55 protein-coding genes and 1 tRNA gene (2 of these 56 only partly in view) are annotated in these 55749 nt (G+C 71.0%); 33 read left to right on the forward strand and 23 right to left on the reverse strand.

The features are described 5' to 3' along the window. Both BJ963_RS03285 and BJ963_RS03290 read left to right on the forward strand, forming a co-directional pair. Positions 1 to 266, forward strand: the end of a protein-coding gene (locus BJ963_RS03285) for an FAD-dependent oxidoreductase (protein ID WP_179454598.1). 862 nt of this gene lie to the left of the window's left edge; 266 of the gene's 1128 nt are visible here — the last part of the coding sequence; the start codon falls outside the window, past its left edge; its stop codon occupies positions 264 to 266. A 98-nt stretch (positions 267 to 364) separates the two neighbouring features. Beyond that, complete coding sequence (locus tag BJ963_RS03290) at positions 365 to 754, forward strand: VOC family protein (protein WP_179454600.1); 390 nt, start codon at positions 365 to 367, stop codon at positions 752 to 754. 7 nt (positions 755 to 761) lie between these two features. Here BJ963_RS03290 and BJ963_RS03295 read toward each other — a convergent pair whose 3' ends face one another. After that, on the reverse strand, positions 762 to 1370 hold the full coding sequence (locus tag BJ963_RS03295; RefSeq protein ID WP_179454603.1) for a DUF1349 domain-containing protein: 609 nt from the start codon (positions 1368 to 1370) through the stop codon (positions 762 to 764). A 40-nt stretch (positions 1371 to 1410) separates the two neighbouring features. On the opposite strand from BJ963_RS03295, the gene BJ963_RS03300 reads away from it, so the two are divergent. Continuing rightward, entirely contained in the window at positions 1411 to 1899 is a 489-nt protein-coding gene (locus BJ963_RS03300; RefSeq protein WP_179454605.1) for a GNAT family N-acetyltransferase, read from the forward strand. Between the two features lie 19 nt (positions 1900 to 1918). Here the strand turns inward: BJ963_RS03300 and BJ963_RS03305 are convergent, their stop codons facing one another. The 8 genes from BJ963_RS03305 to BJ963_RS03340 form a co-directional block, all read right to left on the reverse strand. Continuing rightward, the gene (locus BJ963_RS03305; RefSeq protein WP_246297979.1) at positions 1919 to 2755 is read right to left on the reverse strand and encodes a hypothetical protein; all 837 of its coding nucleotides are present in this window, start codon (positions 2753 to 2755) and stop codon (positions 1919 to 1921) included. Between the two features lie 58 nt (positions 2756 to 2813). After that, positions 2814 to 3947, reverse strand: coding sequence for a 3,4-dihydroxyphenylacetate 2,3-dioxygenase (hpaD, locus tag BJ963_RS03310; RefSeq protein ID WP_179454607.1), 1134 nt, complete (start codon positions 3945 to 3947; stop codon positions 2814 to 2816). Between the two features lie 91 nt (positions 3948 to 4038). Continuing rightward, on the reverse strand, positions 4039 to 5586 hold the full coding sequence (hpaE, locus tag BJ963_RS03315) for a 5-carboxymethyl-2-hydroxymuconate semialdehyde dehydrogenase (protein WP_179454609.1): 1548 nt from the start codon (positions 5584 to 5586) through the stop codon (positions 4039 to 4041). A 26-nt stretch (positions 5587 to 5612) separates the two neighbouring features. Further along, positions 5613 to 6308, reverse strand: a complete 696-nt coding sequence (locus BJ963_RS03320; RefSeq protein ID WP_089911920.1) for a GntR family transcriptional regulator — start codon at positions 6306 to 6308, stop codon at positions 5613 to 5615. Continuing rightward, complete coding sequence (locus tag BJ963_RS03325) at positions 6290 to 7786, reverse strand: fumarylacetoacetate hydrolase family protein (protein WP_218857010.1); 1497 nt, start codon at positions 7784 to 7786, stop codon at positions 6290 to 6292. Before BJ963_RS03325 ends, BJ963_RS03320 begins: the two co-directional genes overlap by 19 nt. A 26-nt stretch (positions 7787 to 7812) precedes the next feature. Next, the gene (locus BJ963_RS03330; protein ID WP_179454611.1) at positions 7813 to 8625 is read right to left on the reverse strand and encodes an HpcH/HpaI aldolase family protein; all 813 of its coding nucleotides are present in this window, start codon (positions 8623 to 8625) and stop codon (positions 7813 to 7815) included. Beyond that, on the reverse strand, positions 8610 to 9395 hold the full coding sequence (hpaH, locus tag BJ963_RS03335; RefSeq protein ID WP_179454613.1) for a 2-oxo-hept-4-ene-1,7-dioate hydratase: 786 nt from the start codon (positions 9393 to 9395) through the stop codon (positions 8610 to 8612). Before hpaH ends, BJ963_RS03330 begins: the two co-directional genes overlap by 16 nt. Positions 9396 to 9563: 168 nt before the next feature. Beyond that, positions 9564 to 10460, reverse strand: a complete 897-nt coding sequence (locus tag BJ963_RS03340; protein ID WP_179454615.1) for an MmyB family transcriptional regulator — start codon at positions 10458 to 10460, stop codon at positions 9564 to 9566. 102 nt (positions 10461 to 10562) lie between these two features. Between BJ963_RS03340 and BJ963_RS03345 the strand changes: the two genes are divergently transcribed. Next, positions 10563 to 11441, forward strand: a complete 879-nt coding sequence (locus tag BJ963_RS03345; RefSeq protein ID WP_218857011.1) for an oxidoreductase — start codon at positions 10563 to 10565, stop codon at positions 11439 to 11441. 115 nt (positions 11442 to 11556) lie between these two features. Next, complete coding sequence (locus tag BJ963_RS03350) at positions 11557 to 12954, forward strand: MFS transporter (RefSeq protein ID WP_179454617.1); 1398 nt, start codon at positions 11557 to 11559, stop codon at positions 12952 to 12954. A 73-nt stretch (positions 12955 to 13027) separates the two neighbouring features. Here the strand turns inward: BJ963_RS03350 and BJ963_RS03355 are convergent, their stop codons facing one another. The 3 genes from BJ963_RS03355 to BJ963_RS03365 form a co-directional block, all read right to left on the reverse strand. Next, positions 13028 to 13831, reverse strand: a complete 804-nt coding sequence (locus tag BJ963_RS03355; RefSeq protein WP_179454619.1) for an alpha/beta fold hydrolase — start codon at positions 13829 to 13831, stop codon at positions 13028 to 13030. Positions 13832 to 13874: 43 nt separating this feature from the next. Continuing rightward, positions 13875 to 14072, reverse strand: coding sequence for a hypothetical protein (locus tag BJ963_RS03360; protein ID WP_179454621.1), 198 nt, complete (start codon positions 14070 to 14072; stop codon positions 13875 to 13877). 82 nt (positions 14073 to 14154) lie between these two features. Then, positions 14155 to 15828 carry an HAD family acid phosphatase gene (locus BJ963_RS03365; protein WP_179454623.1) on the reverse strand — a complete coding sequence of 558 codons (1674 nt, stop codon included), beginning with the start codon at positions 15826 to 15828 and terminating at the stop codon, positions 14155 to 14157. Positions 15829 to 15989: 161 nt separating this feature from the next. On the opposite strand from BJ963_RS03365, the gene BJ963_RS03370 reads away from it, so the two are divergent. Both BJ963_RS03370 and sufU read left to right on the forward strand, forming a co-directional pair. Next, complete coding sequence (locus BJ963_RS03370) at positions 15990 to 17279, forward strand: cysteine desulfurase (protein ID WP_179454625.1); 1290 nt, start codon at positions 15990 to 15992, stop codon at positions 17277 to 17279. Further along, positions 17276 to 17713, forward strand: coding sequence for a Fe-S cluster assembly sulfur transfer protein SufU (sufU, locus tag BJ963_RS03375; RefSeq protein ID WP_089911895.1), 438 nt, complete (start codon positions 17276 to 17278; stop codon positions 17711 to 17713). The genes BJ963_RS03370 and sufU overlap by 4 nt, the downstream gene beginning before the upstream one ends. A 34-nt stretch (positions 17714 to 17747) precedes the next feature. Here sufU and BJ963_RS03380 read toward each other — a convergent pair whose 3' ends face one another. Further along, the gene (locus BJ963_RS03380) at positions 17748 to 18029 is read right to left on the reverse strand and encodes a hypothetical protein (RefSeq protein ID WP_179454627.1); all 282 of its coding nucleotides are present in this window, start codon (positions 18027 to 18029) and stop codon (positions 17748 to 17750) included. Between the two features lie 433 nt (positions 18030 to 18462). Here BJ963_RS03380 and BJ963_RS03385 point away from each other — a divergent pair, with 433 nt between their 5' ends. Beyond that, entirely contained in the window at positions 18463 to 18681 is a 219-nt protein-coding gene (locus BJ963_RS03385) for a hypothetical protein (RefSeq protein ID WP_179454629.1), read from the forward strand. Between the two features lie 49 nt (positions 18682 to 18730). Here BJ963_RS03385 and BJ963_RS03390 read toward each other — a convergent pair whose 3' ends face one another. Further along, positions 18731 to 19696, reverse strand: coding sequence for a Dyp-type peroxidase (locus BJ963_RS03390; protein ID WP_179454631.1), 966 nt, complete (start codon positions 19694 to 19696; stop codon positions 18731 to 18733). Positions 19697 to 19782: 86 nt separating this feature from the next. On the opposite strand from BJ963_RS03390, the gene BJ963_RS03395 reads away from it, so the two are divergent. Further along, positions 19783 to 20661 (forward strand): alanyl-tRNA editing protein, encoded by an 879-nt coding sequence (locus BJ963_RS03395; RefSeq protein WP_179454633.1) that lies wholly within the window; start codon positions 19783 to 19785, stop codon positions 20659 to 20661. Between the two features lie 108 nt (positions 20662 to 20769). Here BJ963_RS03395 and BJ963_RS03400 read toward each other — a convergent pair whose 3' ends face one another. Together BJ963_RS03400 and BJ963_RS03405 are read right to left on the reverse strand one after the other, a co-directional pair. Then, positions 20770 to 21531, reverse strand: coding sequence for a nuclease-related domain-containing protein (locus BJ963_RS03400; RefSeq protein WP_246297980.1), 762 nt, complete (start codon positions 21529 to 21531; stop codon positions 20770 to 20772). 63 nt (positions 21532 to 21594) lie between these two features. After that, complete coding sequence (locus BJ963_RS03405) at positions 21595 to 21801, reverse strand: hypothetical protein (RefSeq protein WP_179454635.1); 207 nt, start codon at positions 21799 to 21801, stop codon at positions 21595 to 21597. Between the two features lie 102 nt (positions 21802 to 21903). Between BJ963_RS03405 and BJ963_RS03410 the strand changes: the two genes are divergently transcribed. Next, positions 21904 to 22167 carry a hypothetical protein gene (locus BJ963_RS03410; protein WP_157696928.1) on the forward strand — a complete coding sequence of 88 codons (264 nt, stop codon included), beginning with the start codon at positions 21904 to 21906 and terminating at the stop codon, positions 22165 to 22167. A 24-nt stretch (positions 22168 to 22191) separates the two neighbouring features. On the opposite strand, the gene BJ963_RS03415 is transcribed toward BJ963_RS03410, so the two are convergent. After that, positions 22192 to 23568 carry an FAD-binding domain-containing protein gene (locus BJ963_RS03415; RefSeq protein WP_179454637.1) on the reverse strand — a complete coding sequence of 459 codons (1377 nt, stop codon included), beginning with the start codon at positions 23566 to 23568 and terminating at the stop codon, positions 22192 to 22194. Then, positions 23565 to 24203 (reverse strand): MBL fold metallo-hydrolase, encoded by a 639-nt coding sequence (locus BJ963_RS03420; RefSeq protein WP_179454639.1) that lies wholly within the window; start codon positions 24201 to 24203, stop codon positions 23565 to 23567. The genes BJ963_RS03415 and BJ963_RS03420 overlap by 4 nt, the downstream gene beginning before the upstream one ends. A gap of 86 nt (positions 24204 to 24289) precedes the next feature. Between BJ963_RS03420 and BJ963_RS03425 the strand changes: the two genes are divergently transcribed. The 3 genes from BJ963_RS03425 to BJ963_RS03435 all read left to right on the forward strand — a co-directional run bounded on the left by BJ963_RS03425 (position 24290) and on the right by BJ963_RS03435 (position 27546). Beyond that, positions 24290 to 26416 (forward strand): copper-translocating P-type ATPase, encoded by a 2127-nt coding sequence (locus BJ963_RS03425; protein ID WP_179454641.1) that lies wholly within the window; start codon positions 24290 to 24292, stop codon positions 26414 to 26416. A gap of 77 nt (positions 26417 to 26493) precedes the next feature. Then, entirely contained in the window at positions 26494 to 27396 is a 903-nt protein-coding gene (locus BJ963_RS03430) for a diacylglycerol kinase family protein (RefSeq protein WP_179454643.1), read from the forward strand. Between the two features lie 74 nt (positions 27397 to 27470). Then, positions 27471 to 27546: transfer RNA gene (locus tag BJ963_RS03435), tRNA-Glu, on the forward strand. A 97-nt stretch (positions 27547 to 27643) separates the two neighbouring features. On the opposite strand, the gene BJ963_RS19085 is transcribed toward BJ963_RS03435, so the two are convergent. The 3 genes from BJ963_RS19085 to BJ963_RS19090 all read right to left on the reverse strand — a co-directional run bounded on the left by BJ963_RS19085 (position 27644) and on the right by BJ963_RS19090 (position 29183). Next, positions 27644 to 28207 (reverse strand): DUF6036 family nucleotidyltransferase, encoded by a 564-nt coding sequence (locus tag BJ963_RS19085; RefSeq protein ID WP_343037221.1) that lies wholly within the window; start codon positions 28205 to 28207, stop codon positions 27644 to 27646. A 1-nt stretch (position 28208) separates the two neighbouring features. Continuing rightward, positions 28209 to 28781, reverse strand: coding sequence for a helix-turn-helix domain-containing protein (locus BJ963_RS03450; protein ID WP_179454645.1), 573 nt, complete (start codon positions 28779 to 28781; stop codon positions 28209 to 28211). A gap of 174 nt (positions 28782 to 28955) precedes the next feature. Then, the gene (locus tag BJ963_RS19090) at positions 28956 to 29183 is read right to left on the reverse strand and encodes a KTSC domain-containing protein (RefSeq protein ID WP_179454647.1); all 228 of its coding nucleotides are present in this window, start codon (positions 29181 to 29183) and stop codon (positions 28956 to 28958) included. Between the two features lie 210 nt (positions 29184 to 29393). On the opposite strand from BJ963_RS19090, the gene BJ963_RS03460 reads away from it, so the two are divergent. From BJ963_RS03460 to BJ963_RS03545, 18 genes are all read left to right on the forward strand, one after another. Then, complete coding sequence (locus tag BJ963_RS03460) at positions 29394 to 30461, forward strand: TerC family protein (protein WP_089911848.1); 1068 nt, start codon at positions 29394 to 29396, stop codon at positions 30459 to 30461. After that, a complete protein-coding gene (locus BJ963_RS03465) occupies positions 30458 to 31273 on the forward strand; it encodes a PP2C family protein-serine/threonine phosphatase (RefSeq protein WP_089911845.1) in 816 nt (271 codons plus the stop codon). Before BJ963_RS03460 ends, BJ963_RS03465 begins: the two co-directional genes overlap by 4 nt. A gap of 7 nt (positions 31274 to 31280) precedes the next feature. Then, positions 31281 to 32576 carry an FHA domain-containing protein gene (locus tag BJ963_RS19505; RefSeq protein ID WP_179454649.1) on the forward strand — a complete coding sequence of 432 codons (1296 nt, stop codon included), beginning with the start codon at positions 31281 to 31283 and terminating at the stop codon, positions 32574 to 32576. Positions 32577 to 32581: 5 nt separating this feature from the next. Further along, complete coding sequence (locus BJ963_RS03475; protein WP_179454651.1) at positions 32582 to 34261, forward strand: serine/threonine-protein kinase; 1680 nt, start codon at positions 32582 to 32584, stop codon at positions 34259 to 34261. Next, positions 34249 to 35019, forward strand: a complete 771-nt coding sequence (locus BJ963_RS03480) for an FHA domain-containing protein (RefSeq protein WP_179454653.1) — start codon at positions 34249 to 34251, stop codon at positions 35017 to 35019. Before BJ963_RS03475 ends, BJ963_RS03480 begins: the two co-directional genes overlap by 13 nt. A gap of 167 nt (positions 35020 to 35186) precedes the next feature. Continuing rightward, positions 35187 to 40424 (forward strand): Ig-like domain-containing protein, encoded by a 5238-nt coding sequence (locus tag BJ963_RS03485; protein ID WP_179454655.1) that lies wholly within the window; start codon positions 35187 to 35189, stop codon positions 40422 to 40424. Between the two features lie 49 nt (positions 40425 to 40473). After that, complete coding sequence (locus BJ963_RS03490) at positions 40474 to 41436, forward strand: AAA family ATPase (protein ID WP_089911831.1); 963 nt, start codon at positions 40474 to 40476, stop codon at positions 41434 to 41436. Between the two features lie 82 nt (positions 41437 to 41518). Further along, on the forward strand, positions 41519 to 42835 hold the full coding sequence (locus tag BJ963_RS03495; protein ID WP_179454657.1) for a DUF58 domain-containing protein: 1317 nt from the start codon (positions 41519 to 41521) through the stop codon (positions 42833 to 42835). After that, entirely contained in the window at positions 42832 to 45192 is a 2361-nt protein-coding gene (locus BJ963_RS03500; RefSeq protein WP_179454659.1) for a transglutaminase TgpA family protein, read from the forward strand. Before BJ963_RS03495 ends, BJ963_RS03500 begins: the two co-directional genes overlap by 4 nt. A 54-nt stretch (positions 45193 to 45246) precedes the next feature. Continuing rightward, positions 45247 to 45729 carry an FHA domain-containing protein gene (locus BJ963_RS03505; RefSeq protein WP_089911823.1) on the forward strand — a complete coding sequence of 161 codons (483 nt, stop codon included), beginning with the start codon at positions 45247 to 45249 and terminating at the stop codon, positions 45727 to 45729. 153 nt (positions 45730 to 45882) lie between these two features. After that, positions 45883 to 47382: a 3-isopropylmalate dehydratase large subunit gene (gene leuC, locus BJ963_RS03510; protein WP_089911821.1), complete on the forward strand. Its 1500-nt coding sequence runs from the start codon at positions 45883 to 45885 to the stop codon at positions 47380 to 47382. Continuing rightward, on the forward strand, positions 47382 to 47981 hold the full coding sequence (gene leuD, locus BJ963_RS03515) for a 3-isopropylmalate dehydratase small subunit (protein ID WP_179454661.1): 600 nt from the start codon (positions 47382 to 47384) through the stop codon (positions 47979 to 47981). Before leuC ends, leuD begins: the two co-directional genes overlap by 1 nt. Continuing rightward, complete coding sequence (gene murA / locus BJ963_RS03520) at positions 47978 to 49348, forward strand: UDP-N-acetylglucosamine 1-carboxyvinyltransferase (protein ID WP_172824197.1); 1371 nt, start codon at positions 47978 to 47980, stop codon at positions 49346 to 49348. The genes leuD and murA overlap by 4 nt, the downstream gene beginning before the upstream one ends. Positions 49349 to 49402: 54 nt before the next feature. Continuing rightward, the gene (locus tag BJ963_RS03525; RefSeq protein WP_218857012.1) at positions 49403 to 49639 is read left to right on the forward strand and encodes a type II toxin-antitoxin system Phd/YefM family antitoxin; all 237 of its coding nucleotides are present in this window, start codon (positions 49403 to 49405) and stop codon (positions 49637 to 49639) included. Then, entirely contained in the window at positions 49633 to 50040 is a 408-nt protein-coding gene (locus BJ963_RS03530; RefSeq protein WP_179454663.1) for a type II toxin-antitoxin system VapC family toxin, read from the forward strand. Before BJ963_RS03525 ends, BJ963_RS03530 begins: the two co-directional genes overlap by 7 nt. A gap of 70 nt (positions 50041 to 50110) precedes the next feature. Further along, positions 50111 to 50866 carry a lysophospholipid acyltransferase family protein gene (locus BJ963_RS03535; protein WP_089911811.1) on the forward strand — a complete coding sequence of 252 codons (756 nt, stop codon included), beginning with the start codon at positions 50111 to 50113 and terminating at the stop codon, positions 50864 to 50866. After that, positions 50859 to 51989, forward strand: coding sequence for an NAD(P)H-dependent glycerol-3-phosphate dehydrogenase (locus tag BJ963_RS03540; RefSeq protein ID WP_179454665.1), 1131 nt, complete (start codon positions 50859 to 50861; stop codon positions 51987 to 51989). The genes BJ963_RS03535 and BJ963_RS03540 overlap by 8 nt, the downstream gene beginning before the upstream one ends. After that, the gene (locus tag BJ963_RS03545) at positions 51901 to 52995 is read left to right on the forward strand and encodes a D-alanine--D-alanine ligase family protein (protein WP_179454667.1); all 1095 of its coding nucleotides are present in this window, start codon (positions 51901 to 51903) and stop codon (positions 52993 to 52995) included. Before BJ963_RS03540 ends, BJ963_RS03545 begins: the two co-directional genes overlap by 89 nt. Before the next feature lie 81 nt (positions 52996 to 53076). Here BJ963_RS03545 and BJ963_RS03550 read toward each other — a convergent pair whose 3' ends face one another. Continuing rightward, entirely contained in the window at positions 53077 to 53580 is a 504-nt protein-coding gene (locus tag BJ963_RS03550; RefSeq protein WP_179454669.1) for a DUF3515 family protein, read from the reverse strand. 25 nt (positions 53581 to 53605) lie between these two features. Between BJ963_RS03550 and thiL the strand changes: the two genes are divergently transcribed. Beyond that, positions 53606 to 54607 carry a thiamine-phosphate kinase gene (gene thiL, locus BJ963_RS03555; protein WP_179454671.1) on the forward strand — a complete coding sequence of 334 codons (1002 nt, stop codon included), beginning with the start codon at positions 53606 to 53608 and terminating at the stop codon, positions 54605 to 54607. A gap of 111 nt (positions 54608 to 54718) precedes the next feature. On the opposite strand, the gene rsmD is transcribed toward thiL, so the two are convergent. Continuing rightward, positions 54719 to 55297, reverse strand: coding sequence for a 16S rRNA (guanine(966)-N(2))-methyltransferase RsmD (gene rsmD / locus BJ963_RS03560; RefSeq protein ID WP_179454673.1), 579 nt, complete (start codon positions 55295 to 55297; stop codon positions 54719 to 54721). Between the two features lie 49 nt (positions 55298 to 55346). On the opposite strand from rsmD, the gene BJ963_RS03565 reads away from it, so the two are divergent. Beyond that, on the forward strand, positions 55347 to 55749 hold the 5' portion of the coding sequence (locus tag BJ963_RS03565) for a tetratricopeptide repeat protein (RefSeq protein ID WP_246297981.1). It continues 332 nt past the right edge of the window; 403 of the gene's 735 nt are visible here — the first part of the coding sequence; the start codon lies at positions 55347 to 55349; its stop codon lies off the right edge, out of view.

Below are 55749 nucleotides of genomic sequence, written 5' to 3' on the forward strand. Positions count from 1 at the left end.
GGCTGGAACAGCTGCAGCGCTACGTGGCGGAGTGGGTGCCGGGCGTCGACGCGACGCGTCCGGAGGGCATCAGCTGCCTGTATGACAGCACCGAGCAGGAGGACTTCGTGCTCGACCGCGTCGGCCGGGTCGTGATCGCGACCGGGTTCTCCGGCCACGGCTTCAAGTTCGGCCCGGCGCTCGGCGACGTGCTCGCCCGCCTGGCGCTGCACGGTGAGAAGGCCGCCCCGCGCTTCCGCGTCGCGGTCGCGCCGCCCGGTGCGTAGGCCTGTAGGCGCGCAGGCGCGTAGGCGCATCCAATCGTCTCGCCACCCCTCGCCGCCACCCCTCGCCACACCGCGTCGGATGCGGCAGGATGTCGCGCATGACGGACACGGACGGCGCCGGCATCGTCGGCGTCAGCACCATCGGCATCCCGGTCTCGGACCAGGATCGGGCTCTCGCGTTCTACCGCGATGTGCTCGGACTCGAGGTCCGCGTCGATGCGCCGCTTCCGCAGATCGGCGGCCGGTGGATCATGCTCGCGCCGCCGGGTGCCGCGGTGTCCGTGTCCCTGGTGCCCGCGAAACCGGATGCTCCGGCCGGGGTGGAGACGGGCATCCGGTTCGAGGCGGTCGACGCGGAACGGGCGCACGAGACGCTCGCAGGCTCCGGTACGGAGGTCGGGGAGATGCTCCGCTGGCCGGGCGTCCCGGCCATGTTCGCGGCGCACGACCCCGACGGCAACCGGTTCGAGGTGGTCGAGCGCGCCTAGATCGCGCTCACTCCCCGTTGCGGAGGTCCGCGAGCCGTTCGTGCCGGAGGACGATCCGGTCGAAGGTCGCAGTGCAGGTGTCGCCCCTCGGCGCCTGCGACAGGAAGCCGACCCTCCAGGCGCCCGCGCCCGGCGCGAGCCGGAACAGGCGGACGAAGTCCCACCGGATGCCGTCCGCCGACGCGTGGAAGGCCCAGGCCTCCCCGACGCGGGCGACGCGCAGGAACACCTCGCCGCTGCTCACGAGCGTGCTGTTGCCGTCGTCCGAGTACCGGTCGGTGACGACGCTCACCACCATCGGCCGGCCCTGCGGCGAGTACTCGAAGCACAGCTTCGCCCAGTGGTCGTCGTCGCTCCACAGCACGAGCGCGCCCGCATCGAAGGTCGTGCGCGGGGATGCGACGCGGACGCGCGCGGACAGCGTGAAGTCGCCCGCCGGAGCGTCGAACACGAGAGCGGTCGCTGCGTGCTGCGCATGCTCCCCGAGCGGGTCGTTGGACCAGTCGACACCCGCGGCAGCCGTCAGGGCGAGCGCCTCCGTGGAGGCGTCGTAGTCGGCGTCGCCGGGTGTGTGGGTCCAGGAGAGCTCGGGCAGGGCGGGGATGCTGATCGGCATACGAGAACGCTACGGCACGCGCCCGTCATAGGGTGGCGGGATGGGCGACATCGAGGTGAGACCGGCGCGACCGACGGAGTGGGCGGCGGTCGGCGGGCTGCGTTGGGACTCGGTGTTCGAGTTCGGAGGTGAGGCCCTCGATCCACGCGAGGTGTTCGCGGAGGAGTTCGCTCGGTGGGCGCGCGACCACCAGGACACGCACGAGTGCGTCGTCGCCGTCACGGACGGCGAGGTGATCGGGATGACGTGGCTGGCCGTCGTCCCGCGGGTCCCGAGCGCACGCGCGTTCGACCGCGCATCCGGCGACCTGCAGTGCGCGTACGTCGCCCCCGGGCATCGCAACCGAGGGGTCGGCGGACGGCTGATCGACGCGATCGTGGACCGCGCTCGTGAACGACGGCTCGAACGCGTGACCGTGCACTCCAGCCCGCGGGCGGTGCCCGTCTACGAGCGGCACGGGTTCAGCTCCGAGGGGCGACTGCTGCACGTCTACGTCGTGCACCGGGATGCGCCAGAGGCATCGGGCTGAACGAAGGCCAGTCGTCGCGTCAGCGGCTCGCCGGGTCGAGGGCGATCGGGATGCCGTACTTCATCTCCGGGTCCGGGGAGGCCGCCAGGAGGGCCGGGTTCAGCCAGGCGAGTTCCACTTCGGTGAGGCCGAAACGTCGCGAGACGGCGAAGAGCGTGTCGTACGGGTTGGGCACGTAGCCGGTGAGCACCCCGTCCTCGACGATCGTCGTGCCGCGGGCGAACGAGACGGCCCCGTGGTCGACGGCGCGGAGCGACGGGTAGGGGGAGGGCAGCGTCCAGGCCAGTACCGCTGCAGCGACCACCGTGCCCGCGGCCGTCTCCTCGATGGAGTGCAGATACGACGGGTCGCCTTGCGTGGTGAACCCGGGTGGGATGGGCAGCACGACCTCGCCGTCCTCCGAGACGCGGGCGAGGCTCGAGGTGAGACCGAAGGCGATCCGCTGCGGCGGGTCGCTGCGGCGGTCGTGGCGCGCGTTCGTCGCGACGAGTTCGTAGCCGGTCAGCTGGAAGGAACCCGAGGTGGTCGGAGGCAGCGGCGTGTCGGGCCGGACGTGCACCTCCACCCGGAGTGACGAGTCGACCACGACCCGCACCGCTCCTGTGAGCGGCGGTGTCGACGGTTCGTCCGGCAGCGGATCGTGCTCCACCGCGCGCAGCTGCCCGGTCGCGATCGTCTGGCCGGCCACGCGGAGGTCCGGCAGCTGCTGCGCGATGGGGACGGCATCCGGTGTCGCGGTCTGCGTCGGCGTCGGTCTCGGTGCAGCCGGCGCGATCAGCGAGCATCCTGAAACGACCGTGCTCGCGGCCACCACAATGGCTGCCGCAGCCACGCGACCCACCCCCATACGGATCATGGCTCGACCCTAGCGCACCCCGCTGGCCCACGCAGAAGCCCGCAGAACGCACACCGGACTACACCTGCGCTCCGAGCTTGAAGCCCTGCGCCTCTTCGCCCTTGCGGGTGTACGAGAAGCCGTCGGCGCCGATCGTGACGTCCATCTCGGAGTCGTCGGTGCGGGTCGTCAGCGGCTGGGGGTTGCCGTCGAGGTCGAGGACGGTCGAGGCCTCCGTGTACCAGGAGGGTACGACGGGGTTGCCCCACCAGTCGCGGCGCTGGTTGTCGTGCACGTCCCAGGTCACGACCGGGTTGTCCGGGTCGCCGGTGTAGTAGTCCTGCGTGTAGATCTCGACCCGGTGCCCGTCGGGGTCGCGCAGGTACAGGTAGAACGCGTTCGAGACGCCGTGGCGGCCGGGGCCGCGTTCGATGCAGTCGCTGCGTCGCAGCGCGCCCAGCTTGTCGCAGATCGCGATGATGTTGTGCTTCTCGTGGGTGGCGAAGGCGACGTGGTGCATGCGCGGACCGTCGCCGCCGGTCATCGCGGTGTCGTGCACGGTCGGCTTGCGGCGCATCCACGCGGCGTAGGTGGAGCCCGCCTCGTCCTGGATGTCCTCGGTGACGCGGAACCCGAGGTCCTCCATGTACTTCACGGCGCGCGGCACGTCGGGCGTGACCTGGTTGAAGTGGTCGATCCGGACGAGCGCGCCGGGCGTGTAGAGGTCGTAGCGCCAGGCCAGACGCTCCACGTGCTCCACCTCGTAGAAGAACTCGTACGGGAAGCCCAGCGGGTCCTCGACGCGCACGGAGTCGCCGACGCCCTTCGTGAACCCCTCGGCACGACGCTCGACCCGGCAGCCGAGCTCGGTGTAGAACGCCACCGCGCGGTCCAGATCCTCCGGCGTGCGCACGCGGTACGCGAAGGCGGCGACGGCGGCGACCGGACCCTTCCGCAGCACGAGGTTGTGGTGGATGAACTCCTCGAACGACCGCAGGTACACGGCGTTCTCGTCCTCCTCCGTGACGACGAGATCGAGCACGTCGACGTAGAACTCGCGACTGGCCGCCAGGTCGGTGACGACGAGTTCCATATAGGCGCAGCGCACGACGTCCGGCGGGGTGGCCTTCGGGGTGGGGATGCGGTCGGCCGGGGCGGGGATGAGGTCGGTGCTGGTCACGACGGGCTCCGGGGAGCCGGGGGTGATGGTCATGGTGGTGCGTCCTCTGCGTTGAGTCTGTGCGGGTGGGTCTGTGCGGGTGGGTCTGTGCTGCTGGGTCTGTGTTGGTGGGTGGGGTGGCCGGTCAGGCGTCGCCGGCGTCCTCGGCCGCCTCCGCGGCTTCCTCCGGCTGATGTGCGCTCGCGCCGAACCGCGCGGTGTGGACGGGGCCCAGCGTGATGTGCACGGCCTGCTGGTCGGTGTAGAAGTCGATCGAGCGGTAGCCGCCCTCGTGCCCGAGGCCCGAGGCCTTCACCCCGCCGAACGGTGTGCGCAGGTCGCGGACGTTGTGCGAGTTGAGCCACACCATCCCGGCCTCGACGTTCTGGGCGAAGGTGTGCGCGCGCTCGAGATCCGTGGTCCAGATGTAGGCCGCGAGACCGTAGCGGACGCCGTTCGCGAGCTCCAGCGCCTCCTCGTCCGAGTCGAACGGCGTGATCGCGACGACCGGGCCGAAGATCTCCTCCTGGAAGATCCGCGCATCGGGCGCGACGTCGGCGAACACGGTCGGGGCGACGTAGTTGCCGTGCTCCAGGCCCTCCGGGCGCCCGCCGCCGGCGAGGAGACGGCCCTCCTGCTTGCCGAGCTCGACGTACGACATGACCTTCTCGAAGTGCTCCGGATGCACGAGCGCCCCGACCTCGGTCTTCGGGTCGTGCGGGTCGCCGACGACGATGTGCTTCGCCCGCTCGGCGTACCGCTCCAGGAACTCGTCGTAGACCGGACGCTCGACCAGGATGCGGGAGCCGGCCGTGCAGCGCTCGCCGTTGAGCGAGAACACGCCGAACAGGGTGGAGTCGATCGCCGCATCCAGGTCGGCGTCGGCGAAGACCACGGCGGGGGACTTGCCGCCCAGCTCCATCGACAGTCCCTTGAGGAACGGTGCCGCGTTGGCGAAGATGATCTGCCCGGTCCGGCTCTCGCCGGTGAACGAGATGAGGGGGACGTCGGGATGCTTCACCAGCGCGTCCCCCGCCTCCTCGCCGAGACCGTTCACCAGGTTGAAGACGCCGTCCGGAACTCCGGCCGCGCGGAAGATCTCGGCCCACAGGCTGGCCGACAGCGGGGTGAACTCGGCGGGCTTCAGCACGACGGTGTTGCCCGTCGCGAGGGCCGGAGCCAGCTTCCAGCTCTCCAGCATGAACGGCGTGTTCCAGGGGGTGATGAGCCCGGCGACGCCGATCGGCTTGCGATTGACGTAGTTGAGCTGGCTGCCGGGGACCGTGTAGGCGTCGTCGGCCTGCGCGACGATCAGATCGGCGAAGAAGCGGAAGTTCTCCGCGGCCCGCTGCGCCTGACCGAGCGCCTGGGTGATGGGGAGGCCGGTGTCGAAGGTCTCCAGCTCGGCGAGGCGCGCATCCTGCTCTTCGACCGCGTCGGCGATCCGGTTCAGCACCCGGGCGCGTTCGCGCGGCTTCATGCGGGGCCACGGGCCCTCGCGGAACGCGCGGCGCGCGGCGGCGACGGCGAGGTCGATGTCCTCCTTCTGCCCGGCGGCGGCCCGGGCGTAGGTCTCGTTCGACACCGGGTCGAGCACATCGAAGGTGGCGCCCGAGACGCTGTCGACGAACCGGCCGTCGATGAAGTGCCGGATCGTGTCCGGGAGGTTCTCGGGGATGTGGTGCTGCGCCATGCGCGGCCTCCTGTCGGTCGGGACGGTCAGTGCTGCTGGTGCTCGCTCGCGGCCGCCTGCTCCTGGCGGCGGTGGAGGGCGTCCAGGGTGGCGAGCCGGTGGCGTCGCGCGGCGAGCTCGATCTCGAGCGGCTCCGCGCCGGACTCGATGAGTTCGACGATGTGCTCGTGCTCGTCCACCGACTCCCGGGCGCGGCCGGGCACGAAGCTGAACGTCGAGTCGCGGAGCACGGTCAGCCGGTTCCAGCCGCGGTGCACCAGGTCGAGGATGTGCGGGTTGGGGCACTCCTCGAATAGCACGGCGTGGAACTCCTGGTTCAGCTCGGTGAACCGGTGCGGGATGAAGTCGTCCAGGCACGCGATCATCTCGCGGTTGATCTCCCGGGCGCGCTCCAGGTGCTCGGCGGTCAGCAGCGGTGCGGAGAGCTGGGTGGCGGCGCCCTCGACGAGAGCAAGCGTCTCCATCGTGTACGTGTACTCGGCTTCGTGCAGCAGGGCGACCTGAGCGCCGACGTTCTTCTCGAACGTCACCAGCCCCTCCGCCTCCAGCCGCCGGATGGCCTCCCGCACCGGGACGACGCTGATGTCGAGCTCACCGGCGATCTGCCCGAGCACGAGCCGGAAGCCGGAGACGTACCGGCCGTCGTCGATGCGGGCCCGGATGAACTCGTACGCGAGCTGCGACTTGCTCGGGGCCGCGGCCTTCAGTGCTGCGTCAGCCATGCGCGGTACCTCTCTCTCCATTCGGCGTCCATCGGGAAGAGCCCGTCGACCGGGTGCCCGGCCGCGACCTGCTCCGCGATGAACTGCTCCTCGCGCTCCTGCTCGATCGCGTCGTCGACGACCTCCTCGACCAGGGCGGGCGGGATGACCAGCAGGCCGTCCGCGTCTCCCACGATCACGTCGCCCGGCTGCACGGCGGCGCCGCCGCACGCGATGGTCACGTCGGTGTCCCAGGGCACGTGCCTGCGCCCGAGCACCGCCGGATGCGGCCCGTTGTGGTAGGTCGGGATGTCGAGGGCGGCGACCACCGCGAGATCGCGGACGCCGCCGTCCGTGACGATGCCGGCAGCGCCGTTGACCTGAGCGCGCAGGGCCAGCACGTCGCCGACGGTGCCGCTGCCGCGCTCGCCGCGGGCTTCGATGACGAGCACCTCGCCGGCGCCGACGGAGTCGAACGCGCGCTTCTGGGCGTTGTACCCGCCGCCGTGCGCGGCGAAGAGGTCCTCCCGGTTGGGGAGGTAGCGGAGGGTCCGCGCCGTGCCGACGACGCGGGTGCCCGGCCGCGTCGAGGTGAGGCCGTCGATGGAGACGTTGTCGAGGCCGCGCTTGCGGAGCTGCGAGCTGAGGGTGGCGGTGGAGACGCTCGCGAGCTTCGCGCGGAGCTCGTCGGTCAGCCGCCAGGCCGCTGCCCCTGGCGCCACCGTGCCCCAGGCCTCGGCGCGCTGCACGTCGTCGACGCTCGGCTTCGTCCCGAAGTCGCCGAACGGGATGCGGCCTTCGGCGATGCGCGTGACCAGGCGCCCGGTGGACGGTGCGCCGGGGGCCGTCGGCGCATCCACTTCGACTTCGACCGTGTCGCCGGGTCGCGTGACCGACGACCCCGCCGGGGTGCCGGTCAGGATCACGTCGCCGGGCTCCAGGGTCATCAACTGCGAGAGGTCGGCCACCAGGCGGCCGAACGGGAACAGCAGGTCGTCGGTGGTGCCCTCCTGCACCAGCTCGCCGTTGAGCCAGGTGCGGACGCGGAGGGCGTCGGGGTCGAGGTCGGCCGCCGCGAGCACCGCCGGGCCGAGCGGGGTGAAGCCGTCGCCGCCCTTCGACCGGACGTTGGAGCCCTTGTCCGCGGCGCGGAGGTCGTAGAGCCCGAAGTCGTTGGCGGCGGTCACGCCGGAGACGGCCGCCCAGCCGTCTTCCGGCGAGACGCGGCGGGTGGGGCGGCCGATGATCAGGGCGATCTCGCCTTCGAACGCGAGGAGCTCGGTGCCCGCGGGCCGTTCCAGTTCGGAGCCGGAGGCGGCCACGGAGGAGGAGGGTTTGAAGAAATAGGACGGCTGTGCCGGGGTGCGCCCGCGCTGCGCAGCGCGCGACCGGTAGTTCAGGTGCACCGCGATGATCTTGCCGGGCCGGGCGATGTCCGTCACGGGTGGTGCCTCCTCATCGTCGGGGATCAGTTCGAGCGGGAACGTATTCGAGATCATATACAATCTGTCGGGGCTGCGCCACCTCAGTAGCTCGCCGGAGGAGCGGAGTCGGTCGCCGCGCCGATGAAGCGATCGGCGAGCGCCTCGGATGCCCGCGCCAGCAGCGTGACGTCGGCCCCGACGAGCACGTAGGCGGCGCCCGCCGCCACATAGCGGTCGGCCGTGGCGGGGTCGAACGCGTTCACGCCAACGGGTGTGCCGGCGGCGCGTCCGGCGGCGATCACACCCTCCACGGCCGCGACGACATCCGGGTGATTCTGCTGGCCGAGGAGCCCCAGGGAGGCCGCGAGGTCGGCCGGGCCGACGAGCAGCGCATCCACCCCGTCGACCGCGGCGATCGCCGCGGCCTCTCCGACCGCGTCGGCCGTCTCGATCTGCACGGTCAGCGAGACCAGGTCGTCCGCGCGGGCCAGGTAGTCGGGGATGCGGCTCCATCGGGACGAGCGGGCGAGCGCGCTTCCGACGCCGCGGACGCCGTGCGGCGGGTACCGCACCGCCCGCACCATGGCCTCGGCGTGCGAGACGCTGTCGACCATCGGGACGAGGATGTTCTGGGCGCCGAGGTCGAGGAGCTGCTTCAGCACCACCGGCTCCCCGAACGGCGCGCGCACCACCGGAACCGCCGGGTACGGGGCGACCGCCTGCAGCTGCGCGAGGATCGACTCCAGATTCACGGGGGAGTGCTCCCCGTCAATCAGGACGATGTCGAGCCCGCTGCCCGCGCAGATCTCCGCGACCAGCGGGCTGCCGGCGCAGGACCACATCCCCACCAGGGCGCGGTCGGCGGAGCGGAGCCGGTCGGCGAACGTCGGCGCGGGGTCTAGACGAATCGGCATGTGACGGCTCCCAGGGTTCCGTAGTCGGCGTGGACGGTGTCGCCGCGCTCCACCCACACCGGGCGGGTGAACGAGCCGGCGAGGACGATGTCGCCGGCCTCGAGCCGGCTTCCGTGCTGGGCGAGCTTGTTCGCGAGCCAGGCGACCCCGGTGGCGGGATGGTCGAGCACGGCCGCCGCGACGCCGGACTCCTCGATGGTCTCGTTGCGGTACAGCAGCGCCGAGACCCAGCGGAGGTCCACGGCATCCACGGCGACGGGCCGGCCGCCGACGACCATCCCGCCCATCGCCGCGTTGTCCGAGATGGTGTCGACGATCGTGCGTCCCTGCAGTTCGATACGCGAGGACAGGATCTCGAGCGCCGGCACGACGTACCGGGTCGCGCCGAGGACGTCGAACAGGGTGACGTCGGGGCCTTCGAGCGGGTCGGCGAGGACGAAGGCGAGCTCCACCTCGATGCGCACGTTCGAGAACCGGTCGAAGGGGATGACGGAGCCGGTCTCGTAGACCATGTCCGAGAAGATCGCGCCGTAGTCGGGCTCCGTGATGCCGGTCGCCTGCTGCATGACCTTCGACGTGAGGCCGATCTTGCGGCCGATGAGGCGTCGGCCCTCGGCGAGGCCGCGTTCGACCCACACGCGCTGGACGGCGTAGGAGTCCTCGACCGTCATGTCCGGATGCCGTGCGGTCAGCAGGGGGACCGTCGTCCGGTCGCGCTCGGCGGTCGCGAGTTCGTCGGCGATGGCCTGGATGGTCGGGCGATCGAGCACTCGGGGGTCCCTTCGACGTCGGAGGAGGGGACGATGTCCCCGAGTGGATCGTATATCTTCCTGTACACCGCGGCCACCCGGACGTGCGGGGCGCCGAGTCGTGACTCGATGTCGGTATCCGGTTCGAGTGGCGACAGGATGTCGCAACTCGGGGAGGGACGGCGTCGCTCAGGAGGCGGGACGGCGGGCGGACGTGGGGGCGGAGCCGGCGGAAGCGGGGGAGGAGAGCGCCGGCTCGTCGGCGGCCTGCTGCCGGCCGAGCTCCCGCAGAGCGGCGGCGGACGCCGATCCCGGCGCGGCGTGATAGATCACCAGCAGCTGGCCGCCCGAGTCGCCGATCGGCAGCTTCTCGCGGCTCAGCTCCAGCATCCCGACCCGCGGATGATCGAGCCGGGCGGCGCCTCCGCCCAGCCCGCGCACGTCGTGCCGCGCCCACAGCTTGCGGAAGTGCTCGCTGCCCAACGACAGCTCACCCACCAGCCGGGCGATGCGCGGGTCGTCGACGTCGCTGCCGATGGACGCGCGGAACGACGCGATCAGGCCGGCCGTCGCCTGCTCCCAGTCCGGGTACAGCGCCCGTTCGTCCGCGTCGAGGAAGAGCGAGCGGAGCCGGTTGGCGCCCGGGCGGATGCTGGGGGAGAGCGCCGTCGCGAGCTTGTTCGCGGCGAGCACGTCGAACATCCTGTCCTCCACGAAGGCAGGCAGGTCGAGCACCTCCAGCAGCTGGAGGACGCCCTTCGGCACCGCACGGCGGGCGGGGCGCCTGGCGCGTGATGGCTGCGGCTCGGCGAGGCTCAGCAGGTACTCGGTGGCGGCCGCGTCGAGATCGAACACGCGGGCCAGCGCGTTCAGCACCTGGGCGGACGGGTGACGGTCTCTGCCCTGCTCGAGGCGCAGGTAGTAGTCCGCGCTGATGCCCGCGAGCGTCGCGACCTCCTCGCGACGAAGTCCCGGCGTCCGGCGGACACCGGTGACGCGCAGGCCGACGGAGGCGGGATCGACGAGCTCGCGCCGGGCGCGGAGGTACTCGCCGAGGGAGTTCGGTTCGGCGCGGGAGGAGGGCACAGCGCGAGTCTAGGAGCCAGCAGGGAGCGCATCCAGGTCCTCCCGCCCCCAGGATCGCGGCGGCACTGCCTGGCGCGCGGACGGCGCAGCAGAGTGGATGCCATGACAGACATCGACACCACCCGCGCCGCCCTCCCCGGCGGCAGCTACCGCACCGGCGACCTCGACCTCACCCGCTTCGGCTACGGCGCGATGCAGCTCGCCGGCCCGGGCGTCTTCGGTCCGCCGGCCGACCGGGACGGAGCGATCGCGGTCCTCCGCGCGGCCGTCGAGGCCGGCATCACGCACATCGACACCGCCGAGTTCTACGGTCCGCACGTCACGAACGAGCTCATCCACGAGGCGCTCGCGCCCTATCCCGACACCCTTCACATCGTCACCAAGGTGGGCGCGGAGCGCGACGCCGAGGGCAACTGGCCGCATGCGCGGTCGCCGCAGCAGCTTCGCGACCAGGTGCACCAGAACCTGCGATCGCTCGGAGTCGAGGCGCTGGATGTCGTCAACCTGCGCGTCGGCGGGTTCGACCGCCCCGAGCCGGGGTCGCTCGCCGAGCAGTTCGGTGCCCTGGCCGACCTCCAACAGGAGGGACTCGTCCGGCACCTCGGGCTCAGCACGGTGAGCGCGGAGCAGCTGGCGGAGGCGCAGGCGATCGCGCCGGTCGTCACCGTGCAGAACTTCTACAACATCGCCAACCGGCAGGACGACGCGCTGGTCGACCAGACCGCGCGCGAGGGGATCGCGTACGTGCCGTACTTCCCGCTCGGCGGGTTCACGCCGCTCCAGTCCGGTGAGCTCGCTTCCGTCGCCGAGCGGCTCGGCGCGACGCCGCTGGCCGTCGCGCTGGCCTGGCTGCTCCACCGCTCGCCGAACATCCTGCTGATCCCGGGCACGTCGTCGGTGGCGCATCTGCGTGACAACATCGCGGGGGCAGGGCTGCGGCTTCCCGAGGACGCGATCGCGGAACTCGACGCCGTCGGCTGAGCCGCGAAGGGGGGTGCGAACATCGTCCGTTGCGTCGGATGCGAAATCGTATATCATTGCCGGATCGGAGCGCCGCTCCGGGACAACGATGTCGCAGCACTGGGAGTACACAACGATGAGCACATCCCCCTTCACGCCCACCGGCAGCATCCGCTCGCAGACGGATCGCCGCCGCGTCGTCTTCGCCACCGTCATCGGAACGACGGTCGAGTGGTACGACTTCTTCATCTACGCCTCCGCCGCCGGCCTGGTCTTCGGCCAGCTCTTCTTCGCGCCGGCCGGCCCGCAGTTCGCGACCGTCCTGTCGTTCCTGACGGTCGGCGTGAGCTTCCTGTTCCGTCCGCTCGGGGCGTTCCTGGCCGGGCACTTCGGCGACCGCTACGGCCGGCGCCAGGTGCTCGTCGTGACGCTGATCCTGATGGGACTCGCCACCGCGCTCGTCGGCCTCCTGCCGACGTACGAGGCGATCGGGATCGCGGCGCCCATCTTCCTGATCCTGCTGCGAGTGCTCCAGGGCATCTCGGCCGGCGGCGAGTGGGGCGGCGCCGTGCTCATGGCGGTCGAGCACGCTCCGACCGCCCGCCGCGGCCTGTTCGGCGCATCGCCTCAGATCGGTGTCCCGCTCGGCCTGCTGCTCGCCTCCGGCGCCATGGCCCTCATGACGGTGATCGCCCCCGGGGACGCGTTCCTCGCCTGGGGCTGGCGCGTGCCGTTCCTGTTCTCCGTCGTGCTCATCGCGATCGGCTACTGGGTGCGCCGCCGCGTCGAGGAGAGCCCGGTCTTCACCGAGATCGCGGAGCGCCGAGAGCGCACCCGGATGCCGATCGTGAAGGTGTTCCGCAAGCACGCCCTGCTCGTGGTCGTCGCCGCGCTGGTCTTCGCCGGCAACAACGCCGTCGGCTACATGACGACCGGTGGCTACATCCAGAACTACGCGACCAACCCCGAGGGGCCGCTGAAACTGGAGCGCGGCCCGGTGCTGTGGGCCGTCGCGGCGTCCGCCGTGACCTGGCTGGCCGCGACCTGGTTCGCCGGGTGGCTGAGCGACCGGATCGGCCGCCGCACCACCTACATCATCGGGTGGATCCTGCAGCTGGTGGGCGTCTTCGCGCTGTTCCCGCTGGTCAACACCGGGAACGTCGGCCTGCTGTTCCTCGGCCTGGCGATCCTCACGATCGGTCTCGGCTTCACGTACGGCCCGCAGGCGGCGCTCTACTCGGAGCTGTTCCCGGCGTCCATCCGCTTCTCCGGCGTCTCGATCTCGTACGCGATCGGGGCGATCCTGGGCGGCGCGTTCGCCCCGACCATCGCGACCGCGCTGGTACAGGCCACCGGGAGCACGCTCTCGGTCACGTGGTACCTCGCCGGGATGACGCTGCTCGGTCTCGTCGCGACCCTGCTGCTGCGCGACCGCACCGGCATCCCGCTCGGACCCGACCACGAGGCGGAGCAGGCGGCCAGCCCGATCCGCGGCACCCGCCGCGCCGCCGCCGCGGAGCCCGTGCGCGGCTGACGCCCCAAGGATTCGTGGCGAATGTGCGATATGGCGCGGGCGAGAGCGCACATTCGGCACGAATGTCGAGGGGTCAGGCTGCGAGGTAGGGGATGAGGTGCTGCGAGAGGGCCTCGCCGGAGACGTCGTGCGTCTGGCCGGCCACCACCGCGAACGCGCCGTCCTGGGCGGAAGCGGCGACGCCCTCCGCGCCGAACCGCAGGAAGCCCGGGCTCTGCTCGCCCGCGAGCGCCAGGACCGGGATGCTGATCGCCTGCAGCAGGCCGTCCGGGATGCGGCTGTCGCCCATCGCGGCGTCGTCGTAGGCGAGGGTGGGCGCGAGCGCCAGCGTGCCCTCCCAGCCGGGCGAGCGGCGCATCCCCTCGATCCCGGCGTCCGGGACGCCGACCCGGCGGAGGAACAGCCCGACGGCCCCGGCACGGTCGCCCGCCGCCAGCGCGGCTCCGAGCTCGCTCGTGTACGCGGCGGCGGAGGAGAGTATCGGGTCGGGTAGGTACGGCGGCTCGTAGACGGCGACGCGCGGCACGCGGTCGGGGCCGAGGGCGGCGGCCGCGGCGAGTGCCAGCGCCCCGCCCGACGACATCCCGAACAGCGCGGCCGAGCCGCCCGCGGCATCCACCAGGGCGGCGATGTCCTCGATCTCGCGCACGACCGAATCCGCGCGCGCCGCAGGGTCGGCCAGCCGGTCGTCGCTCTCGCCGCGGCCCCTCCGGTCGTAGAGGACGACGGTGAGCCGTTCGCGGAGGGCGGCGGCGACCGCTCGCATGGGCCCCGCATCGCGGGAGCACAGGGCGCCGTCCACCAGGATCACGGCCGGGCCGGTCCCGTCGATCTCGAATGCGATCGTGGTGCCATCGGCGGAGGCGAGGGTGCTCATGGTGTGCAGCGTAGCCCCTGCCTCTGGCGCTCAGCGGATGCGGTCAGCGCCCCTGCCGCCGGCGCACGCCGAAGCCGATCAGCACCGCGCCGCCGATCGCGACGAGGACGCCCGCGCCGCGCACGAGCCACTGCGTCTCGCCGGTCAGCGCATCCACCAGCAGCGGACCGGCCAGCCCGACGGCGACGAGCGCGACTCCCACGATGAAGAACCAGGGGGAACCGTTCGTGCGCTCGACCATGCCCCGAGCCTATCCGGCACGGCCCTGTCCGGCACGGCCCTGTCCGGCGTCGTCGGACCGGGCATGATCGAGCGCACCGAGCCTACGGCAGGTAGTACGTCGGGTTCGGCAGCTTCACGGTGCGGTCGGCGTAGCCGCCGATCAGGTCGCTGTACTGATCCCCGAAGTTCGCCACGATGTCGTACCGGCCACCGGACGGCGACTCGATGTGCGCCCGGGTCTGCGACTTGTACTCGATCGTCGTGCACTTCGCCGTGGCGCACGCGATGTACGACGGCTGCTGGGAGGCGCCGACGCCGGTCCACTTGGTGTAGAAGTTCTGCGCGGTGAACCCGGTGTAGCCGACCTTCGCGAGGTTGCCGAGCGTCGCGGCCTTCTGGTCGTCGTTGCGTCCGGTCAGCCCGATGACGGTGCAGCCGGCCTTCTGCGCCACGGCCGCCAGCGTCGTCATGTGCGGTGTCGCCGGGAACCGCTGCTGCTGCACCCACACGTTCTGCTCGACCGGATCGAACTGGAAGTGCATGTCCGCGACCTCCATGTCGTAGGTCCAGAGCGTGGTGTCGTCGGTGTCGAGCACGATCGCCGGGTTCTTGTGCAGCTTCCTTTCCACGAAGCAGGTCGCGGCGAGCACGGGAGCCTGGCGCAGCACGATGGAGCGCAGCTCGCGGATGTACGGAGAGTCGTCCTTGTTCGCGATCCCGGTGCCCGGGTCTCCGAAGTAGGTGGCGATCGTCTTCTTGACGGAATCGATGTTCGGGATCCCCTCACCGCCCTCGGTTGCGCCGCTCGAGCCGTCGGGCGCCATGGTGAAGTGCGTGCGGGGTGCGAGCTGCGGCTCGGAGACGCCGGGCAGGTCCGGCGACGGCAGGTAGTAGGTCGGGTTGGGCAGCTTCAGCGCCTCCTCGGCGTAGCCGCCCTGGAGGTCCGACCACTGGTCGCCGACGTTGAGGGTGATCGTGTAGCCGAGGTCCTGGATGTGCTTCCTGGTCTCCGCCTTGTACTCGACGGTCGTGCAGCTGGTCGCCGCACAGGTGATGTAGGAAGGCTGCTGGGACGCGCCGGTCCCCGTCCACTTCGTGTAGAAGTCGTCCGCCGTGAAGGCCGTGTAGCCGACCTTCGCGAGATTGCCGAGCGTCGCCGCCTTCTGGTTGTCGTTGCGACCGGTGAGCCCGAACACCGTGTAGCCGAGCGCTGCGGCCTGGTTCACGAAGTCGACCATGCCCGGAACGGCGGGGAAGCGCTGGCCCTGGACCCAGACATCCTGCTCGGCCGGGTTGAACTGGAAGTGCATGTCCGCGACCTCCATGTCGTACGTCCACAGCGTCGTGTCGTCCGCGTCGAAGACGATGGCCGGCTTCTGGCCCTGCTGCACCGCACGGTCGTACTCCGGCTTGAGCTCGGCCTTCTCGCGGGCGAGGATGCCGCCGAGTTCGCGGATGTAGGGCGAGTCGGTCTTGTTCGCGATCCCGGTGCCCGGGTCGCCGTAGTAGGTGGCGATCGTCTTCTTGACCGAGTCGATGTTGGGGATGCCCTCGCCGCCCTGCGTGGCTCCGCTCGTCCCGTCCGGCGCCATCGTGAACGACGTGCGCGGTGCGAGGGCGGTGTCGCCGTGTCCGTGCCCGTTGCCCGGTCCCGGATCCCAGGCCAGCGCCGCCGGGGCGTCCGCGAGGCCGACGCCGAGCGCGAGCACGAGGGCGCCGGCGGCGCCGACGAGCGCCCGGCGGAATCGGGAGGGGGTGTGGAGGGAATCGGACATGATCGCACCTTCGCCGTCGGGGCCGGCCACGGTCCGGGCCGGATGTCTGCCCCCGTTCGGGGGCCGGGAGCAGCCTAGCGAAGCCTCGGCGCGAGCGGAAGCGGACGGCCGCCGACACACTCAGCGGGAGTGAAGTGGACCCCGCTAACGTTGAAGACGGTATGCGCACCGAAACTCTCGACCCCGCCGCCCTCCGTGCGGACTTCCCGATCCTCTCCCGAGAGGTGAACGGGCACCCCTTCGTCTACCTCGACTCCGGGGCCACGTCGCAGAAACCGCGACAGGTGCTCGATGCCGAGCGGGAGTTCGTCGAGCGGTACACCTCGGCCGTGCACCGCGGTGCGCACACCGTTGCGGGCGAGGCGACCGAGCTGTTCGAGGAGGCCAGGGCGCGCGTCGCCGGCTTCGTCGGAGCGCGGCCCGAGGAGCTCGTCTGGACTTCGAACGCGACCGAGGGCATCAACCTTCTGGCCTACGGGATGTCGAACGCGTCGCTCGGGCGCGGCGGCGCGGCCGCGGAGCGCTTCCGCCTCGGCCCCGGCGACGAGCTCGTCGTGACGGAGGCGGAGCACCACGCCAACCTCATCCCGTGGCAGGAGCTCGCCGCGCGCACCGGCGCGACCCTGCGCGTGATCGGCCTCACCGACGACGGCATGCTGCGCCTCGACCAGGCCGCCGAGATCATCGGACCGCGCACCAGGGTCGTCGCCTTCGCCCACGTCTCCAACGTGCTCGGCGGCATCAACCCGGTGGCCGAGCTGGTCGCGCTGGCCCACGAGCACGGCGCGCTCGTCGTGCTCGACGCCTGCCAGTCCGTCCCGCATCTCGCCGTCGACCTGCCCGCCCTCGATGTCGACTTCGCCGTGTTCTCCGGCCACAAGATGCTCGGACCGACCGGCGTCGGTGCGCTGTACGGCCGCAGCGAGCTCCTGAACGCCCTCCCGCCCTTCCTCACCGGCGGCTCGATGATCACGCAGGTGACGCTGGAGGGCGCCGAGTACCTCCCGGCGCCGCAGCGCTTCGAGGCGGGGACCCAGCGCGTGTCGCAGGCCGTGGCCCTCGGGGCCGCGGTCGACTACCTCGATGCGGTCGGGATGCCCGCGATCGAGGCGCACGAGGAGGCCTTGGGGGAGCGGCTGCTCGCCCGCCTCGGCGAGCTCGACGGTGTGCGCATCCTCGGGCCAGGGGCCGGCGTCCCGCGGGTCGGCCTCGCGAGCGTCGTGGTGGACGGCATCCATGCGCACGACGTCGGCCAGTTCCTCGACGACCGCGGCATCGCGGTGCGGGTCGGCCACCACTGCGCGCAGCCGGTGCACCGCCGGTTCGGCGCGACGGCCAGCACGCGCATCAGCACCTATCTCTACAACACGGCGGACGAGGTGGATGCGGCCGTCGAGGCGATCGCCGACGCCCGCGTCTTCTTCGGCGTCACGAGCGGAGGCGTCCGATGAGCGACCTGCAGAACCTGTACCAGCAGGTCATCCTCGACCACGCGCGTGAGAAGCACGGCTACGGCATCGCGGGCGACGAGGCGGCCACCTCGCACCAGTTCAATCCGACCTGCGGCGACGAGGTGACGGTCGGCGTCCGGACGGCAGCCGACGGGCGCATCCTCTCGATCGGCTGGGAGGGGCACGGCTGCTCGATCTCGACGGCCTCCGCCTCGCTGCTCAGCGACCTGGTGGAGGAGACGGATCGGGAGCGGCTGGCCGCATCCATCGCCGCCTTCCGCGAGCTGATGCACTCGAAGGGTGCGCTGGAGGGCGACGAGGAGCTGCTCGGCGACGCGGTCGCGCTGGCCGGTGTCTCGAAGTACGTGACGCGCGTGAAGTGCGCAATGCTGCCGTGGGTGGCCCTCGAGGACGCGCTGCTCAAGTCCGCGTGAGCCGGCAGCTGCGGCCGCGGTGCAGGGCACGGGCTCAGGGCACTGGGGCCAGGTCGACCTCGTCGGCGATCGCCTCGAGCGCGGACGGCAGCGACGGGAACGTCGTCCCGTAGACGAGCCCTGACGGGCCCGCCGCCGTCCACGCCTGCGCGCCCCGCGTGACGCGCCCGACGAGATAGCGGCGGTGACCGCCGAGCACCTGCCGCTGCGCGATCGGCAGGGTGAGCGGGAACGCGTACACGTCGCCCTGGGGGCTGACGACCAGCTCCCAGCGGGCCCGCCCAGGGCTGAACTTGCTCGTGAAGATGCGCGACATGATCGACCGTTTGTACCGCGTGGCCGAGCGCGGTCGCCACGAAGATGACGACCTGTTGCGAACAACTGCGCCGCGTTACGTGCGAGGCGTGTCGGGCATCGTGAGCTTGTCTGTCCGGATCCATCCGGTCTCCGGTCGGGAGGGCCAGACGGTCGGGATGTGCTCCAGCTCGGCCGCGACCGTCACGTCACCATCAGCGTCCCGAGCGTCGGCTCTCGTCCGTCACATCGAGGATTCGCGTCACGCTCCGCACTTCCCTGCGTCCTAACACATGACGGGGGAGCCCCGTCTTGTCGTGGACGAAGCGCCCTCCGCTCGGCGGGTGGGGTACCGCTACGGTCTGAAGTCCTGCACCGGATAACGCAGGGGACCGACGAAGGAAGTCAGCACTGGGAGAAGTTTGCGAGTCGCGGAGACGATTGTGGCCGGGGCCATGGGTACCTTGCTGGCGATTCGCATCGTCCTGTCGCTGACAGACGCTCTCCCAGGGTTTCTCAATAGCCCGCTGGATGTTGCGGTCTACTCATTGTTCTCCCTTCTGTGCATTCTGATGGGCGTGGAGCAGGCAAAGCGGCGCCGACCGAAGCACGCGTTGGCATGCTTCGTCGGTGCCGCGGCCTGGTTGGCGTTCGCCGTCCTGATTCTGAAGTGAGTTCGGAGAGCGAAGCACGCTGCGTATGGGAGAGGCCGATCGCGTCGCGTCAGCCGCCGAGGGACTCCAGGAAGCCCCGGGTCGGCGCGAAGAAGGTCGTGCCGGTCGCGGCGGTCGAGAAGTCGAGGATGCGGTCGTAGCTGCCCTCCGGGTCGCCCACGAACATGCGCTCCAGCATCCGCTCGATCACCCAGAGGGCGCGGGAGTAGCCGATGAAGTAGGTGCCGAACTCGCCGTGGCCCGGGCGTCCGAACGGCATGTTGTCGCGGAGGATGTCGTGCTCGACGCCGGCCTCGTCGACGATCGTCGCGAGGGTCTTGTGCGACTTCTGGCCGTGCTCGGCGTCATCCAGCTCGATGTTCTCGACCTTGGTGCGACCGATCACGCCCTCCTGCGACGGCACGGGGAGCCTCTTCCAGGAGCCGAGGTCGTGCAGGTACTTCTGGACGACGACGTAACTGCCGCCCGCGTGCTCCGGATCCTCGTCGCCGACGATGGCCGCCTGCGACATGTCTCCGCCGGCCGGATTGGCCGTTCCGTCGACGAAGCCGAGCAGATCGCGCGCGTCGAAGTAGCGGAACCCGACCACCTCGTCCACGACCTCGACGGCGTCGCCGAGCGCATCGAGCAGCTGGCGTTCCAGCTCGAATGTGAAGTCGCTGCGCTCCGCGCGGATGTGGAACAGCAGGTCGCCCGGCGTCGAGACCGCGGTGTGCACGGACCCGGCGATCTCACGGAACGGGTGCAGCTCGCGCGGCAGCGGCGTGTCGGTGAGGCGCGGCCACAGGGTGGCGCCGATCCCGACGTTGCACGACAGCCGGGCGTCGAGGTCGCGGAACCCGACCGTCTTGACCTGGTCGGTGATGCCGCCGAGCACGTCCTTCACCGTGGCGAGCGCCTCGGGTGTCTCGCCGACCGTCACCACCAGGAAGACGGCGGCACGCGACAGCGGTGCGTCGACGCTCTGCGGATCGATGGGGACGCGCTGCCAGGACTGTTCGCCGGTGTTCGCCATGCGGCCATGCTGCCGTACCGGAGCATCCCGTCGCCACCCGTGCGTGCGCGCGGGCGTGCCGGCCGCGCCCGACCTAGGCTGGAGGGATGAGCCTGCCCAGCACCGACACCGCCGTCACCTACCCGGACGGCGACCTGACCTCCACCGGCGCCGTCGTCTTCGTCCAGCCGCTGGACGACGGCCGCACCGCCGTCGTCCTCGACCGGACCGCCTTCCATCCGGTCGACCCCGTGTGGCCCGACCAGCCCGCGGACGCCGGGACGATCACCGTCGACGGCCGAGCGTACGAGGTCGTGGATGCGGTGGTCGGCGCGACGGACGGCACGACCCTGCATGTCGGTGACGCGCCGGTCCGCACCGGCACGGAGGGCTGGGCGTTCGTGGTGTGCCACCTCGTTCAGGACGCGACGGGCATCGAGCCGGGGGCCGCTGCCGCCGTGAGCGTCGACCCGGCCCGGCGCCACGCGCTGTCCGCCGGGCACACCGCCTGCCACCTGGCGTCGCTCGCACTGAACGACGCCCTCCCCGGCCTCTGGACCAAGGAGGTCGCCGTCGACGGACGGGGCCGCCCGAACTTCGACCAGCTGGCGATCACCAGCTCGCGCATCCTGGAGGGCGGTTCGGTCGACGAGTACCGGATCGGCAAGAGCCTCCGGAAGAAGGGCTTCGCGGCCGCCGACCTGCCCGCGCGGCTCGACGAGGTGACCGCCGCGGCGAATCGGACGCTCGCCGACTGGATCGCGAGCGGCGCCGCCATCTCGATCGTCCGCGAGGGCGGACGTCCGGGCCTCGGCGACCGACGCCGCTGGCATGCCGAGCTGCCGGACGGCGTCGTCGAGATCCCCTGCGGCGGGACGCACCTGCGGTCGCTCACCGAGCTCGCCGGCGCCGACATCCACCTGGACCTCGCCGAGACCGAGGGCGCCGTCGTCCTGACCATGCGCACCACCGCGCATCTCGCCTGACCGCTCCCGCCTCCCACGCCGACAGCTCCGGAGTTTTTCGCCTCTGCGGGGCGGAAAGAGCGGAAAAACTCAGGAGCTGCGGGTGGGGGAGCCGGTCAGGCGGGCCCGTCAGTGGGGGAGGAAGGGGAGCGCGGCGGCGAGGAGGGCGAGCCCGCCCGCGAGGCCCCAGCCCGCGCGAACCAGCTGCGCGCTCCGCACTTCACGCTCGATCGCGCTGAAACGCTCCGCGGTGTCGTGCGGCGATGCGACGGCGCGCCAGCTCGCGGGGTCGTCGAACAGTTGAGTCGCCTGCGCCAGGGTCTCGTCGTCCAGAACGGCCGGCCGGCGGGTGAGCCAGCGCACGAGCGAGTCCGAGCGCAGGACAGCGGTGCGGACCGGCTTTCGGTGGATGCGCACCTCCTTCGCGCCGACGACCACGATCGCCGCGTGGACCGGCGCTTCGATCCCGGCACGGACCAGGAGCCCGCGGACCCGTGAGGCCTCGAGATCGGCGTTGCGCAGGTACGGCTTCTTGACGCCGTTGACCAGCACCGAGCGGTCGTAGACCGCCAGGCGTGCGCCGCGGTGATGCTTCGTGTTGACGACGAACACACCTCCCGGTCCGACGACGAGATGGTCGACGTCCGCGTCGCCGGAGCCGACGGGGACGGCGTGGAAGGCGCTCCAGTCGATCGGAAGCCGTCCGAGCGCCGCGCCGACCTGTCGCTCACCGAGCGCGCCCGTGAACCAGGGCTGCGCGTCGGCGGGCAGCGGATCGACCCCGAAGGCGCGGGCGAGCGACGATCGCGGCGGTGTGGCCTCCTGCAGCCGGACCACCTGCTCCATCACGGCTGTTCCCGGGGCGCGATCGCGCATCCGCTGTCCACTCATCCGGCCACGGTATCGACCGGTCCGGCGGCGGCCCAGTCCCCGGTCGGGGACGGATCGTCGCGGCTACCCCTGGGCGGGGGTCCCGTTGGCCTCGGGATCCTCGTGGGTCCGGGGGAGGTCGCTGCCGTCCGGGAGACGCTCCTCCAGGGACGCGTTGTGCTCCTCGACCGCCTCGAGGCGGTCGGTGTCGGTCGCGCCGAGCTCGCTCACGGCGTCCGTGAGCTCGTCGGCGTCGCGCGGTGCTGGGGTGTCGTCCGGTCGATCGGTCATGCGGCGCACTGTACCCGCGATCGTTGGGTGCGGCCGGTTCGGGCCGTCCGGTTCGGGGCGTCGGCCTGCGGCGCGTGGCCGGGACGGGCTAGCATGCGGCACATGAGCCGCATTGAAACGGGGATCGTCTCCTACACACTGTCCGGCGACTACTACGCCCGCGTCGGCGCCGACTTCGACACGGAGGCGGTGGACGACGCCATCCTGGCCGAGCTCAACCGGATGCTGCCGCGCGGCGTCGTCGTCGAGCGCAGCGGACGGGTGCTCGCCGACGAGGAGGTCGCCGACGAGGCGCGCTCGATCGACTGGGAGTCGCTGCTGCGCAGCATCGACGTCGACCAGATCCTCGCCGAGCACGGCCGCTGAGCCCGGCCCCGCGGCGCGCTCCAATCAGCGTGAGCGCTTGACGACGTCGTAGGCGGCGAGGGCGGCCTGGCGTGTCTCCGCGAGGTCGACGATGGGCTCGGGGTAGTCGGGGGTGTCCCACTCCGGCACCCAGCGGCGCACGTAGTCACCCTGCGGGTCGAACTTCTTCCGCTGCAGCTCCGGGTTGAAGATGCGGAAGTACGGCGCGGCGTCCGCGCCGCTCCCGGCGACCCACTGCCAGTTGAAGGCGTTGTTCGCGGGGTCGGCGTCGACCAGGGTGTCCCAGAACCACTGCTCGCCGCGGCGCCAGTCGATGAGCAGGTTCTTGATCAGGAAGGACGCGGTCACCATGCGCACCCGGTTGTGCATGACGCCGGTTCTCCACAGTTCCCGCATCCCGGCGTCCACGAGGGGGACGCCGGTGCGACCCTGTTCCCAGGCCCGCAGCGCAGACGGATGCAGCCGCGGCCACGGAAAGGAGTCGTACTCGCGATGGATGTTCACGGTCGCCAGGTCGGGGTGCTCGAACAAGGTGTGGTAGGCGAACTCGCGCCAGCCGACCTCCGAGAGGAAGGTCGACGCGCTCTCCGCCGTCGCGCCTCGCCGCTTCTCGATCGTCGCGTGCCACACCTGGTGGGGGCTGAGCTCGCCCCAGCGCAGACGCGGCGAGAGGCGCGAGGTCGCATCCACTCCTGGCACGTCGCGCTGCTCGCGGTAGTCGCCCAGATCGTCGGAGAGGAAGCGCTGCAGCTGCTCGTGCGCGGCCTTCTCGCCCGGCTCCCACGTCTCGCGCAGGCCGCCGGCCCAATCGGGACGGGTCGGCAGCAACCCCAGATCGTCGAGCGTCACGGTGTCGAGCGACTGCGGGACGGATGCCCCCTGCACTTCGCGCGGCGCCGGTCCCGGCCTGCGTGGCGCGGCAGCCGCCAGACAGGACCGCCAGAACGGCGTGTACACCGAGAACGGGGTGCCCTGGCCGGTGCGGATCGTCCACGGTTCGAAGAGCAGGTTCGCGGCGAAGCTGGCGGCTTCGACGCCGGCCGCGCGCGCTGCGGTCTTCACCGACTCATCGATGCGCCGCTCGACGCCGCCGTACCGCCGGTTCCAGAAGATCGCCGCCGCATCGGTCTCGCGCAGCAGCGTCGCGATCACGCTCTCACTCGGCCCGCTGAGCAGGACGAGCCGGGAGCCCAGACGCTCCAGCGACTCCGCGAGCGACGCCAGGCTGTGGTGCAGCCACCACCGGCCGGCACCGCCGGGCGCCCGGAGCTCTGGCGTCTCGTCGTCCCAGACGAAGACGCAGAGCACCGGGCGGCCCGTCTGCGCGGCCGCGTGGAGAGCCGGGTTGTCGGCGACCCGGAGGTCGTCGCGGAACCAGACGATGGCCGGGCGATCGCTCACAGGTCGAGGGAGTCGCCGGGCTCCAGTGCGGAGAACGCGCCGCCGTTCTGCTCGGTCGCCCACGCGAGGCGCCCGTTCGCCATGTCCTTGCCGGCGCGCGAGAGCACCATCTCGTGGATGGGGAACGCACGTTTCGGCTTCACCGCGAGCACGTAGTCCATCGTCTCGGCGATCTTCATCCACGGGGCGCCGGCCGGGGCGGCCAACACATCCACCTCGACGCCCTCGGGCACCGAGAACGAGTCGCCGGCGTAGTACAGGGTGTCATTGATGAGAACGCCCACGTTGTCGACAACGGGGATGCTCTCGTGGATGACGGCGTGGCGGCCGCCGAAGAAGCGGAGCGCGAACGGGCCGGCTTCGACGGTGTCGCCCGGGTGGACGACCGTGATGTCGAAGTCCGCGGCGGCCGTGGCGACACCCTCCGGCCCGAAGATCTTCGCATCGGGGGAGAGCTCGAGCACGCGCTTCAGCTGCTCGGGGGTCCAGTGATCCGCGTGCTCGTGCGTGATGACGACGGCGACGGCGTTCGCGGTGTCGGTGAGAGGAGAGGTGAAGCTGCCCGGGTCGACGTAGAGCTTCTGTCCGTCCTTCTCGAGGAGGAGTCCGGCGTGCTCGAACTTGGTGAGTCTCATGGTTCCCAGGAAATACCGGATGGGATGCTCACGCAAGCGCGGCGGGCTTGAGGAATATACCCCTAGGGGGTACTGTTGCGAGAGATATGGACGAGAAGAACGAGCACACAGCGGTCCACGACCACGGGAGCCACGGGCATAACGACCACGCGGCGCACGATCACGCCGAGCACGACCATTCGGAGCACGCGGGTCACGACCATGACCACTCGGGTCACGAGGGTCACGCCGGTCATGACCACTCCGGTCACGCCGGCCACGACCCGGCGATCTTCCGCCGCAAGTTCTGGCTGACGCTCGTCCTCACCATCCCGACGCTGGTGTTCTCGACGGGGCTGCAGGAGATCCTGGGTCTCGACGGGCCCCGATTCCCCGGCAGCCAGTACATCCCCGCGGTGTTCGGCGTCGCGATCTTCTTCTACGGCGGCCTGGTCTTCCTTCGCGGGGCCGTGGACGAGCTGAAGGCCAAGCAGCCGGGCATGATGACCCTCATCTCGCTGGCCATCGTCGTCGCCTTCGGGTACAGCGTCGCCGTGACCCTGGGCCTGCCCGGCATGGACTTCTGGTGGGAGCTGGCCACCCTCATCCTGATCATGCTGCTCGGTCACTGGATCGAGATGTCCGCCGTCATGGGGGCGCAGGATGCCCTCGGCGAGCTGGCCAAGCTGCTGCCCGACACCGCCGAGCGGGTCTCCGACATCCACGCGGAGCCCGTCGCCGTCCCGGTCTCCGACCTGCGGGTGGGCGAACTGGTGCGCGTCCGCCCCGGTGCTGCCGTGCCCGCCGACGGCGAGATCGTCGACGGCCGGAGCGACCTGGACGAGTCCCTCCTCACCGGGGAGTCGAAGCCCGTGACGCGCGGGCCGGGGGAGCAGGTCGTCGCCGGCAGCATCTCCGGCAGCGGCTCGCTCGTCGTCCGCGTCGGGCGCACCGGTGGGGACACCGCGCTCGCCGGCATCATGAAGCTCGTCGCCGACGCCCAGGCGAGCAAGTCGGGCACCCAGGTGCTCGCCGACCGTGCGGCCGCCTGGCTGTTCTACGTCGCGCTCGCCGTCGCCACGGTCACGCTGATCGCCTGGACCCTGCTGCGTCCAGGTGACCCGGCGTTCGTCCTGGAGCGGGTCGTGACCGTGCTCATCATCGCCTGCCCCCACGCGCTGGGCCTCGCCATCCCGCTTGTCGCGCAGATCTCGACTGCCATCGGCGCCCGGAACGGCCTGCTGATCCGCGACCGCCACGCGATGGAGGACGCCCGCCGCGTCGACGTCGTCCTGTTCGACAAGACCGGGACCCTGACCGAGGGCCGCCAGGGCGTGGCCGCGGCAGTCGCAGAGGACGGCGATGCCGACGCGCTGCTGGCGCTCGCCGCTGCGGTGGAGGCGCCGGCGGAGCATCCGATCGGCGCGGCCATCGTCCGCGAGGCCCGCCAGCGCGGGCTGACGATCGCGCCGGTGTCGGGCTTCGAAGCCCTCGGCGGTCGCGGCGCGTCCGCGGTGGTCGATGGTCAGCGTGTCGCCGTCGGGGCGCCCCGCCTGCTCACCGAGGGCGGGCTGGCGGCGGGCGAGGCCGTCCGCGCGGCCGCCGACGAAGCCTCCGGCGCGGGTCAGACCGTCGTCTACGTGCTCCGCGAGGAGCGCGTGGCCGGCATGATCGCGCTGGCCGACGTGGTCCGCCCGGAGTCGCGGGAGGCCGTCCGGTCGCTGCGCGACCGCGGCGTGCGCGTCGCGATGCTGACCGGCGACGCGCAGGCCGTCGCCGATGCGGTTGCCGCGCAGCTCGGCATCGACGAGGTGTTCGCCGAGGTGCTGCCGGGCGACAAGTCCGGCACCGTCGCCCGGCTGCAGGCCGACGGTTCCCGCGTCGCGATGGTGGGCGATGGCGTCAACGACGCCCCGGCCCTCGCTCAGGCGGACGTCGGGATCGCGATCGGCGCCGGGACGGACGTGGCGATCGAGTCGGCCGGGGTGGTCCTCGCCTCGAGCGACCCCCGCGGCGTCGCGAAGGTGATCACGCTCTCCGCCGCGACCTACCGCAAGATGCTGCAGAACCTCGCCTGGGCCACCGGGTACAACGTGATCGCCCTGCCGCTCGCGGCCGGGGTCGCGATCGGCGTGGGAATCGTGGTGTCGCCGGCGTTCGGCGCCGTGCTCATGTCGCTCTCGACGATCGTCGTCGCGATCAACGCCCAGCTCCTCCGCCGCCTCCGGCTCTGACCGCCGGAGTCCGACGCCCCGACACCCCGGCGCCCCGTCTTTCGCAGGCGGGGCGCCGGTGTGTCATCATCGGGAGCGTGACCGCACTCCCGCGGGCCGTCGTCGTCGCGGTCAACCCCATGGCGTCCTTCGGCCGCCGGCGCGAGGTCGGTCCGCGCGTGATCGAGCGCCTGAGCGATGCCGGCCACCATGTCGTCGCCATGGGCGAGGCGAACATCGAGCTTCTCCGCCGGGAGACGGCACGCGCGCTGAAGGACGGCGCCGACGCGCTCGTCGTCGTCGGCGGCGACGGGATGGCCAATCTCGGCATCGATCTCGTGGCGGACACGGGCATCCCGCTCGGGATCGTGCCGAGCGGCACCGGCAACGATCTGGCCGACGGCCTGGGCATCCCGATCGACGATACCGAAGCGGCCATCGACCGGCTGCTGGACGCGCTGCAGCGCGAGCCGCGCACCATCGACGCCGGGACCATCCGCCGCGGCGAGCTGACCACGTGGTTCGGCTGCGTCGTGTCGGCCGGGTTCGATGCCACGGTCAATGAGCGCGCCAACCTCATGTCGCGCCCGCGGGGCCGCAGCCGGTACGTCATCGCCCTGCTGCGCGAACTCGCGACGCTCAGGCCTCGGCCGTACCGCATCCATGCCGACGGCCGGAGCATCGAGGTGGACGCCATGCTCGTCTCGGTCGCGAACAACCGCTCGCTGGGCGGCGGGATGCGGATCGTTCCGGACGCCGACCTCTCCGACGGTCTGCTCGACCTGTTCGTTGTCGGGCCGATGTCGCGGCTGCGTTTCCTTCGCCTGTTCCCGAAGGTGTTCCGCGGCGAGCACACCGGCCTTCCCGAGGTGAGCATCCTGCGCGTCTCGTCCGTCCGGATCGAGGCGGAGGGGGTCGTCGCCTACGCCGATGGTGAGCGGATCGGGCCGCTCCCGGTTGAGGTCTCGGTCGCGGCCGGAGCGCTCCGCGTCCTCGCCTGAGCGACGCGCCCGGGAGGGAGCCGCCGTTTTGGCAGTGCAGGCCCATCTGTGGCATGATCTTCTAGTTGCCAGACGGCCCCATCGTCTAGCGGCCTAGGACGTCGCCCTCTCACGGCGGTAACGCGGGTTCAAATCCCGCTGGGGTCACCAACAGCCCGCTTCCCTTGTGAACACAGGAATGTGAACACCGGGAAGCGGGCTTTTTCGTTGCCGGCGAAGTGCCCTCGAATGCGGTTGCGTGCCCGTTCTATCGCAAGTCGACCGCAGGAGGCCTCCGAACGTCGGGCACGCCGACCCGCAGAATGTCTTCGAGCATGTCGTACGCGCGCGGAGGCGGAAGCTCGCCCGGATACTGGGACTCGAAGACGGCCTCTGCCTCGTCCGCCGAATCGATGTCGAGGTAGGCGAGGAGGACGGCTACGTCATCGTCGTCACGTCCGCGCCGTGCCGCCTTCAATTTCATTGCGAGCAGGCAGGGTGGGGTGGCCACCCACACGGAGACCGTGTCGTCGTCGTGGATGGCCTCCCAGTGGTCGTCGCCGGCGAACGGTATGAACCCTGCCGCTGCCGTGTTGAGCCAATCGGTCGGCCATCCGTGCTCGGCCGAGATCGACCGGACGATCTCATCGAGGTCGGTATCGGTGCTGATTGACGCGTCGACGTCGGGCGTGATCCGACGGTCCTCGAAGTAGCGCAACATGATCGCCGCTCCGCCCACAATCCTGATCGTTGCGTGTGCTCCTCGGTCGTGCAGCTCTCGGACCAGCTGGCGCAAGCCGGCGATGACGTCATCGCGACGGAGGGATACCACGTCACACGCTCCGCAGCGTGTCGCGGGGAATCAGTACGCGTTTACGGAGGAATGCGTCGGGCACGTCCTTCGGGTCCACGGTTGTGACGTACCGGGAGCCGGTGAAGACAGTCGGAACGTCGAGCGGCTCGGTCGCCGAGACCCAAAGAGGGATCGGTGAGCTGGTCTCGCGCAGATGGTGCTCTGTCACCGCCGCGAGGGCGGCGTCGAACAGTCGACTGCCGGTCGGCTCCGGGGGGAAGGCGGCGAGCACGACCCGGTTGACAGCGTCCTCCGCGCCCAGCGCGTCGTTGTAGGCGAGCCAGATGCGGAACGCCTCGGCGTCGTCGGATCCCCTCAGGGCGCGTCGGATTCCTGCGCTCACCTCGAGCGCACCAGGCCGTGTCGTGGGGATGGCCGCCAACCGCGCATCCGATGCGCGGAGGATGCGGTCGAGCTTGTCGGCACGCGGTGAACGACGGCCGCTCTCGATGACCGACAGGTTGGAGGCGGCCTCACCTGTCCTCGAGGCAATGATCGTCTGCGGGATGCGCCGCGAGCGGCGTACGGATCCGGCGATCTCTGCAATCGACATGGCGCCTCCAACTTATCGTTTCCGATAACTATATCAGGAGACGACCTACAGCGTGATGACGCTGACCTGGTCCTTTCCGCGGTCCTTCGCGGTCGGTGTTCTGGCAGACGATGTTGAACTCGTCGCCGCCGGAGCGGCACACCAGGTCGTCGCCGCCGACGGGATCGCGCCGGCTCACCGGGTTGCGGCCCCGGGCATCCACTCCTCGGGGTAGTGGTCGCGCACCTCGGCGTTGAAGTAGGAGCCCGCCGACCCGGCGGCGCGCAGCTCGCGCCAGACCCGCGCGGGCACCAGGAAGTAGCGGTACACCTCGCCCGACACGAACTCGATCTCGAGCGTCCGCACCGACGGGTCGTAGCCGGCTGCGGCGATCACCGAGCTGTCGAAGGCCTCGCGTTCCACGTCGGCACCCTACGCCCGGCCTCCGACGGCACTAGGATGTCGGAAGCGAAGGGGAGTATCCCGAACGGCTCGACAACAGGTGCGAACCTGCGCGACGCCGGCGCTGTGCACGTCATCACGGTCCGCGACGAAGGGGGCCCGGGCACAGCGGCACCATCAGGTGCGGGAGAGACTTTCGGTGGATGTCCCGCGCCCTTCGAAAGGTCCCCAGTGCACACCGCTCTTCCCCTCTGGTTCGAGATCGGCTCCTTCGTCGTCCTCCTGCTGATCCTCGCCTTCGACCTCCTGATCATCTTCAAGAGGCCGCACATCCCGAGCCCGCGCGAGTCGGCGCTCTGGGTCGGGTTCTACGTGGCGCTCGCGCTGATCTTCGCGCTGCTGATGCTGCTGGTCGGGGATGCGGAGCACGCGGGGCAGTTCCTCGCCGGGTGGCTGACGGAGTACAGCCTCAGCATCGACAACCTGTTCGTGTTCGTGATCATCATGGGCAGGTTCGCCGTGCCGAGGAAGTACCAGCAGGAAGTGCTCATGGTGGGCATCATCCTGGCGCTGATCTTCCGCGGCGTCTTCATCCTGCTCGGGGCCGGCCTGATCGCCAGCTTCAGCGCGATCTTCTACCTGTTCGGCGCTTTCCTGCTGTGGACGGCGTTCAACCAGGCCTTCGGCAAGCACGACGACGAGGGCGCGGAGGACTCCTGGTTCATCAGGTTCGCCCGAAAGCACCTGAAGGTGTCGACCCAGTACAACGGCAACAAACTCCGCACGGTGGTGGATGGTCGCCGGATGTTCACACCGCTCATCATCGTGTTCATCGCCCTGGGCACCACCGACCTGCTGTTCGCCCTCGACTCCATCCCCGCCATCTTCGGCATCACCCAGAGCCCGTTCATCGTGTTCACGGCCAACGTGTTCGCCCTGATGGGCCTCCGGCAGCTCTACTTCCTGCTCGGGCACCTGCTCGACAAGCTGGTGTACCTCAAGTACGGGATCGCGTTCATCCTCGCCTTCATCGGCGTCAAGTTGGTGTTCCACGCCATGCACGAGAACGAGCTCCCGTTCATCAACGGCGGCGAGCACATCGAGTGGGCGCCCGACATCAGCACCTGGACCTCGCTGCTGGTGATCGTCGGAGCCATGGTTGTCGCTACGATTGCAAGTCTGGTGAAGCTGCGGATGAGCGGCACCAGCGTCGCCGAGGCCATTCACGGCGACGAATCCGACGAGGACGAGGCCGAGGAAACGGTCGTCGACGGCACGCAGGAGGACCCCCGCACATGAGCTCTGTCGTCGGCGTGACCCTCCGGAGCGACACGGGTGCGGTCCGGCACGTCAACGAGGACAGCGCTCTGGCGCAGGATCCGGTGTTCGTCGTCGCCGACGGCATGGGCGGTCACGCCCGCGGCGACCTGGCCAGCCGGACGGCGGTGGAGAGCCTCGCACGCACGCTGCAGCCGGGCTCCCGCCCGACGCCCGACGAGGTGATCCGCGCCATCGACGAGGCGAACGCTGCCGTGCGGTCGCTCTCCGGCGCCGACGAATCGGGCGCCGCGGTGGCGGGCACGACCCTCGCGGGCATCGTCCGCGTCCGCGTGCCGGAGCTGGCGACGGAGCAGTGGATGGTCGTCAACGTCGGCGACTCGCGCGTCTACGCGTGGGACGGCCGCGCGCTGCGCCAGCTGACCGTCGACCACTCCGCTGTCCAGGAGCTGGTGGATGCCGGACTCATCACCGAGGCGCAGGCGGCGGTGCACCCGGAGCGCAACGTCATCACGCGCGCCCTCGGCGCGGAGGATTTCGTGGACACCGACAGCGAGCTGGTCGCCGAGGACGGACGGCAGATCTTCCTGATCTGCTCCGACGGCCTGACCCGCGAACTGAGCGATGGGAGGATCGCCGAGATCCTCGCCCAGGGGCCGTCCGATCCTGCCTCCGCTCTGGTGGACGCGGCGAACGAGGCCGGTGGCCACGACAACATCACCGTGATCGTGGTTGAATCGGTGACCGGGGAGGACGCAGCGGCCCCCGTCGACACGCGTGAACGCGCCGACGGCAGCGGCCGGGAGTTCGAAGACACGCAGCCGAGGGAGTAGGTCGTCCGTGTTCGAAGTGCAGCAGGCGGCAGCCGGGGAGTGGGCGGTTGTCGCGGGCGGCGCGCGAGCGCTGCTGGTGGCCGAGACCGATCCGGCACGGCTGCGGGCGCTCTTCGAGGCGGTCCGCGCCGGCTTCGCAGAGACTCTGGATGCGCTGGTCGCCGGCGGTCTGAGCCGCACGCCGTCGTTCGCTCTGCTGGACGCATCCACCGGGCCGGTGCTCCTGGCCGTCCGGGGGACGGCGAGCGCGGCCGTCGCCGAAGGCGGCGTGGAGCGCACCGTCCGCGCGTCCGGGGTGTCGTCGTGGGTCGAGACGCAGCTGACCGATGCGGCGGCCGTGACGCTCGGCGCCGGCGCGGGGGAGACGCTGCCACTGGCCGAGGGCGTCGTGCGGTCGGCGGGCGTCGTGTGGTCAGCGGCCGAGCGGTCGGAGGATGTCGGCGCGACGGTTGCTGCGCCGCCGCGGCGTGAGCGCGAGACCGGGCCGGTGGAGGCACTGGACATCGAGGAGTCCGCGGCTCCGGCCGTGGAAGAGCCGGAACCCGTCGTGGCCGGGCCCGCCGTCGAGGCGTTCGAGCCTGCCGCCGAGCCCGAGCCCGAGCCCGAGCCCGAGCCCGAGCCCGCCGCCGAACCAGACCCGCATACGCGCGTCCCCGAGGCGACGTTCGCCGACGTGCCGTCCGCCGCTCCGGCCCCCGCGCCGCAGCCGGAGGCCTCCGGCTACGACCACCTCTTCGGGGCGACGATGGTGCGGAGCGTCGAGGATGCCGCCGTCCGGCCGGAGGATGAGGACGCCGCCCCGCCCAAGATCGACCTCCCCGGCTTCATCACCGACTCCTTCCCGCCGGCCGCCGGACGCCTGGAAGGCGACCACGACGGGCTCACCGTGATGAGCGGCGACCTCCCGTCGCGTCCGCGCCCGTCGGACTCCGACCAGGAGCCCGCACGGGAGCCGGCACCGCAGAGATTCGCCGTGCTGCTCTCCGACGGCCGCCGTGAACCTCTGTCGGCGCCGGTCGTCGTCGGCCGGGCGCCCAGTGTCTCCGCCGTGCCCTCCCTGCGCGGCGCGCGTCCGGTCACGCTGACCACCGCGGAGGACGACATCTCGCGCTCCCACGTCGCCGTCGCGGTGGAGGGCGACAGCGTCGTGGTCACCGACCTGCACTCGCGGAACGGCACCATGATCGTCCTTCCCGGAAAGACCCCGCAGAAGCTCCGCAGCGGCGAGCCCACCACGGTGGTGCTCGGGACCGTGATCGATCTCGGCAGCGGTGCGACCCTGACTGTGGAGTCCGCCGGATGAGGCGCATGGCCTCGCAGCCGCCCGCGCTCGACGGCTTCCACTTCATCCGGCTTCTCGGATCGGGTGGGTTCTCGGACGTCTTCCTCTACGAGCAGCAGCTGCCCAAGCGCAGCGTCGCCGTGAAGGTGCTGCTGACGGACGGCGTCGACGAGTCGGCGCGCGCGCGGTTCGTGGCCGAGGCCAACGTCATGGCCCGGCTCTCCGCGCATCCGTACATCGTCACGATCTTCCACGCGGGTGTCGCGGGCGACGACCGCCCCTTCCTCGTCATGGAGTACTGCTCCGGTCCGTCTCTGGCCGACCGGCTGAAGCGCGAGCGGATCGGCGTCGAGGACGCCCTGCGCACCGGCGTGCGGCTGTCGAGCGCGGTCGCGACCGCGCACGCGGCGGGCATCCTGCACCGGGACATCAAGCCGGCGAACGTGCTCACTAACGCGCTCGGCTGGCCGGCGCTGACCGACTTCGGCATCGCCTCCGCGCTCGAGGAGCTCCCGGTGCACACGACGACGCTCTCGGAGCTGCGGAGCTCGCCCTCCGACACCGCGACCTCCGGCAGCCGCAGCGTGGGCCTCAGCGTGCCGTGGTCTCCTCCGGAGATGTTCTCGGACGACCCGGACCCGGACGTGCGCAGCGACATCTTCTCGCTCGCCGCGACCGTGCACACCCTGCTCGCCGGGCGCACGCCGTTCGAGGTGCCCGGGCGCTCCAACGGCACCCTCGACCTCATGGGACGCATCGAGCGCGGGATGATCACGCCGCTCGACCGGCCGGACGTCCCTGCGTCGCTGACCGCGGTCCTGCGCCGGGGCATGGCGACCCGCCGGGAGGACCGCTACCAGACCGCCGTCGACTTCGCCCGGGCGCTGCAGCGCGTCGAGCTGGAGCTGGGCCTCGCGCCGACGAGCATCGACGTCCCGAACCTCAGCCTGGGCGATGCGCGACCCGGACCGTCCGCCGACGGCGGTGAGCAGGAGACGCGGGCGCGCTCGGTGGCCACGATCCGGGCCCAGCCCGCCGCGCCGAAGCCGGCCGATCCGCCTCCTGCGGCAGAGCCCGCCGCCTCTGCACCAGCGCATGCCGAGCCTGAGGCGACGCGCGTCCGCGGCGTCGTGCCGATCACGCCGCAGCCGTCCGCCCGCACCGGGCCGCGAGACGAGAAGCCCGCGGCGGAATCCGTGGAGGAGCACACCGTCCTCCGCTCCCGCCCGTCCGCCGACGCGGCCGAGGGGACCGGGGAGTCCGCGGAGGACGCCGCCACCGCCCCGCACGACCCGCGGCGCCGCCTGCTCGCCTGGATCGGCGCAGGCGCCGCGGCCGTCGTCGTCCTCGCGGTCGTGGCAGCCGTCGTGGTGAACCTGGTCGCGCCGCCCGCCGCATCCACCGGACCGGGCGCGCGACCCGGCGACGGCGGCAGCATCGCCGTCACCGTCGTACCGCCTCCCGTCCTGGTCTCGGCCGTCCGCGCGCCGGACGGCGCCAGCGCCACCTTCACGTGGAAGACGGCGGACGCGCAGAAGGACGACCAGTTCACCTGGCAGCAGGAGGGCACGACCAACGGGCCGTCCGTGACGGCCGACCGGACGGTCACGCTCACGAACCTGACGCCGGGCGTCCCCGTCTGCATCGACGTCGCGACCGTCCGGGCCGGACGCACCTCCGAGCAGCTGAAGGCGTGCGCCCCGTGACCGCCGCGAAGCCGCTCACGGTCGAGTTCTGCGGCGAGTTCTACCGGGTCGACCCGGGAAGCGAGTTCGGGATCGGCCGAGAGGCCGAGCTGACCATCGACGACAACCCGTACCTCCACCGCCGCTTCCTCACTGTCGGGCACGACTTCGGGATGTGGTGGCTGAGCAACGTCGGAACCCTGCTGACCGCCACGGTGACCGACGCGACGGGAACCATGCAGGCATGGCTCGCGCCCGGCGCGAAGCTGCCGATCGTGTTCCAGACCATGCACGTCATGTTCAGCGCGGGCGCGACGACGTACGACTTCACCATCTCGAGCGACGAGGACTACTTCAACACCGCGGTCCAGGTGGATGCGGCGGGCGGCTCCACCACGGTGCTCCCTGTCACGCTGACCACCAGCCAGCGCCAGCTGATCGTCGCCCTCGCCGAGGGCGTCCTCACCCAGACCGTCCCGGGACGCGGCACCATCCCGACCTCCGCCGAGGCGGCCGAGCGGCTGGGCTGGAGCATGACGACGTTCAACCGCAAGCTCGATAACGTCTGCGACAAGCTCGACAAGCTCGGCGTCGCCGGCCTCCGTGGCGGGCGCGGCAAGCTCGCGACCAACCGCAGGGCCCGGCTCGTCGAATACGCCGTGACCACCCGGCTGGTCGGGGTCGAGGATCTCCCTCTGCTCGACCGGCACGACGACGCGGATGTCGAGGCGGCACTTGACCCGACGGCTCCGGCGGAGGACCGTAGCAGCGACGACTGAGGCGCTTCCCGCGTGGCCCGGCGGGATCGGCCGGCCGCCCATGGGGAGTGCTCCCCATTCCGGACGCGTCGGGGGGTCGTGTTAGCGTAGACGCGTTTTCCGGCCCGGGGGATTGCAGAGTCTTGGTTTCATTGAGTACGTGGTTCCGACAGCGGAAGACGCTCGCCGTGATCACCGCACTCGCCGTGGTCGCCGGCGTCCCGCTGACGATCGCCGTCCTCCACAAGGGCTTCCCGGTCAACGCGGTCGAGCTCGACACCCGCGATGTCTGGGTCACCAACGGCGAGAAGCTGCTCGGCGGCCGTCTCAACCATCAGATCGACGAGCTGGATGCCGCGGTGACGGGAGCCAGCGCCGACCTCGACGTTCTGCAGGACGGCTCCGCCTACTTCCTCACCGACCTCCCGCACGGGACGGTCGACAGGATCGACCCGGCCTTCGTGTCCCTCGGGGGACGCATCCAGGTGCCGGAGGACTCGCAGGTCGGCTACGGCGGCACCACGCTCTCGGTGCTGGCGCCCAACGGCTCCCTGTGGGTGCTGGACGCCTCGGGCCGGCTCGACTTCGACAAGTCCAAGACCAAGCCGGTCGTGAAGGCCGGAGCCGGTGCGAAGCTCGCGGTGGCGAAGTCGGGCACCACGTTCGTGGTCGCTCCGAAGGGCAAGCGGCTGATCACGGTCGACCGCCCGGGAGCGAAGCCCGAGAGCCGGGACTTCCCGGTGCCCGGCGCCTTCCAGGTGAGCGCGGTCGGCGACCAGGCGGTCGTTCTCGACACGCAGCGCAACCGGATGATCACGGGCGGCGGGACCACGGTCGACCTCCCCGCGAAGGGGCTCAGGCTCCAGCAGCCGGGCCCGGACGACCGCGCCGCGGTCGTCGCGACCTCGAACAGCCTGCTCAGCGTCCCGCTCGGGGGCGGGGCGGTCACCGCGAGCCCGGCGGGTGCGACCTCGAAGGGCGGCGCCGACGCGGTCTCGGCCCCCGTCCGGCTGGGGACGTGCTCGTACGGCGCCTGGTCGGGCTCCGGACGCTACCTGTACGCGTGCGACGGCAAGAAGCCCGTCGGCGTCGACATCGACCAGCCGGTGGCGGGCGACGACCTGGAGTTCCGGGTCAATCACGGCGTCATCGCGCTGAACAACCTGCGCGACGGCAATGCCTGGGTCGTCTCCTCCAACATGCGGCTGGTGCAGAACTGGGCGCAGCTGAAGCCCAACGACACCACGGTGCAGGGCGAGACCGGCGAGGAGAAGCCGGTCGTGCAGTCCTTCGCCGACACGCTCGCGCAGCGGACCGATCAGAACAGGCCGCCGATCGCCGTGAACGACACGTACGGCGTGCGCCCCGGCCGGTCGACGGTGCTCCACGTGCTGACGAACGACACCGATCCGGACGGCGACGTCCTGACCATCTCCGACGTGTCGGCGATCCCTGCCGCGCAGGGCGTCCTGCAGCTCGTCGAGGGCGGTCGCGCCATCCAGTTCACGCCGAAGGACGGCCTGAGCGGCACGATCTCGTTCCGCTACTCGGTCGACGACGGCCGCGGCGGGACCGCCTCCGCGCAGGTGGATGCGACGCTCAAGCAGGCGTCGGTGAACGAGGCCCCGGCATCCGCCCGATCGAGCACCGCGCAGACCGAGGTCGGCCAGTCGGTCACGTACAACGTCCTGAACGACTGGACCGATCCGGACGGCGACGACCTCAGTCTCGTCGCGGCGTCCGCGACGACCGAGGACGACGTGCGGTTCAAGCCGAACGGCGACGTCACCTTCACCAGCAAGACCGGTCAGGCGGGCTCCAAGGAGGTGCGGGTCACCATCTCCGACGGCCGCGCCTCCGCCACGGGCAGTCTCATCGTCACCGTGAAGCCGGCGGGCACGCTCGACCCCGTCGCCGTGACCGACTTCGCCGACGGCTTCACCGGGCGTCCCGTCGTGCTGCATCCGCTCGACAACGACCAGTCGCCGTCCGGGGAGCCGCTGACACTGGTCGGCGCGGGGCTCGACGGCGGGAGCGGAGCGCAGGTCACCGCGGACAGCGCGCGCGGCACGATCACCGTCCGCAGCAACGCGCCGGGGGAGTACTACCTCGTCTACACGCTCGGCGCCGGGCCGAAGACGACGACCGGGCTCGCACGCGTCGACATCGCGCCGCAGGGTGCGAGCGAGGCCCCGCCGATCGCCGTGACCGACAAGGCGTACGTCCGCCCCGGCGAGCCGACCTCCGTCGCCGTGCTCGACAACGACGTGTCGCCGTCGGGGCGCGTCCTCGCCGTGCGTTCCGTGTCGGTCGGGAAGGGCGCCGAGGATCTCAACGTCGAGGTGCTCGACAACGCCGTGGTGAAGATCACGGCGCCGACCGTCCTCACCCAGCAGGTGCAGCTCTCCTACGTCGTGTCCGACGGGATCAACGAGGCCACCGCCGGGATCACGGTGGTCCCCGTCCCGCCGCTCGTGCAGCATCAGCCTCCGGTCGCCGTGGACGATCAGGTGCCCGTCCGGGCCGGCGACGTGGCGACCGTGGCGGTGATGCAGAACGATTACTCGCCCGACAACGCCCCCTTCACCCTCGACACGCAGCTGCGCGACGCGAGCGGTGCCGGGCAGGGTGCGACCGCCTTCGTGAGCGGCGAGAACGTGCGCTACCAGGCGCCGACCGCGCCCGGCCAGTACAACGTGGTCTACGGCATCACGGACAAGTACGGCCAGAAGGCGCAGGCGACCGTCACCTTCGTCGTCGGCGCCCCCGACAAGGGCTCCGACCGCGCGCCGCAGCCGCAGCCGCTGACGGTGCGCGCCTTCGCCGGCTCGTCGGTGCCGGTGGAGGTACCGCTCGACGGCATCGACCCCGACGGCGACTCCGTCTCGCTCTCCGGACTGGCCACGCAGCCGACCCTCGGCCGCATCTCCGACTCGACCAGCCGCTCGTTCACGTACGAGGCGTACCCGGACTCGGCGGGCAGCGACACCTTCACCTACGAGGTGAAGGACACGTACGGGAAGACGGCCACCGGCACGGTGTCGATCGCCGTGATCCCGCGCCCGAGCCAGGTGCGTCCGCCGATCGCGGTGAACGACCCGGTGCAGGTGAAGCCGGGCCGCACGATCGCCGTGCCCGTCCTCGACAACGACTCCGACCCGAACGGCTACGCGATCGCCCTCCAGAAGAAGCTGCTGCAGGTGGACGACGGCCTGAAGGCGTCGGTGCACGGCAAGATCGTGCTCGTCACCGCACCGAAGGACGAAGGGTCGTTCGTCGTCCGCTACCAGATCACCAACGGGCAGGGCGGCGTCGCCAGCGCGTTCATCCAGGTGACGGTGACGCCCGACGCCAAGGATGTTCCCCCGACCGCCGTCGATCACGTGCTCGAGCCGGACGAGGTCGCGAACAAGCAGAGCGTCAAGGTGAACGCGCTTCAGGGAGCGACCAATCCGTCCGGTCTCGTCGACGACCTGAAGGTCGATGTCACCGGGCCGAACGCGTCGGCCGCAGACGTGGGGAAGGACGGCTCCATCACGGTGAAGCCGGGCGAGCAGCGCACCGCCATCGCGTACACGCTGACCGACACCGTCACCGGGCTGAAGGGGACCGCGTTCATCGTGGTCCCGCCCAAGGGCGACGCCACGGCCCCTCCGCGCATCAAGGACGGCCTGCCGCAGCAGATCGTCCAGGTCGACGGGTCGAAGACCTGGAAGCTCTCCGACATCCTCACCGTGCCGTCGGGCCGCGGGTACAAACTCACCGGAGCCTCCGGAGTCAGCGCGACCAACAGCTCGGGGGCATCCTCCTACGGCGACGAGCAGACGCTGACCTTCACGGCGGCGAAGGGCTACCGCGGTCCTGCTGCGATCACCTTCAAAGTGAACGACGGGCGCGAGGCCGGACAGAGTGCCGACCGCGTGACCACTCTGGTCCTGCCGATCACGGTGGGGGAGCCGGACCAGTCCGACGTGCCTCCGACGTTCACATCGCCCAGCGAGAAGATCGAGCCGGGGGAGGCGCCGCTCTCGGTCGACCTGCGGGCGTCGAGCTTCCATCCCAACCCCGAGATCCTCAACAAGCTGACGTACTCCGGCGGAACGTCGTCCAACCCGAAGATCCAGTCGAACCTGAGCGGCTCGACGCTGACCCTCTCCGCGCCGCTGGGCGTGCAGCCGGGCGAGACGGCGACGGTCGCGGTGACGATCAGCTCCGGCACGCACACGATCACCGGCACGGTGAACGTGCAGGTGGTGAGCTCGAGCCGTCCGGTCGCGACGCAGAAGAACCCGCCGCAGACGTCGGAGGTCAAGCGCGGTGAGACGGCGACGGTCACCGGCGCGTCGAGCGACGCGCAGTGGGTGAACCCGTTCCCGGGGCAGCCGCTGACGATCACCGACGCGACGGCCCAGAGCGCGCCGGCGGGCGTCACGGTCACGCACACGGGATCGTCGATCAGCGTCAGCGCATCCTCCGGCGCCGCCATCGGGGCCGTGAACGTGGTCTACCACGTCGAGGATGCGACGAAGGACCCGAAGCGCACGGCGTCGGCCATCGGCCAGCTGCGCGTCACCATCCACGACATCCCGTCGAAGCCGAGCGCCCCGTCGAACCCGCAGGCGAGCGACGGGAAGGTCACCGTCTCGATCAAGGCCCCGGCCGACAACGGAAAGCCGATCACGCAGTACGAGGTGACGGACGGCGCCGGGCACACCGCGACGACGGCATCCGTCGGCAACGTGACGATCGGCGGCCTGACGAACGGCAAGTCCTACTCGTTCACCGTGCGCGCGCAGAACGCCGACGGGTGGAGCGAACGCTCCGCCGGGAGCACGCCGGTCACGCCGTACGGCAAGCCGACGCAGGTGAGCGGCGTCTCCCTCCGGAGCAGCGGGAACGCGCCGAGCGATCTGACCATGAGCTGGAACGCGCTCTCGGACCCGAACGGGACGGGAGGCGGCCAGGCGACCTACTATTACCGGCTCAACGGCGGGTCGTGGCAGACGACGACCGGCACCAGTGCGCAGGCGAACAACAAGGGGGCAGGCACCTACTCCTTCGAGGTCTACGCGTCGAACGCCGGCGGCAACAAAGGACCGACGGCGACCTCCAACAGCGTCGAAGTCAAAGACCCGCCGCCGCCGTCGCCGTCGATCGACCTGGCGAAGGGCGGGCTGAAGCCCGGGTACGCCCACAGCTACACCTACGACGTGACGCTGCACGATTTCCCCGCGAACCGGACGTTCACCATGCAGGTCCACTGCAATGGCGGCCAGCTGGGCAGCAAGTCGATCTCGACCGACGGCAACGGCTACGGCCACTACGTCGGCAACCCGAACAGCGATCTCGACCCGTGGTGCGGGTACCACGGCGTCTACGTCGTCGTGAACGGCGTGCAGAGCCCGGTCCAGGACTGGGCGCCGTGACCCGCGGGCAAAACACGAACGAAGAAACCGAGGAGATGCAGCAGTGGCAGTGACACAGGAGCAGGCGGACTGGTTCGCCGGGGCGTTCTCGCAATTGGTGGCGAACGTCGACAAGGCGATCCTCGGCAAGGAGCACAGCATCCGCCTGGTGATCACTGCGATGCTCTCCGGCGGACACGTGCTGCTCGAGGACGTGCCCGGCACCGGGAAGACGGTGCTCGCCAAGGCGCTCGCCAACACGGTCGAGGGCACGCAGTCGCGCATCCAGTTCACCCCCGACCTGCTGCCGTCGGACGTCACCGGCGTCACGATCTACGACCAGTCCAGCGGCCGGTTCGAGTTCCATCCCGGGCCGATCTTCGCGTCCGTGGTACTCGCCGACGAGATCAACCGGGCGAGCCCGAAGACCCAGTCCGCGCTGCTCGAGGTCATGGAGGAGGGCGTCGTGACGGTCGACGGCGTCGGCCACCCCGTCGGAGCGCCGTTCATCGTGATCGCGACGCAGAACCCGGTGGAGCAGGCGGGAACGTACTCGCTGCCCGAGGCGCAGCTCGACCGCTTCCTGATCAAGACATCGCTCGGCTACCCCGACCACGCGACGACCGTCGACCTGCTGCTCGACTCGTCCAACCGATCGCGTGCGGCGGCCGTCCGGCCGATCATCGCCTCCGACTCGGTCACCACGCTCGCGCAGCTGGCCTCCGAGGTGCACACCGACGCCAGCGTCATGGGGTACCTCAGCGAGATCGTCACCGCAACGCGCGACGACAAGGATGCGGCGCTCGGCGTGAGCATCCGCGGCGCCCTCGCGCTCGCGCGTGCGGCGAAGACGTGGGCGATCTCGGCCGGGCGCACCTTCGTGACGCCGGACGACATCCGCGACCTCGCCCAGCCGGTGCTCGCGCACCGCGTCATCGTCGACCCCGAGTCCGAGTTCGCGGGTGTGACCGCGGCCGACGTCGTCGAGCGGGCGGTCGCGTCCGCGACACCGCCCGCCTACCGCGCGGCCTGAGCCGCTCCGCACCACCCCGACCCCCGCCCGCGCCCGCGCCCGACCCCGACCCCGACCCCGACCCCGACAGGATCCTGCAGCCATGACCACCGACAGCCCCGCTCGCGGACGCCGTCGTCGCGCACCCGGCGCCGACCAGGCGCGCATCGCTGCGGAGCTCGTCGCCGGCGCGGTCGCGCGCGCGACCGGTGCGGTGACGTCCCGGATCGCGCCTCTCGGGCGCGCGGTCGGGCGTCGTCTCGCGCCGGTCGTCGGCGTGGTGAGCACCCTCGGCTGGATCGTGCTGGCGACCGCCGCCGTGTCGGTCGTCCTGGCGGTCTGGCTCGGCTGGGCCGAGTTCGTCTACGTCGCGGCAACGCTGCTTGCGGCCTTCGTCATCGCGGCCGCCTTCGTGTTCGGCCGCTCCACATACCGCGTCGGCATCGAGCTCAACCCCCGGCGCGTCGTCGCCGGCGGGCGGGCCCTCGGGCGGCTCACCGTGGCCAACAGCGGATCACGGCCGGTGCTTCCGACGCGGATGGAGCTGCCCGTCGGCGAAGGACAGGCCGACTTCACCATCCCGCGGCTCGCCCCGGGCGCCGAGACGGAGGAACTGTTCGCCGTTCCGACCGAGCGGCGCGCTCTGATCCTGGCCGGCCCCGCCCTGTCGGTGCGCGGCGACCAGCTGGGACTGCTGCGCCGCACCAACCAGTGGACCGAGCAGATCGAGCTGTTCGTGCACCCGAAGACGGTCCGCCTTGCCGCGACGGCGCGCGGCCTGGTCCGCGACCTCGAGGGGCAGACGACCAAGGTCATCACGGACAGCGACCTCGCCTTCCACGCGCTGCGCACCTACGAGCCCGGCGACGACATCCGCAACGTTCACTGGCGCACGTCCGCCCGGACGGGCCAGCTGATGGTGCGCCAGTGTCAAGAGACCCGCCGGTCACAGCTGCTGCTGGCCTTCGACGCGGAGCGCTCGCACTTCGCGTCCGACGACGAGTTCGAGCTGGGCGTCTCCGTGCTCGCGTCGGTCGGCTGCCAGGTCATCCGCGAGGAGACCGAGATCCGAGCGCTCTGGCAGCGCGGACCGATGCGCGTCGAGACGCCGACGGCCCTGCTCGACGATTCCTGCCGCATCCACTCGGTGGACGGGGCGCATCCGACACTCCGCGAGTTCCTGCGGCAGGCGACCCTGCGGCTGCCCGCGCCGAGTCTTGCGGTGACCGTGGTGGGCTCGCAGGTGGACGCGGCCGAGCTGCGCGGAGCATCGGCCCTGTGGTCGACGGACACGGAGACCATCGTGATCCGTGTCGACGAGGCGGCGGAGCCGCGGCTCACCCGACTGGGGCGCTCGATGCTGATCACCGTCTCCGCGCTGCCCGAGCTGCCGTCTCTGCTGAAGCGGGCGGGCCGATGAGCGCGGCCACCGGCACCGGAGCCGGCCGCCGACGGGATGCGCGTCCCGCCGCCGCCTCCCCGGTGTTCGACACCCTGTCGGCGACGACGTGGATCGACATCGCCGTCCTGACCGGTCTCAGCCTGCTCGCCGTTGCGGGCTTCGAGCCGGCGTTCGGGCACTACGCCTTCGCGCAGGCCGCCATCGGCGGCATCGTCGTCGGCGGGGGAGTCGCGCTGCTCGGCCGGCTTCTCCGGATATCGTGGCCGCTCACCACCGTGATCGCGCTGGCCGCCTACTTCCTGTTCGGGACGGCGCTCGCGCTGCCCGGGCAGGCGCTGTACGGGGTGCTCCCGTCGCTCGACAGCCTGTCCGGCCTGGTCGTCGGAGCCGTCTTCGGCTGGTCAGACGCAGTGACACTGCAGGCCCCGCTCGAGGCACCGCCCTATGTCGCGGTGGTCCCGTACGTCGCAGGGTGGCTCGTCTCGCTCGTGTCGGTGACCCTGGCCGTGCGATGGCTGCCCCGGGTGCGGCGTCCGTCCGCCGGTCGCGCGGCGGTGCTGCTGGCCGGCCCCGTCCTGCTGCTGCTCTCGGCCATCCTGCTCGGCACCCGCGACCCGTTCTTCGCGGGGGTGCGCGGCGTCCTGTTCGCCGGGATCGCCCTGGTGTGGCTGGCGTGGCGTCGCGCGCGGTTCGCCCGCGATCGGGTCGAGACGGACTCCGGAGTCCGGCGCAGCCGGCTGCTCGGCGGCGCGGCGGTCGTGCTCGGTGCCGTGCTCGTCGGCGCGCTGGCCGGGTCCGTGCTGGCGCCGCCCGCCTCGTCGCGTTTCGTCGTCCGCGACGAGATCACGCCGCCGTTCGACCCGCTCGACTATCCGAGCCCGCTCGCGGGTTTCCGGAAGTACACGAAGGAGCTGCAGAAGACCAAGCTCTTCACCGTCACCGGGCTCAAGCAGGGCCAGGTGATCCGGCTCGCGACGATGGACAGCTACGACGGCGTCGTCTGGTCCGTCGCGTCCCCGGGAAGCGACAGCGACGCCTCCGGCGCGTTCGAACTGCTCGGCAGCACCATCCCGCGGCCGCCGCTGTTCACTGCGGGGGCATCGTCGACCGCGACCATCGACGTGCTCGGCTACTCGGATGTCTGGCTGCCGACCCTCGGCTATACCAACACGCTGACGTTCGATTCGCACACCGGACAGGACCCGGCCTCGACCGTGCGCGTCAACACGGCGACCGGCACCGCGGCGGTCACGAGCGGCGTGCGCAACGGCCTCGACTACACCGTCGGCGCGACGGCGCAGAAGATCCCGAACGACCGAGCCCTCGCCAAAGTCCCCCCGGCGAAACTGACGCTCCCGTCGGTCACCAACGTCCCGGATGTGGTGTCGGCGAAGGCCGAGGAGTACGCGGGCTCGGCCGATACGGCCATCCAGAAGCTGCGCAACATCGAGCGGTCGCTGAAGTCGCTCGGTTACCTCAGTCACGGGCGGGCGTCCGATCCGGTGCCGTCGCGTGCTGGGCAGGGCGCCGACCGCATGACCGACCTGCTGTCCAAGTCGCCGATGGTCGGCGACCAGGAGCAGTACGCCAGCGCCTTCGCCCTCATGGCCCGGCGGCTCGGCTACCCGACCCGGGTCGTCATGGGGTTCGCCCCGAAGGTCTCCGGAGGCACCACCACCGTCACCGGCGACGACGTGACGGCGTGGGACGAGGTCGCCTTCGAGGGCGTCGGCTGGGTGCCGTTCTTCCCGACGCCGACCAAGACGGACGCGCCGAAGAACCAGACGACGAAGCCGAAGCTCGAACCCCAGCCGCAGGTGCGCCAGCCGCCGCCCGCCGACCCGCGCGCCGACGACCTGCTGACGCCGGTCAAGACCAAGGACAACGACCCGAAGGACAAGGCGTCCACGTTCCGTCTGCCGGTCTGGGCGTGGGTGGTGCTCGGCGTCGTCGGCATCCCGCTGCTTGCGTACTTCGTCCCGCTGCTGCTCATCGCCGCGCTCAAACGGCGACGACGGCGGAGGCGCGAGACCGCCGGACCGCCGGACCGGCGCGCCGCCGGAGCCTGGGACGAGCTGACCGACGGCTACGCCGAACTCGGCCTCGACGTCCCCGACCGCGCGACGCGTCTGCAGGCGGCCGCTGCGCTGGAGGAGCAGTCCGCCGCGCAGGATCTCCCGGTCCCCGACGGTGGGCTCCGCGACCTGGCCCGGCACGTCGACGCCGCGGTGTTCGACGGCAGTGTCGTCGACGAGGAGCGCGTGCAGCACGCCTGGACGTCGGCGGACGACGCCCTCGGCCGCGCGACCAAGGCGGCCGGGCCACTGCGCTCCCGGCTCGCGGCGTTCCGCTACCGGCGGGCACGCCGCGCCTGACGCCGCCATATCGGAGCCCTGGACCGGTCGGCCGGTTTCCGTATAGTGGGCGGCATGGACGACCGCGGATTCATCGTTCCGCCACCCGGCCTCATCCCGTCGCGACCGCCGGAGCCGACGCCGACGCCCGCGGCCGAGCGCATTGAGGCGGTCGCGCCCGGCCGGGCGCTGCCCGCCTTCACCCCGCCCGCCGGACCGAACGGCCCCGCCGCGCCCGCCCGTCCGGTCTGGCGACTCGTCCTGCCCGGCGGGCGTGTGGTCCCGCTGACCCGGGCGGTCCTCCTCGGCCGCAATCCCACCCGCGGCGCCCATGCCGGCGATGCCGAGCCGATCGCCCTCGACGACCCGACCTCCACCGTCTCGAAGACCCATGCGCTCCTCGTGGTGGAGGGCGACACGCTGACGGTCACCGACCTCCACTCGACCAACGGCGTCGTCGTCGCGGGCGCACGAGCGGAGCCGGGAGAACCGGCCGTCGTACCGGACGGGGCGGAACTGCTGCTCGGCGACCTGAGCATCCGCGCGCAGTTCGCCTGACGGCGGGCCCGCCGGGATCGGGTGATACCCTGTCACTCGTGTACGCGGGTCTTCTCCTCCTTAGCCGCCGCGGCGAGTCCTAGTCTCAGGCCACTCTCGCCGCGGAGTCCGTCGACGGCTGATCCGTTCACACGCTAAGGAGTTCGTACGAGCATGAGCAACCCCACCGGTCCCGTCGCTGCGGGGCCACTGACACTGGCAGAGAAGGTCTGGAACGACCACCTGGTCGCTAAGGGCGAGGAGGGCTCGCCCGACCTCATCTACATCGACCTGCACCTGGTGCACGAGGTCACGAGCCCGCAGGCCTTCGACGGCCTCCGGATGGCCGGCCGTCCCGTCCGCCGGCCCGATCTCACGATCGCCACCGAGGACCACAACACCCCCACGATCGGCATCGACAAGCCCATCGCCGACCTGACCAGCCGCACCCAGATCGAGACCCTGCGGCGCAACGCCGAGGAGTTCGGCATCCGCCTGCACTCGCTGGGCGACGTCGAGCAGGGCATCGTCCACGTGGTCGGCCCGCAGCTCGGCCTGACCATGCCGGGAATCACCGTCGTCTGCGGCGACTCGCACACCTCGACGCACGGCGCGTTCGGTGCCATGGCCTTCGGCATCGGCACCAGCGAGGTCGAGCACGTCCTCGCCACCCAGACCCTCCCGCTGAAGCCGTTCAAGACCATGGCGATCACGGTCGAGGGCGAGTTGCGCCCCGGCGTGACCGCGAAGGACATCATCCTCGCCGTCATCGCCAAGATCGGCACAGGCGGCGGCCAGGGCTACGTGCTCGAATACCGCGGCAGCGCCATCCGCTCGCTCTCGATGGAGGGCCGGATGACGATCTGCAACATGTCCATCGAGGCGGGCGCGCGTGCCGGCATGGTCGCCCCGGATGAGACGACGTTCGCCTACCTCAAGGGCCGACCGCATGCGCCGGAGGGCGCCGACTGGGACGAGGCCGTCGCCTACTGGAAGACGTTGCAGACCGACGACGACGCCGTCTTCGACGCCGAGGTGTACCTGGACGCCGCCGAGATCGAGCCGTTCGTCACCTGGGGCACGAACCCCGGCCAGGGCGTCTCGCTCAGCCAGCCCGTGCCGGACCCGGCGGCGATCGCCGACCCCAACGCCCGGGCCGCCGCCGAGCGCGCGCTGGAGTACATGGACCTGCAGCCGGGCACGCCGATGAAGAGCATCCCGGTCGACGCCGTGTTCATGGGCTCCTGCACGAACAGCAGGATCGAGGACCTGCGAGCCTTCGCGTCCGTCATCAAGGGCAGGAAGAAGGCCGACGGCGTCCGTGTCATGGTCGTCCCCGGCTCGGCGCGCGTGCGCATCGAGGCCGAGGCAGAGGGCATCGACAAGATCGTCGAGGAGTTCGGAGGGGAGTGGCGCTTCGCCGGCTGCTCCATGTGCCTCGGCATGAACCCGGACCAGCTGGCGCCGGGGGAGCGCTGCGCCTCCACCTCCAACCGCAACTTCGAGGGCCGGCAGGGCAAGGGCGGCAGGACGCACCTGGTCTCGCCGCTCGTCGCGGCGGCCACCGCGATCCGCGGAACGCTCTCGAGCCCGTGGGATCTCGAGGCCGAAGGCGACGACACGCCGCGCGGTGGCGGCAGCAGCACACGAATCGGAGAGAAGGTGGGCGCCTGATGGAGAAGTTCGAGACCGTCACCGGAACCGCCGTCCCGTTCCGGCGCTCCGACGTGGACACCGACCAGATCATCCCGGCGGTGTTCCTCAAGCGCGTCACCAAGACGGGCTTCGAGGACGCCCTGTTCCACGCGTGGCGCCAGGACCCGGACTTCATCCTCAACCGGCCGGAGTACCAGGGCGCGACCGTGCTCGTCGCCGGGCCGGACTTCGGCACGGGTTCGTCACGCGAACATGCGGTGTGGGCGCTCCGCGACTTCGGTTTCCGGGTCGTCCTGAGCCCGCGGTTCGCCGACATCTTCCGCGGGAACGCGGGCAAGCAGGGCCTTCTCACCGGCATCGTCTCCGAGGAGGACGCCGAGCAGCTCTGGGAGGCGATCGAAGCGCAGCCGGGAATAGCGGCGACAGTGGATCTGGTTGCCAAGACTGCGACCGTCGGTGAAGTCCAGGTGTCTTTCGACATCGACGACTACACTCGCTGGCGTTTGCTCGAAGGGCTGGACGACATCGCCCTCACACTGCGCGACGAGGCGCGAATCTCCGAATACGAATCGGGCCGCGCGAGCTGGCGGCCCACGACCCTCCCGGTGAAACTTTGAACTCACTTCTTCAGGACGCACAGGCAGCAGGAGCACGCGTGGGCCTCAAGGGCGATCGCATCACGATCAACGGCGGCCGCCCTCTGCAAGGCCGCATCGAGGTGCGCGGCGCCAAGAACTTCGTCACGAAGGCCATGGTCGCGGCGATCCTCGGCGAGAGCCCGAGCGTTCTCCGCAACGTGCCGGACATCTCCGACGTCCGCGTCGTGCGCGGACTGCTCGAGGTGCACGGCGTCAAGGTCACCGATGGTGCGGAAGAGGGGGAGCTGCTGCTCGACCCGAGCGCGGTCGAGTCGGCGCACATGGCCGACATCGACGCGCACGCCGGCTCCAGCCGCATCCCCATCCTGTTCTGCGGACCGCTCCTGCACCGCCTGGGCGAGGCGTTCATCCCCGACCTCGGCGGCTGCCGCATCGGCGACCGGCCGATCGACTACCACCTGGAGGTGCTGCGCAAGTTCGGCGCGGTCGTCGAGAAGCTGCCCAGCGGCATCCGCATGACGGCCCCCAACGGCCTCCACGGCGCGAAGCTGGAGCTCCCGTACCCGAGCGTCGGCGCGACCGAGCAGGTGCTCCTCACGGCCGTCCGGGCCGACGGCATCACCGAGCTCAAGGGTGCGGCCATCGAGCCGGAGATCATGGATCTCATCAACGTGCTCCAGAAGATGGGCGCCGTGATCTCGGTCGACACCGACCGCGTGATCCGCATCGAGGGTGTCGACTCGCTCTCCGGCTACACCCACACCTCCCTCTTCGACCGCAATGAGGCCGCGAGCTGGGCTGCGGCGGCGCTCGCGACCGGCGGCGACGTCTTCGTCGGCGGCGCACGCCAGCCCGAGATGCTCACCTTCCTCAACGTCTTCCGCAAGGTCGGCGGCGCTTTCGAGATCCACGACGACGGCATCCGCTTCTACCACCCGGGCGGCGAGCTCAAGCCGGTTGTCATCGAGACGGACGTGCACCCCGGCTTCATGACGGACTGGCAGCAGCCGCTCGTCGTGGCGCTCACCAAGGCGTCCGGCGTGTCGATCGTCCACGAGACCGTGTACGAGCAGCGTTTCGGCTTCGTCGACGCGCTCATCGACATGGGCGCCAAGATCCAGGTCCACAAGGAGTGCCTGGGCGGCCACCCGTGCCGCTTCGGTCAGCGCAACTTCAACCACTCGGCCGTCATCATGGGCCCGGTGGAGCTCAAGGGCGCCGACATCGAGGTCCCGGACCTGCGCGGCGGTTTCAGCCACCTGATCGCGGCTCTGACCGCCGAGGGCCGCTCGACCGTGAGCAATGTCGGCATCATCAGCCGTGGCTACGAGAACTTCATCACGAAGCTCCAGCTGCTGGGGGCCGACTTCGTCCTCGAAGGCTGATCCCGCGGGTTATCCACAGATACCCTCCTGTATCACCCGTGATACAGTCCCCTCATGGAGACTGTCAGCGTGAGAGATCTACGAAACCACGGCGGGGACATCCTCGACCGAGTCGGCCGCGGCGAGCACGTGACCATTACGCGAGACGGTGCGCCCGTCGCCGAGCTGTCGCCCCTGGCCGTGCCCCGCAGGGCGCTGTCGGTGCTGGTCGAGAGCCGTCGCAGCCTTCCTGCCGTCGACCCGGCCGTACTCCGGGCCGACATCGACGAGATCGTCGACCAGCGATGGTGATGCGACCGGGGCTCCTCGACACGTCCACGTTGATCCTGCTGGCGCGGGCAGATCCTGATGCGTTGCCCGACATCCCCTCGATCAGCGCGGTCACCCTGGCCGAGCTGTCTGTGGGGCCGCTCGTCGCGCGCTCGGAGGAAGAACGGGCGGCTCGGCAGGCGCACCTGCAGCTGGCGGAGTCCGATTTCGACCCGATCCCCTTCGACGCGGCGGCGGCTCGGGCATTCGCGCGGGTGGCGCAGTCGTTCCGGGATGCAGGGCGCAAGCCGTCGGCCCGTGCGTTCGACGCGCTCATCGCAGCCACGGCGATCTCGCGCGAACTTCCGCTCCACACCTGTAATCCGGCTGATTTCGCCGGGATCCCAGCGCTCGACGTCCGCCCGGTCCCCGTGTCGGCATGACGGGGCGCCGTGCGGCATGCTCCGAGCGGGACGCCGGGTCACCGATAATGGGACGGTGCCAGAAACCGCAATGCCCGTGAAGAAGCAGCGCTCCGAGAAGAGCAGACCGTCGGTGTTCTGGGTGCTCGCCGGTCTCGTCGTTCCGATCGGGAGCCTTCTCGCCCGCTTCCGGATCGTGGACGGCGACAAGTTCCCGCGGACGGGCGCGTTCATCCTGACCCCCAACCACTACAGCGAGATCGACCCGGTCATGATCGGCATGGTCGCGTGGAAGCTGGGGCGGCTCCCGAGGTTCCTCGCGAAGGAGAGCCTGTTCCGCGTGCCGGTGGTCGGCTGGTTCCTGCGGCGGTCGGGCCAGGTGCCCGTGTCGCGCGGGGGCAGCGCGCGCGGTTCGGCTCCGCTCGAGGCGGCGCAGAAGATCGCCGACGAGGGCCGGATCGTCGTCATCTACCCGGAGGGGTCGCTGAGCCGTGACCCCGACATGTGGCCCATGCGGGGCAAGACCGGCGCGGCGCGCATGGCTCTCGAGCACGACCTCCCGGTGATCCCGATCGCGCACTGGGGCACTCAGCAGGTGATGGCGCGCTACGCCAAGAAGATCAGCTGGTTCCCGCGCAAGACCATCGACGTCAAGGTGGGCGACCCGGTCGACCTCTCGGCCTTCCGGGGCAAGCCGCTCGACAACTCCACCCTCACCGACGCGACCGCGGTCATCATGGATGCGATCACCGCCCTGCTCGAAGACCTCCGCGGCGAGAAGGCACCCGCCGAGCGCTGGGATCCGTCGCAGCACAACCAGAAGGAGACCGGCCGCTTCGATGGCTAAGGCAGTGAAGGCTCCCATCGTCCGCCCCCGCCGCATCGCCGTGCTCGGCGCCGGCAGCTGGGGCACCACGTTCGCGAAGATCCTCGCCGACGGCGGCTCCGACGTCGTGCTCTGGGCGCGACGGCCCGAGCTCGCCCGCGAGATCAACGAGGTCAAACGCAACAGCGACTACCTCGAGGGCATCAACCTCCCGCGCAACCTCCGTGCGACCAGCAGGCTCGGCGAAGCGATGAGCGGCGCGGAGCAGGTGTTCGTCTCCATCCCCAGCCAGACGCTCCGCTCCAACCTGGAGGCGATGATCCCGTTCCTCGGGCCGGAGACCGTCGTCGTCAGCCTCATGAAGGGCGTCGAGAAGGGCACCGGCCTGCGGATGAGCGAGGTCGTCGCGCAGGGCCTCCCGATCGAGCTGGAGCGGATCGCGGTGGCATCCGGCCCGAACCTGGCGCTGGAGATCGCGCGCGAGCAGCCGACGGCGGCCGTCGTGTCGTCGGCGAGCCTGGAGACGGCGCAGGCGGTCGCTGTCGCGGCGACCAACCGCTACTTCCGCAGCTTCGTCAACACCGATGTCATCGGGACCGAGTTCGGCGGTGTGCTGAAGAATCTGATCGCCGTGGCGATCGGCATCGTGGACGGCGTCGGCTACGGCGAGAACACGAAGGCGTCGATCATCACGCGCGGCCTGGTCGAGATGACCGACTTCGCCGTGGCGTACGGCGCGCAGCCCGAGACGCTGTCGGGTCTCGCCGGTCTCGGCGACCTCATCGCGACGTGCGAGTCGCCGCTGAGCAGGAACAACACGGCCGGCCGACTGCTCGGTCAGGGCTACGGCTTCCACGACGTCGTGAAGCAGATGAACCAGACGGCCGAGGGTCTCGCCTCGGTCGCGCCCATCCTGCACCTCGCCGAGGCGCGTGGCGTGGACATGCCGATCGTGCGTCAGGTGAGCCAAGTGCTCGCCGGTACGCTCGATCCAAAAGACATCGCACCGCATCTCACGACGGATTCGGACGAGCCGCAAGGCGAAAGGACTACGGATGACGGACAAGGTCGCGGTCGCACTTCTGTTTGGGGGTCGCTCAAGCGAGCATTCGATCAGCTGCGCGACGGCGGCAGGCGTCCTTGAGGCGATCGACCGCGACAGGTACGAGGTCATCCCGGTCGGGATCACGCGGGACGGCGCATTCACGCTGCAGCCGGACGACGCATCCCGCTTCGCGCTGAACCGGGAGAAGCTGCCGGAGGTCGAGGACAACGGCTCGCGCATCCTGTGGCCGGACAGCGTCGCGACCCGCGAGCTGTCGGTCGTCGACCGTGACGGCGTGCGCTCGTCGCTCGGCGAGGTGGACATCGTCTTCCCGATCCTGCACGGTCCGTGGGGCGAGGACGGCACGCTCCAGGGGATGCTGGAGCTCGTCGGGCTTCCGTACGTCGGCAGCGGCGTGCTCGCGAGCGCGCTGGGCATGGACAAGCACTTCACCAAGACCGTGCTGCAGCAGGCGGGCATCCCGGTGGCCCCGTGGGTCACGGTGAGCGCCTACGAGTGGAGCACCGGCGCGGATGCGGTGCGCGACGCAGCACGCGAGCTGGGCCTTCCCGCGTTCGTGAAGCCGGCCCGGGCGGGGTCCAGCGTCGGCGTGACGAAGGTCAAGGACTGGTCGGAGCTCGACGGGGCGATGGAGATCGCGCTGGCCGAGGACGACCGGGTGCTCATCGAGTCGATGGTCACGGGCCGCGAGGTCGAGATCGCCGTGCTCGGCGGACGGCCCGGCGAGCCGGCCCGGGCCTCGGTCGCGGGCGAGATCGTGGTCAGCGGCCGCGACTTCTACGACTTCGCGGCGAAGTACCTGGACGCGCCGGGCATCGATCTGGTGTGCCCGGCCGACCTCACGGACGCGCAGCTGGCGGAGATGCGCGAGCTCGCCATCCGCGGCTTCGACGCCATCGGCGGGGAGGGTCTCGCGCGCGTCGACTTCTTCCTGACGGCTGACGGCTTCGTCATCAACGAGATCAACACGATGCCGGGGTTCACCCCGATCTCGATGTTCCCGCGCTGCTGGCAGGAGTCCGGCGTGAACTATCCCGCTCTGATCGACGAGCTCATCCAGGTCGCCATCGCACGCGCCGCCTGACCCGGACTTTCGCTCACCGAGTCGTGACTCGGTGCCGGAATCCGGGTCGAGTGGCGACCAGATGTCGCACCGGGGCGGAGGTCAGGGACTCGGGGTCGGGCTCGCCGTCGGGTCCGTGTCGAGGGTCGACAGGCATTTCTGCGTCTGCTTCACCGACGAGACGGCGCTGGCGAACTCGGGCAGCACCGACGAGTCCGAGACGCCGGAGACGTGGTCGATGATGACCTCGGTCGCGGGGGTGCGGCCGAAGGTCTGGTAGACGATCGTCTTCGCGGCCGGGTCCGTCATGAGCACCCAGTCGACGCCGTTGACGGTGATGCACGGCTTGGTCGTCGGTCCGATCGGCGGGACGCCGCAGCGCAGGATCACGGCCGCCGGGTCGCCCCACGCGCCGGTCGCCTGCGCATCCGTCTCCCGCTTCGCCTTGTCGGCGACGGAGTCGGGAAGGCGCACGCTGATCTCAGCGCAGCCGGGGGCGTTGCTGTTCGCGGCGGGGTCGAGGGAGACGGTGGGCGCACAGCCGGCGAGGAGCAGGGCGGCGCCCGCGAGCAGGACGGCAGGAAGGGCGCGGCGACGGGACATCATCGGATTCAGGCTACCGTTTCAGATCATGGGAATCTCTGGGAGCGACGCGGCCGGCACCACCATCGGGGAGGCGTCGGAGCGGGAGGCGCTCAGGCGCATCTTCCCGCGGCTCCCGGAGTCCGACGCCACGCTCGTGGGTCCGGGCGACGATGCGGCGGTGCTCGCCGCCCCGGACGGGCGCTTCGTGGTGACCACCGACATGATGGTGCACGGCCCGGACTTCCGGCTGGCATGGTCGGGACCGGAGGACCTCGGCTGGAAGGCCGCCGCGACGAACCTGTCGGACATCGCCGCGATGGGCGCCGTCCCGACCGCCCTCGTCGTCGCCATCGCCGCGCCGCCGGAGACGCCGGTCGCCTGGCTGGAGGGCGTGGCCGACGGCTTCCGGCTGGCCTGCACGGAGCTGGCTCCGGGATGCGGCGTCGTCGGCGGCGACCTGTCGGTGTCGGCCACCCTGACGTTCGCGGTGACGGCCTTCGGCGACCTGGGCGGCCGTCGTCCGGTGCTGCGCAGCGGGGCGCGCCCCGGCGACGTCGTGGCGGTGTCCGGTGCCCTGGGGAGGGCCGCCGCCGGGCTGCACGCGCTGTTCACGGAGGCGGTGGATGCGGCGGGAGAGCCGGACGCGTCCCGTCTCGCGGCCGTCGTGGCCGCCCATCCCGACACCGTCTCGGCCCAGCTGCGTCCGCGTCCGCCGATCGGCGACGGCCCGCTCGCGGCAGACGCGGGCGCCACCGCGATGCTCGATCTGAGCGACGGGCTCGCGCTCGACGCGCGCCGGGTCGCGGAGGCGAGCGGCGTCGCGATCGACCTGGATCCGGCCGCTCTCGGCCCGGACCTCCGCACAGCGCTCACCGGGGGAGAGGACCACGGCCTGCTGGCCACCTTCCCGCCCGGGACGCGCCTCCCCGGCGGGTTCCGCACCATCGGCGCCGTCCACGAAGGCCGGGGCCTCCGCGTCGGCGGCCGCCCCTTCGACGAGCGTGGCGGCTGGGACCCCTACCTCGAATGGGACGGCCGCCGCGGCTGACCCCCCTCCGCCCCGCGCCCCCCCGCCTCTCGCCCCCACCGTCGAGTCCGCACAAATTGCACACGAACACCCCCGTGAGCGTGCAATTTGTGCGGACTCGACGGTGGGGGATCAGGGGCGGTCGGGGGTGAGCCAGTGGATGGCGGTCTCGCCGTAGGATTTGCGGCGCATGAGTGCGAGACCGGCGGGGAGGCTGGGGTCCGGCGTGCGGGTGCTCCGCTCGACGCAGACCTCGGCGTCGTCGGCGAGGAGCGGCTCCAGCGCGGTCAGCACCGCGAGCAGCTCCGCGTCGGGCACGTCGTACGGCGGGTCGATGAACACGACGTCGAACGGTCCGCGGGCGGCACCGAGATACGCCTGCACGGCCGACGTCCGCACGTCGATCGCGGGAACAGGCACCCGCGCCGCGCGCGCCGCCGAGACGACCGCGGCCGCATTGCGCTTGCCTACCTGCGCGGCCGCCGCCGCCCTCTCGACGAGCACGACGGAGGCGGCGCCGCGGCTGGCAGCCTCGAGCCCGAGGGCGCCCGATCCCGCGTAGAGGTCGAGGACGCGGGCTCCGTGCAGCGCATCGCGCGCGTCCAGCGCCGAGAAGATCGCCTCGCGCACCCGGTCGCTGGTGGGGCGGGTGCCGCTCTTCGGCACCTGGAGGCTGAGCGAGCCGGCGAATCCGGAGACGATGCGGGTCATGGCCCCCCGAGCCTAGCGTCGGCACCCGGAGTGCCGCCAAGATATGGGCATGGAGGAACGCCTGGAGCAGGCAGAGCTCGACGCGCTGTGGCTTCCCGGCGACCCGATCGCCTCCGCAGAACGGCTGGCCGCTGCTGCCGCCGAACGGGACCGGTCGGAGGTCGTCCGGGCCGAGCTCGAGACCCAGCGTGCCCGCGCGCTCGGGCTGCAGGGCCGCTTCGACGAGGCGGAGGCGCTCCTCGAGTCGCTGGAGCCGGCGGGAGGGGTGCTGGAAGTGCGGGTGCTGCTCGAGCGCGGCCGGCTCCGGACCGCCTCCGGCCGATCGGATGATGCGGTTCCCGTTCTGGAGGCCGCGCTCCGAGCCGCCCGCCGCGACGGCGATCTCTCGCTCGGGGTCGAGTCGGCGCTCGTGCTCGCCGACGCCGACCGCCCGCGGGCGCTGCAGTGGATCG

The sequence above is a fragment of the Leifsonia soli genome (genome assembly GCF_013408745.1).
GTDB lineage: Bacteria > Actinomycetota > Actinomycetes > Actinomycetales > Microbacteriaceae > Leifsonia > Leifsonia soli.

Coding starts and splice junctions, on each gene's coding strand:
- BJ963_RS03390 (WP_179454631.1), bottom strand. CDS start 19,696: ATGGCGAACACCGGCGAACAGTCCTGGCAGCGCGTCCCCATCGATCCG.
- leuC (WP_089911821.1), top strand. CDS start 45,883: ATGAGCAACCCCACCGGTCCCGTCGCTGCGGGGCCACTGACACTGGCA.
- BJ963_RS03420 (WP_179454639.1), bottom strand. CDS start 24,203: ATGAGACTCACCAAGTTCGAGCACGCCGGACTCCTCCTCGAGAAGGAC.
- BJ963_RS03300 (WP_179454605.1), top strand. CDS start 1,411: ATGGGCGACATCGAGGTGAGACCGGCGCGACCGACGGAGTGGGCGGCG.
- BJ963_RS03405 (WP_179454635.1), bottom strand. CDS start 21,801: ATGACCGATCGACCGGACGACACCCCAGCACCGCGCGACGCCGACGAG.
- BJ963_RS03495 (WP_179454657.1), top strand. CDS start 41,519: ATGACCACCGACAGCCCCGCTCGCGGACGCCGTCGTCGCGCACCCGGC.
- BJ963_RS03380 (WP_179454627.1), bottom strand. CDS start 18,029: ATGTCGCGCATCTTCACGAGCAAGTTCAGCCCTGGGCGGGCCCGCTGG.
- hpaE (WP_179454609.1), bottom strand. CDS start 5,586: ATGGCGCAGCACCACATCCCCGAGAACCTCCCGGACACGATCCGGCAC.
- thiL (WP_179454671.1), top strand. CDS start 53,606: ATGGGAATCTCTGGGAGCGACGCGGCCGGCACCACCATCGGGGAGGCG.
- BJ963_RS03410 (WP_157696928.1), top strand. CDS start 21,904: ATGAGCCGCATTGAAACGGGGATCGTCTCCTACACACTGTCCGGCGAC.
- BJ963_RS03525 (WP_218857012.1), top strand. CDS start 49,403: ATGGAGACTGTCAGCGTGAGAGATCTACGAAACCACGGCGGGGACATC.
- BJ963_RS03545 (WP_179454667.1), top strand. CDS start 51,901: ATGACGGACAAGGTCGCGGTCGCACTTCTGTTTGGGGGTCGCTCAAGC.
- BJ963_RS03395 (WP_179454633.1), top strand. CDS start 19,783: ATGAGCCTGCCCAGCACCGACACCGCCGTCACCTACCCGGACGGCGAC.
- rsmD (WP_179454673.1), bottom strand. CDS start 55,297: ATGACCCGCATCGTCTCCGGATTCGCCGGCTCGCTCAGCCTCCAGGTG.
- BJ963_RS03550 (WP_179454669.1), bottom strand. CDS start 53,580: ATGATGTCCCGTCGCCGCGCCCTTCCTGCCGTCCTGCTCGCGGGCGCC.
- hpaD (WP_179454607.1), bottom strand. CDS start 3,947: ATGACCATCACCCCCGGCTCCCCGGAGCCCGTCGTGACCAGCACCGAC.
- BJ963_RS03500 (WP_179454659.1), top strand. CDS start 42,832: ATGAGCGCGGCCACCGGCACCGGAGCCGGCCGCCGACGGGATGCGCGT.
- BJ963_RS03535 (WP_089911811.1), top strand. CDS start 50,111: ATGCCCGTGAAGAAGCAGCGCTCCGAGAAGAGCAGACCGTCGGTGTTC.
- BJ963_RS03365 (WP_179454623.1), bottom strand. CDS start 15,828: ATGTCCGATTCCCTCCACACCCCCTCCCGATTCCGCCGGGCGCTCGTC.
- BJ963_RS03350 (WP_179454617.1), top strand. CDS start 11,557: ATGAGCACATCCCCCTTCACGCCCACCGGCAGCATCCGCTCGCAGACG.
- BJ963_RS03465 (WP_089911845.1), top strand. CDS start 30,458: ATGAGCTCTGTCGTCGGCGTGACCCTCCGGAGCGACACGGGTGCGGTC.
- BJ963_RS03475 (WP_179454651.1), top strand. CDS start 32,582: ATGGCCTCGCAGCCGCCCGCGCTCGACGGCTTCCACTTCATCCGGCTT.
- BJ963_RS03505 (WP_089911823.1), top strand. CDS start 45,247: ATGGACGACCGCGGATTCATCGTTCCGCCACCCGGCCTCATCCCGTCG.
- BJ963_RS03450 (WP_179454645.1), bottom strand. CDS start 28,781: ATGTCGATTGCAGAGATCGCCGGATCCGTACGCCGCTCGCGGCGCATC.
- BJ963_RS03385 (WP_179454629.1), top strand. CDS start 18,463: ATGGGTACCTTGCTGGCGATTCGCATCGTCCTGTCGCTGACAGACGCT.
- BJ963_RS03330 (WP_179454611.1), bottom strand. CDS start 8,625: ATGCCGATTCGTCTAGACCCCGCGCCGACGTTCGCCGACCGGCTCCGC.
- BJ963_RS03325 (WP_218857010.1), bottom strand. CDS start 7,786: ATGATCTCGAATACGTTCCCGCTCGAACTGATCCCCGACGATGAGGAG.
- sufU (WP_089911895.1), top strand. CDS start 17,276: ATGAGCGACCTGCAGAACCTGTACCAGCAGGTCATCCTCGACCACGCG.
- BJ963_RS03360 (WP_179454621.1), bottom strand. CDS start 14,072: ATGGTCGAGCGCACGAACGGTTCCCCCTGGTTCTTCATCGTGGGAGTC.
- BJ963_RS03290 (WP_179454600.1), top strand. CDS start 365: ATGACGGACACGGACGGCGCCGGCATCGTCGGCGTCAGCACCATCGGC.
- BJ963_RS03400 (WP_246297980.1), bottom strand. CDS start 21,531: ATGAGTGGACAGCGGATGCGCGATCGCGCCCCGGGAACAGCCGTGATG.
- BJ963_RS03370 (WP_179454625.1), top strand. CDS start 15,990: ATGCGCACCGAAACTCTCGACCCCGCCGCCCTCCGTGCGGACTTCCCG.
- BJ963_RS03355 (WP_179454619.1), bottom strand. CDS start 13,831: ATGAGCACCCTCGCCTCCGCCGATGGCACCACGATCGCATTCGAGATC.
- BJ963_RS03540 (WP_179454665.1), top strand. CDS start 50,859: ATGGCTAAGGCAGTGAAGGCTCCCATCGTCCGCCCCCGCCGCATCGCC.
- leuD (WP_179454661.1), top strand. CDS start 47,382: ATGGAGAAGTTCGAGACCGTCACCGGAACCGCCGTCCCGTTCCGGCGC.
- BJ963_RS03425 (WP_179454641.1), top strand. CDS start 24,290: ATGGACGAGAAGAACGAGCACACAGCGGTCCACGACCACGGGAGCCAC.
- BJ963_RS03320 (WP_089911920.1), bottom strand. CDS start 6,308: ATGGCTGACGCAGCACTGAAGGCCGCGGCCCCGAGCAAGTCGCAGCTC.
- BJ963_RS03345 (WP_218857011.1), top strand. CDS start 10,563: ATGACAGACATCGACACCACCCGCGCCGCCCTCCCCGGCGGCAGCTAC.
- BJ963_RS03295 (WP_179454603.1), bottom strand. CDS start 1,370: ATGCCGATCAGCATCCCCGCCCTGCCCGAGCTCTCCTGGACCCACACA.
- BJ963_RS03305 (WP_246297979.1), bottom strand. CDS start 2,755: ATGATCCGTATGGGGGTGGGTCGCGTGGCTGCGGCAGCCATTGTGGTG.
- BJ963_RS03530 (WP_179454663.1), top strand. CDS start 49,633: ATGGTGATGCGACCGGGGCTCCTCGACACGTCCACGTTGATCCTGCTG.